This is a genomic window from Nocardioides sp. (assembly GCF_035576065.1).
In the GTDB taxonomy this organism is placed as follows: Bacteria; Actinomycetota; Actinomycetes; order Propionibacteriales; family Nocardioidaceae; genus Nocardioides.
The window spans coordinates 1-47280 of the sequence record NZ_DATLWX010000016.1; the positions used below are offsets into that span (position 1 = coordinate 1).

At 67.6% G+C, this 47280-nt stretch carries 36 protein-coding genes; 29 read left to right on the forward strand and 7 right to left on the reverse strand.

Annotated features, from left to right (window positions below; translation table 11 throughout):
* From VNJ48_RS09295 to VNJ48_RS09330, 8 genes are all read left to right on the forward strand, one after another.
* On the forward strand, positions 1-1198 hold a 1198-nt coding region (locus VNJ48_RS09295; protein ID WP_414689931.1), incomplete at its 5' end, for an RCC1 domain-containing protein.
* Between the two features lie 105 nt (positions 1199-1303).
* Positions 1304-2644: a hypothetical protein gene (locus VNJ48_RS09300; RefSeq protein WP_325601366.1), complete on the forward strand. Its 1341-nt coding sequence runs from the start codon at positions 1304-1306 to the stop codon at positions 2642-2644.
* Positions 2645-2747: 103 nt separating this feature from the next.
* Positions 2748-3161 carry a hypothetical protein gene (locus VNJ48_RS09305; RefSeq protein WP_325601368.1) on the forward strand — a complete coding sequence of 138 codons (414 nt, stop codon included), beginning with the start codon at positions 2748-2750 and terminating at the stop codon, positions 3159-3161.
* A gap of 57 nt (positions 3162-3218) precedes the next feature.
* The gene (locus tag VNJ48_RS09310) at positions 3219-4466 is read left to right on the forward strand and encodes an MFS transporter (protein ID WP_325601370.1); all 1248 of its coding nucleotides are present in this window, start codon (positions 3219-3221) and stop codon (positions 4464-4466) included.
* A gap of 748 nt (positions 4467-5214) precedes the next feature.
* Positions 5215-5535, forward strand: coding sequence for a helix-turn-helix transcriptional regulator (locus VNJ48_RS09315; RefSeq protein WP_325601372.1), 321 nt, complete (start codon positions 5215-5217; stop codon positions 5533-5535).
* Positions 5536-5708: 173 nt separating this feature from the next.
* A complete protein-coding gene (locus tag VNJ48_RS09320) occupies positions 5709-6953 on the forward strand; it encodes a Shedu anti-phage system protein SduA domain-containing protein (protein WP_325601374.1) in 1245 nt (414 codons plus the stop codon).
* A gap of 641 nt (positions 6954-7594) precedes the next feature.
* A complete protein-coding gene (locus VNJ48_RS09325; RefSeq protein ID WP_325601376.1) occupies positions 7595-9277 on the forward strand; it encodes a hypothetical protein in 1683 nt (560 codons plus the stop codon).
* Positions 9270-10073 (forward strand): hypothetical protein, encoded by an 804-nt coding sequence (locus VNJ48_RS09330; RefSeq protein ID WP_325601378.1) that lies wholly within the window; start codon positions 9270-9272, stop codon positions 10071-10073. Before VNJ48_RS09325 ends, VNJ48_RS09330 begins: the two co-directional genes overlap by 8 nt.
* 183 nt (positions 10074-10256) lie before the next feature.
* On the opposite strand, the gene VNJ48_RS09335 is transcribed toward VNJ48_RS09330, so the two are convergent.
* Complete coding sequence (locus tag VNJ48_RS09335; RefSeq protein ID WP_325601380.1) at positions 10257-11546, reverse strand: calcium-binding protein; 1290 nt, start codon at positions 11544-11546, stop codon at positions 10257-10259.
* 95 nt (positions 11547-11641) lie between these two features.
* Positions 11642-13012, reverse strand: coding sequence for a pyridoxal phosphate-dependent decarboxylase family protein (locus tag VNJ48_RS09340; RefSeq protein ID WP_325601382.1), 1371 nt, complete (start codon positions 13010-13012; stop codon positions 11642-11644).
* Between the two features lie 97 nt (positions 13013-13109).
* Between VNJ48_RS09340 and VNJ48_RS09345 the strand changes: the two genes are divergently transcribed.
* The 3 genes from VNJ48_RS09345 to VNJ48_RS09355 all read left to right on the forward strand — a co-directional run bounded on the left by VNJ48_RS09345 (position 13110) and on the right by VNJ48_RS09355 (position 21415).
* Positions 13110-13883 (forward strand): SDR family oxidoreductase, encoded by a 774-nt coding sequence (locus VNJ48_RS09345; RefSeq protein WP_325601384.1) that lies wholly within the window; start codon positions 13110-13112, stop codon positions 13881-13883.
* 177 nt (positions 13884-14060) lie between these two features.
* The gene (locus VNJ48_RS09350; RefSeq protein ID WP_325601386.1) at positions 14061-18686 is read left to right on the forward strand and encodes an alpha-L-arabinofuranosidase C-terminal domain-containing protein; all 4626 of its coding nucleotides are present in this window, start codon (positions 14061-14063) and stop codon (positions 18684-18686) included.
* Positions 18683-21415 carry an OmpL47-type beta-barrel domain-containing protein gene (locus tag VNJ48_RS09355; protein WP_325601388.1) on the forward strand — a complete coding sequence of 911 codons (2733 nt, stop codon included), beginning with the start codon at positions 18683-18685 and terminating at the stop codon, positions 21413-21415. The genes VNJ48_RS09350 and VNJ48_RS09355 overlap by 4 nt, the downstream gene beginning before the upstream one ends.
* A 752-nt stretch (positions 21416-22167) precedes the next feature.
* On the opposite strand, the gene VNJ48_RS09360 is transcribed toward VNJ48_RS09355, so the two are convergent.
* Positions 22168-22365 carry a hypothetical protein gene (locus VNJ48_RS09360; protein ID WP_325601390.1) on the reverse strand — a complete coding sequence of 66 codons (198 nt, stop codon included), beginning with the start codon at positions 22363-22365 and terminating at the stop codon, positions 22168-22170.
* A 316-nt stretch (positions 22366-22681) separates the two neighbouring features.
* On the opposite strand from VNJ48_RS09360, the gene VNJ48_RS09365 reads away from it, so the two are divergent.
* The 15 genes from VNJ48_RS09365 to VNJ48_RS09435 all read left to right on the forward strand — a co-directional run bounded on the left by VNJ48_RS09365 (position 22682) and on the right by VNJ48_RS09435 (position 39649).
* A complete protein-coding gene (locus tag VNJ48_RS09365) occupies positions 22682-23041 on the forward strand; it encodes an NADH-quinone oxidoreductase subunit A (protein ID WP_325601392.1) in 360 nt (119 codons plus the stop codon).
* A gap of 138 nt (positions 23042-23179) precedes the next feature.
* Positions 23180-23734, forward strand: coding sequence for an NADH-quinone oxidoreductase subunit B family protein (locus VNJ48_RS09370; RefSeq protein WP_325601394.1), 555 nt, complete (start codon positions 23180-23182; stop codon positions 23732-23734).
* Positions 23731-24492, forward strand: coding sequence for an NADH-quinone oxidoreductase subunit C (locus VNJ48_RS09375; protein ID WP_325601396.1), 762 nt, complete (start codon positions 23731-23733; stop codon positions 24490-24492). The genes VNJ48_RS09370 and VNJ48_RS09375 overlap by 4 nt, the downstream gene beginning before the upstream one ends.
* A gap of 26 nt (positions 24493-24518) precedes the next feature.
* On the forward strand, positions 24519-25856 hold the full coding sequence (locus tag VNJ48_RS09380) for an NADH-quinone oxidoreductase subunit D (RefSeq protein ID WP_414689933.1): 1338 nt from the start codon (positions 24519-24521) through the stop codon (positions 25854-25856).
* The gene (gene nuoE / locus VNJ48_RS09385) at positions 25853-26644 is read left to right on the forward strand and encodes an NADH-quinone oxidoreductase subunit NuoE (RefSeq protein ID WP_325601397.1); all 792 of its coding nucleotides are present in this window, start codon (positions 25853-25855) and stop codon (positions 26642-26644) included. The genes VNJ48_RS09380 and nuoE overlap by 4 nt, the downstream gene beginning before the upstream one ends.
* Before the next feature lie 5 nt (positions 26645-26649).
* Positions 26650-27951, forward strand: coding sequence for an NADH-quinone oxidoreductase subunit NuoF (gene nuoF, locus VNJ48_RS09390; protein ID WP_325601431.1), 1302 nt, complete (start codon positions 26650-26652; stop codon positions 27949-27951).
* Complete coding sequence (locus tag VNJ48_RS09395) at positions 27948-30374, forward strand: NADH-quinone oxidoreductase subunit G (RefSeq protein ID WP_325601399.1); 2427 nt, start codon at positions 27948-27950, stop codon at positions 30372-30374. Before nuoF ends, VNJ48_RS09395 begins: the two co-directional genes overlap by 4 nt.
* Entirely contained in the window at positions 30371-31765 is a 1395-nt protein-coding gene (nuoH, locus tag VNJ48_RS09400) for an NADH-quinone oxidoreductase subunit NuoH (RefSeq protein ID WP_325601401.1), read from the forward strand. Before VNJ48_RS09395 ends, nuoH begins: the two co-directional genes overlap by 4 nt.
* Positions 31765-32349, forward strand: a complete 585-nt coding sequence (nuoI, locus tag VNJ48_RS09405) for an NADH-quinone oxidoreductase subunit NuoI (RefSeq protein WP_325601403.1) — start codon at positions 31765-31767, stop codon at positions 32347-32349. The genes nuoH and nuoI overlap by 1 nt, the downstream gene beginning before the upstream one ends.
* Complete coding sequence (locus tag VNJ48_RS09410; RefSeq protein WP_325601405.1) at positions 32349-33164, forward strand: NADH-quinone oxidoreductase subunit J; 816 nt, start codon at positions 32349-32351, stop codon at positions 33162-33164. The genes nuoI and VNJ48_RS09410 overlap by 1 nt, the downstream gene beginning before the upstream one ends.
* Positions 33161-33454 (forward strand): NADH-quinone oxidoreductase subunit NuoK, encoded by a 294-nt coding sequence (gene nuoK / locus VNJ48_RS09415; RefSeq protein ID WP_297732925.1) that lies wholly within the window; start codon positions 33161-33163, stop codon positions 33452-33454. Before VNJ48_RS09410 ends, nuoK begins: the two co-directional genes overlap by 4 nt.
* A gap of 28 nt (positions 33455-33482) precedes the next feature.
* Positions 33483-35429: an NADH-quinone oxidoreductase subunit L gene (gene nuoL, locus VNJ48_RS09420; protein WP_325601433.1), complete on the forward strand. Its 1947-nt coding sequence runs from the start codon at positions 33483-33485 to the stop codon at positions 35427-35429.
* The gene (locus VNJ48_RS09425; protein WP_325601409.1) at positions 35426-37060 is read left to right on the forward strand and encodes an NADH-quinone oxidoreductase subunit M; all 1635 of its coding nucleotides are present in this window, start codon (positions 35426-35428) and stop codon (positions 37058-37060) included. Before nuoL ends, VNJ48_RS09425 begins: the two co-directional genes overlap by 4 nt.
* Positions 37053-38645: an NADH-quinone oxidoreductase subunit NuoN gene (gene nuoN / locus VNJ48_RS09430; protein ID WP_325601411.1), complete on the forward strand. Its 1593-nt coding sequence runs from the start codon at positions 37053-37055 to the stop codon at positions 38643-38645. The genes VNJ48_RS09425 and nuoN overlap by 8 nt, the downstream gene beginning before the upstream one ends.
* Positions 38642-39649, forward strand: a complete 1008-nt coding sequence (locus VNJ48_RS09435) for a polyprenyl synthetase family protein (RefSeq protein WP_325601413.1) — start codon at positions 38642-38644, stop codon at positions 39647-39649. Before nuoN ends, VNJ48_RS09435 begins: the two co-directional genes overlap by 4 nt.
* Before the next feature lie 12 nt (positions 39650-39661).
* On the opposite strand, the gene rarD is transcribed toward VNJ48_RS09435, so the two are convergent.
* A complete protein-coding gene (gene rarD / locus VNJ48_RS09440; RefSeq protein ID WP_325601415.1) occupies positions 39662-40570 on the reverse strand; it encodes an EamA family transporter RarD in 909 nt (302 codons plus the stop codon).
* Positions 40571-40637: 67 nt separating this feature from the next.
* On the opposite strand from rarD, the gene VNJ48_RS09445 reads away from it, so the two are divergent.
* On the forward strand, positions 40638-41060 hold the full coding sequence (locus tag VNJ48_RS09445; RefSeq protein ID WP_325601417.1) for a hypothetical protein: 423 nt from the start codon (positions 40638-40640) through the stop codon (positions 41058-41060).
* A 12-nt stretch (positions 41061-41072) separates the two neighbouring features.
* On the opposite strand, the gene VNJ48_RS09450 is transcribed toward VNJ48_RS09445, so the two are convergent.
* Together VNJ48_RS09450 and VNJ48_RS09455 are read right to left on the reverse strand one after the other, a co-directional pair.
* Complete coding sequence (locus VNJ48_RS09450; RefSeq protein ID WP_325601419.1) at positions 41073-42179, reverse strand: 2-oxoacid:ferredoxin oxidoreductase subunit beta; 1107 nt, start codon at positions 42177-42179, stop codon at positions 41073-41075.
* Positions 42176-44143, reverse strand: coding sequence for a 2-oxoacid:acceptor oxidoreductase subunit alpha (locus VNJ48_RS09455; protein ID WP_414689932.1), 1968 nt, complete (start codon positions 44141-44143; stop codon positions 42176-42178). Before VNJ48_RS09455 ends, VNJ48_RS09450 begins: the two co-directional genes overlap by 4 nt.
* A 348-nt stretch (positions 44144-44491) precedes the next feature.
* Here VNJ48_RS09455 and VNJ48_RS09460 point away from each other — a divergent pair, with 348 nt between their 5' ends.
* Positions 44492-44761 carry a hypothetical protein gene (locus tag VNJ48_RS09460; RefSeq protein ID WP_325601423.1) on the forward strand — a complete coding sequence of 90 codons (270 nt, stop codon included), beginning with the start codon at positions 44492-44494 and terminating at the stop codon, positions 44759-44761.
* Positions 44762-44787: 26 nt separating this feature from the next.
* Here VNJ48_RS09460 and VNJ48_RS09465 read toward each other — a convergent pair whose 3' ends face one another.
* Positions 44788-46848, reverse strand: coding sequence for an ATP-binding protein (locus tag VNJ48_RS09465; protein ID WP_325601425.1), 2061 nt, complete (start codon positions 46846-46848; stop codon positions 44788-44790).
* Positions 46849-46910: 62 nt separating this feature from the next.
* Between VNJ48_RS09465 and VNJ48_RS09470 the strand changes: the two genes are divergently transcribed.
* Complete coding sequence (locus tag VNJ48_RS09470) at positions 46911-47132, forward strand: hypothetical protein (protein ID WP_325601427.1); 222 nt, start codon at positions 46911-46913, stop codon at positions 47130-47132.
* Positions 47133-47280 lie beyond the last annotated feature (148 nt).

Here is a 47280-nt window from a genome sequence, read left to right on the forward strand (position 1 = left end):
CGTGATCCCCATAGCCCAGGGCGAGTTCCAGCTGGTCCCACCCAAGACCTGGCCGGCAGACTGCTCGGTCGAGGAGCCGCCGCCTCCAACGACGCCCTCCCCGACGCCCACGCCGACGACCACCCCCACCCCGACGCCCACACCGACGCCGACTCCCACCCCGACCCCCACACCCACCCCGGGCGTCTGGAGCAGTGTCAGTGCCGGGTCGTACCACTCGTGCGGGGTCACGACCAGCGGCACTGGCTGGTGCTGGGGCGGCAACGGCCAAGGCACCCTGGGCGACGGCACCACCACCGACCGGCTGACCCCCACGCAGGTGCCAGGCAGCTGGAGCAGCATCAACGCCGCGTTGTTCCACTCGTGCGGGGTCAAGACCGATGGCACCGGCTGGTGCTGGGGCGCCAACGACTACGGCGAGCTCGGGGACGGCACCACCACCACCCGACCGAGTCCTACTCAGCTTCTTGGGAGCTGGCGCACCCTCACGGTTGCCTACAACCACGTGTGTGGCGTCAAGACAGATGGCACCGGCTGGTGCTGGGGCGCCAACCAATTCGGCCAGCTCGGGGACGGCACCACCACCAACCGGTCGACCCCCACCCAGCTGCCAGGAAGCTGGAGCAGTGTCACCGCCGCTCGCGAGTATTCCTGCGGGATCAGGACTGACGGCACGGGCTGGTGCTGGGGCCTCAACGGCGACGGGATGCTCGGGGACGGCACCACGACCGGCCGGTTGACCCCCACGCAACTGCCAGGAAGCTGGAGCAGCCTCACCGCCGGGCCCTTGCATGCGTGTGGGATCCAGACGGACAGCACCGCGTGGTGCTGGGGCTACAACCGCCAAGGGGCACTTGGAAACGGCACCAGCACCAGCACGTCGACCCCCACTCAGCTGTCCGGGAGCTGGTCGAGCATCACGGCCGGGCACGACCACTCCTGCGGCATACAGAGCGATGGCACGTCCTGGTGCTGGGGCGCGAACGGCGACGGGACCCTGGGGGACGGCAGCACGACCGACCGGTCCACCCCAACGTCGAGGGCTGGCAGCTGGAGCAGCTTTGATGCCGGGATCACCCACTCCTGCGGGGTCAAGGTCGACGGCACCGCCTGGTGCTGGGGCAACAACTACAAGGGGAAGCTCGGGGACGGCACCACCACCGACCAGATCGTCCCCACGCAGGTCGGCGGCGCGTAGACACGGGGTCTCTTTGGACCTGAGTCTGGAGAAGACTCAGGTCCAGGCTGGCGCCCTACGATTTCTGGTCGAGCGTTGCGTCGTCGCGGGCACTGGGAAGGCACGATGGCGCGCGTTCAGGTCATGACGACGGAGGTCCAGGTGCGCCGTACAAGTCGCGAGGCCATGTCGGCCGCGCAGACTTCGCCCGCTTCTGAAGGGTGGGGGTCCGTAGGTTCGATCAAGGCCTTCGACGTCCTTGTTGCGCTCGCGGGGACTGTCGTGACCTTCGTGTGGGCGGCCGGAGTGCTGCCAGCCGCCTCCGAATCGGGGCGAGCCAGTGGCGTGGAGGCATTCTGGGTGTCGGCCTCGTTGATCGGGCTCGTCGCTGGGTCCGCCCTACACACGCCGATTCATGAGCTCGGTCATGTCCTGGCGGCCGCCGCAGTGCGTCTTCCGGTCGTGAGCGTGCGAGTCTGGAACCTTCGGTTTGGTCGTCCTGACCTGGCTCTGGTGGGCACCAGCGGGCACGTGACGGTCGAGCTTGCCGATGCTCTTCGAGGGTTGCCTGTTCGCATGATTCTGTTCTCGTTGGGCGGATCGGCCGCCGTCGTCACTGTTGCGCTCGCTACGGCCAGCACCGTCATCGCCAACCCATCCGCACCGACTGGACTTCGGGCACTGGCGGTTGGGTTCACCGTCGCCGGGTTCTGCGACGCGGTCACGAACCTCACCCCGAGGCGGCTCTCACGAGATCAGGAGAGCGATGGCCGGACCGTTCTTCGCTGGATCGTCCGGCCCACCGCGGCGCGCGCAGACGTTTATGTTCGGTCCCGCCCCGTCCCCCAACACCCATTGCCAACTCTGCTCAGCGGGACGAAGACGGAGCAGCATCGACGCGCGCACCTGCTGTCCGAAATCGGAAACAAGCATCCCGACGTCGCCATTGCTGCCATCACCGAGTTGTTCAGACGCCGGCCCCGCTGGGACGACGGCTGGCAGGACTACGACGCCGTCGCAACCTTCGCGGCGCGGGATGACCTCCCTTCCGACGTCCGCGCGAAGGTCAGCAGCCAATACTGCCTGTCGTTGGCGCTGGCTTATCTGGTCATGCTCAGGACCGACGAGGCGACCGATCCCGAATCGACGAAAGTACGCCTGATGGATGAGCTTGCCGAGCTCGCACTCGCGGCGAAGCGAGGCTCGCTCCAGGCTCGCACGGCCATGGCCCTGGTCCGCATCATCCAGATGCGACCCGCGGAGGCTCGCGCGCTACTCGGCGACGTCGAATCGAGCGCATCGCCGACCGTGCAGGCACGCGCCAGAGCCGTCCTCGGCATCGCCGAGATCCGGCTGGGGAACCTCGACCAAGCGCGCGCCCTGGCAGCTCAATCGCGCCGGATCGCGCCCACGGACTCAGTAGTGAAACTGCTCCACACTCTTCTGGCCCCGACCGCCCCCGGCTAGGACCGTGAAGGTCGGGAAGCGCACGAGGAACCCGTGACGATTGGCACGGGTCGGGCGGCCCCGTGCCGTCCAAAGTACGACTATCCCAATCTTTGGAGTCCTCATGGAACCGTTTGTATCCGATGCCTCGCGCCAGCTGGCGGGCATCCTCTTCCTCGCTCTGGTGACGGTCGAGACCGGCGGCCTCTACCTGCTCAAGATCGTCCGCGGCCAAGCCGATGTGACCCCATTTCAGGAGAAGTTCGCGCGTGCCGGTCACGCCCACGCCGGGGTGCTGCTCGTCCTGGCGCTGGTGTGCCAGCTCTTCGTGGACGCGACCGACCTTGCCGGTGGCTGGGAGTGGCTGGCACGCAGCGGTGTAGCAGCATCGGCGCTCCTGATGCCCGCGGGGTTCTTCTTCTCGTCCATGGGACGCGGGCGCACCGAGCCCAACCGACTGATCGTGCTCGTGCTTGCAGGCGCCGCACTGCTGGCCGTCAGTCTGACGACGCTGGGCGTCGGACTCTTGACGACCTGAGGTTGGCTCGCAGCAAACCAACTTGTCTACCGGCGGGTTTGCCGCTTCACTCTCCCGGTGAGTAGCAGCCGACTGTCGCCGCTCGCGACACCGACCTTTCGCTACTTCTTCATCGGCGAGGTCGTGAACCGCGTCGGCTCGTCGATGTCAGGTGTGGCGCTGGCATTCGCCGTCCTCGACATCGAGGATTCCGCGTCGGCTCTCGGCTGGGTGCTGGCGGCGTCGAGCGTGCCGATGGTGGTCTTCATGCTCCTGGGTGGAGCGATCGCCGACCGGCTGCCACGGGCCGTGGTGCTGCGTGGGTGCAACCTCATCCAAGGCATTGTTCAGGCGCTCACGGCGGGTCTCGTCCTCAGTGGGACGGCGGAGATCTGGCACCTGATCGTCTTGCAGGCGGTGGCCGGCACCGTGTTCGCGGTGAGCTATCCCGCGTTCCTCGGGATGGTTCCGATCCTGCTCCCGGTCGAGGAGCGTCAGTCGGCGTACCTGCTCATCGGTCAAGCCACCAGTGCCGTCGGCATCCTCGGCCCAGCGATCTCCGGGATCCTGGTCGCGACGGTCGGGGCGGGGTGGGCGCTGGCGATCGACGCTTCGACCTACCTGCTCGCTGCAGCGCTGCTCCTGTTGGTGCGTCTGCCGGCGGGTGACCGCAGCCAAGCCAAGGCAAGCGTCATCGGAGACTTCGTCGCAGGCTGGGCGTTCGCGCGTCAGCTGGGCTGGGTGATCCCGGCTTCGTTGGCAGCACTGGTCTTCAACGCCCTGGTCAGCGGCGCGATCAACGTCCTCGGTCCGGTGATCGCCGATGACACGATCGGCAGCGAGGGCTGGGGGATAGCCACGTCCGGGCAAGCCCTGGGAGTGTTCATCGCCGCGTTCTTCCTCGCCAAGGTGAAGGTGACCGCGCCGATGAAGGTGATCATGGTCGCCTTCGTCGTCTACTGCGTGCCCATGCTCGTGCTCGGCACCGAGGTGAACGTCTGGGCTCTCTCCGCGGCCTTCGTCATCGCCGGCGCCGCGCTCAGTGTGCTGGACCTCTCCTGGAACCTGTTGGTGCAGGAGAAGGTGCCCGAAGCGATGCTGTCGCGGATCATGGCGATCGACGGGTTCTTCTCCTTCGTCGCCACCCCGATCGGACTGGTCGCCGTGGGTCCACTCGTTGTCGCCTTCGGCGCAGGACGCGTCGAGCTGGGCTGCTTCGCCCTCGCCGTACTCGTGGCTGCGTTTGCACTCACCAGGCGCACCATCACCGGTGTCAGGCTCACCGGCGCGCCGCCGCCCGTGCTCGCGAGTTCAGACGTCGGATGAAGCGCTTCCACATGGCCGGGCATCTGCGCCATGCTGAATTGCGATGTCCCCTGGGCTGGGGCGGGGGTACGCTCTGGGAGCTCATCCACCTCACCGACCGCGCCTCGTCACGGCGCCGCCCATGACCTCACAGTTCGAGAACCACGGCCCTCGCCTTGATGGAGTGGCCCCACTTCGGTGAACGCCCAGCGGCCCCGCCGGCCGCGAACCGCCAGCGGTGTTGAGTTCAACCTTCAGGCTTGGTCGGATCTGGTCCGACGAGCAGAGCGCCGTGCCCCGGCGATCTACATCGATTGTCCGTGCTGCAACGGGGAGGACGGACTCGAATCGAGGGATCGGCTTGAGTCCGTGATCCGACGTGGTGGCAGGCAGGGTCGCCGGCTGGCCCGGGCAGTCAGGCCACTGGATGACCGCTTCGAACAAGCGACCGTTCCGTCACTCAACGGCCCCACCCATGCGGAGTGGTGGCATCGGCGCGTATGGATCTAGACACTGATGAGGATCGACCCGACCTCGCGGGCGCCGTCGACTCGCTCGAGGTCGTGCTGCCTGCGAGTGTGATCGCGCGTCTTGCGACAGCTTCTGCTCAGCCCCGCCCCCGAACGGCTCCTTTGGAGCCGGCCACAGGAGCATCCTGTCTTCCGCCGGGGCCAAGGACGCCAGGCGCAGCACGAAGGGCGTAGTTCATCAAGCCAGCCCGACCTCTCAACCAGTTGACAGCGACGGAACGAAAGCGCATTATGCGTCTATGACGAATAGACGCTTAGGTGCTTGGCTTCTCACCAGGAGACGGGAGCGCGCTTTGACGCAACAGCAACTGGCTGCCGAGGTAGGCGTCCACCAGACGCGGGTCTCCCACTGGGAGCGGGGCAGTCGCCTGCCCAACGCTGAACAACTCCAAGCCCTCGCCGAGTTGTTCGGTGCCAACGTCGAAACGCTGATGGCAGAATTCTTCGTCGACAACGATGTCGAGCGAGCGCTCATCAGCGACGCCATGCTCCACGAGGACGACAAGACCGCCTTGCTGACTCTCTACCGGACTGCTGCCAGAAGGTCGTCAGAGGGGTGAAGATGGCGCACGCGGCGCAGCTGGCACGTAGTCCAACAGGCGTTCGCGTCTTGCCTGCGAAGAGATCCCGCCTATCCATCGATGAGCTGGGCTTTGCCCCACAACCCTCACTCGTCAGAATCAAGTCGTCGAGTAGAACACTGCTTCGCCGACTACCCCCTACCGTGTTCTCCATGTCGGAACAGGTTGAAACCCCGCGCTGGGAGCAAGTTGCTCTTAGTCTCGAACTAGCTGCCGCTAGGCCGTCGGAAGCACAGCAGGCGACGGCGAAAGCTATCGGTTTGGTGCTTCCGGACGATGTGCCGGAGTCAGTGGCGGCTGTATTGCTGAAGAAGCACCTCGCTGGAGTGCTCCTCGAACGTCTTGGTCGGGAGAGTGAGATCCCCGACACGTTGGTCGAGCTTGAGGAAGGCCTAGGGATCTCCAAACCAGCGGTGCTGATGACCGACTCCGCCGTTGAAGTATCGGCGTGGTTCGCCGCCCGCTACATGCTAATGACCGCTCGTGGCCTGCGGGACGTCCAGCCGGGAATCGGGGATGTTGTGACCAGCCAGGCATGGCCAGGTGAACGGCGCGTCATCTCGAGTATCGGGGATGGCGGTCGGGTGTACATGCGGGGCCATCCGTCGAGGAAGGCGTGGCCGAACCATCTGAAGATCATCGCGCGTTTGGGGCAGGGCGAATGGGCCGAGGAGGCCGCCACAATCGAAGCGGCCCTCCGTAACGGTGCGTCGTACAAGCTCATGAACCTGGATCGCTTGGACGCGTTGCAGGAGTACAAACTCCTGAGCCATATGCCGTCCCCGGAAGCCGTGCGAGCTTTGGAGGAGTTGCTTGAGTCGGGCGAGCGGCTTGAGGAACTGTTCCAGTCCCTGTTGACGCAACATCCCTCGTTGCTCGCAGCGACAGTGGTCGGAGCGTCGGGCACATACGTGATTCCCAAGCAGCGCCTCGGAGCCGAGCATGTCCCTGACTTTCTCGTGCTCGGGATCAACAGTCTCGGTCCACAGTGGCTTCTGGTCGAAATCGAAGCCGCGCGCCATTCAATCGTCAATGGTGACGGCACTTTGTCGGGACAGACTCGTCACGCAATCAAACAGATTCGGGACTGGGGCGAGTGGATCACGACAAACGTCGCATACGCCCACAGCGAACTAGGTCTCCACGGCCTCACCAATCGGGCACCAAGCTTAGTCATCATCGGGCGGGACGAGCCAACGATGGAGCGGCAGCCCTCACGATCGCGGTCGGGCGAAGGCGAACGGATAGCGATCCATTCCTGGGACTGGGTCCTCAGGTCTGCGCGCAACCTGTCAGCGACGGCGATCGGCTTCTCGGAATTGGCCCGCCACAATGCGAAAGCCGGAACGACCAGCAACCGAGACGCCGCTGGCATCACGGATGAAGACACTTGGTGATCGGAGAAGGTGCGCCCGCATCCAGAAGGGTGGTTTAGCCATCTCCTCTCGATGCAAACCGACCCTAGGGAGATCGTTCGACCGTGCGGCAGCGACGGACCCGATACAAAAGTCGGGAGGGCCGAGTCGCGTCGGCCTGGGAGTTCGCACGGCGCGCGACGGGCCCACGCGCTGGCCCTCCTGCCTGAGACTTGCCCCGACTAGCGGTGCGAATCCTGCTTACGGTCGAGGCACGACGACATGCCGGTCGCAAGCAAGGTCGCTATGCGCTAGGTGCTAAAGGGAGGTGTCGATGGCGGTTGTCGCTGAGGCGTGGAGGTTTTTACAGAGTTGGCCTCGGGCCGTGATCATCGCTGATGCTTCGTGTCGGGCCGCACGTTGTCCTTGTCCTCCCTTGTCGGCTGCTGGAAGTCCAAAGTGAAGCCGCACGAATCACGGCGGCCGTCACCCGTTGCAGGAGACCCGACTCCTCAACGTCCCCCTGCTCCAGTCAAGCGCGGCCGGGAAGCTCATGTCACTACGGGCGCGGCAGGAGGTCCACTATCGCGAGGACCGTGGTAGCGGCAGCCAAGGACACGTGCGTAGCAGTGCGTGAGCCAATCAGCGATGAAAGTCTGGCACAAGGTGGAAGGATGGTGTCCGTGGACGCATCGACCGACGACCTGATCGACCTCGGCTATCGCGCGGAGGACATGAGCCGCCAAGAGCTTGAGCGATGCACGATCCTCACCGCACGCGAGCAGACGCTGCTTCGCAAGTTGAAGAGCCCTGGGCAACGACTCCTGATCGGCCCCCGGGGCAGCGGAAAAAGCACGTATCTACGCTTGGCGCGCTATGCGCTTATCGATGAAGGCTCAGCGCTACCTATATACGTGAACTACGCGAAGTCACTCTCGTTAGAGCCAGAACTCCGCAGGGACCCCAGCGCACTTGCCTTCTTCCGACAGTGGGTTCTGGCTCTGATTCTCCGGGGGTTGGATGAAACCCGCAGCGTGCTGAAGACAAGCATCTCGGAACACCAGACAGAACGACTGGAGTTAGCGACCGCTGTGGCGAGCGCGGTGGAGCGACGGCGAGCCGATCAAGCGCCCGCAAGCGACTTCACCCTTACTGAGGTGCTCGACCTTCTCGAAGAGGTCTGCGAGCTTTCCGGCCGACGGCGCGTTGTGCTGCTGTTGGACGACGCAGCGCACGCCTTCTCGCCTGAGCAGCAGCGCGAGTTTTTCGAGATCTTTGGCAGTTTGCGCTCGCGGGTGGTCAGCGCCAAGGCTGCGGTTTATCCCGGTGTTACGACGTACACCCCCCGGTTCCAGGTCGGTCATGACGTCCAGGTTTCAGACGTGTGGCTGGACCCGTCGGATCCCGACTTCCTGGAGATGATGCGGGACGCCTGCGAGAAGCGGCTTGATCCGGAAGCGATGAGTCGGCTTCGAGCACGACGGGGGGCGCTGGAGTATCTCGCACTTGCGAGTTTTGGACTACCCAGGAACTTCTTAGGAATGGTTTCACAGTTTCTTGAGGAAGATGACGGGAGCAGTCTCAAGAACACTACGCAACTTTGTGACTCGGCAGTCGAGGATTCAGCGGCCGCTACCATCAAGGTCTTCCTCTCACTGGAGGAGAAGCTGCCACGCTATAAGAACTTTGTGGCTGTGGGCAGCGACCTAGTTGGCGCCTCTGTCGAAGCAATCAACACTTACAACGCGAAGCGGACCGGTCAAACCAAAGTGGTCTCAGTTCTGCTTCAGGAGCCATTGCCTTCGGAAATTGACCGCATTCTGGGGTTGTTAGAATATGCCGGGGTCGTCCGCCGTTCCAATACGCTAAGCATGGGACCCAAGTCCTTTAGGCAAGTGGTCATTCATTATTCACTTCTGCTGAGCGCAGGTGCGTTGGCGTTGGGACGGAACCCCTCCGTCGAACTCGCCATCCAAGGACTGACTCGCCGAGACTCGTCTACGGCACGTGTCCGCCGCACTCTGTCCAGCCTGCTCGGCAAGGACTTCCTGAGCCGCTGCAAACTGAATATGGCGGCGTGCCAGCGGTGCGGGACGCCCCGCGAGATCCCAGAGGCGCGTTTCTGTTCCCACTGCGGCGCGCCTTTGAGTGAAGCATCCATCTACGAAGAACTGCTCTCGGCCAGTATTGAGAAGCTTCCAATTAGTCAAAAGCAACTGGATCGAGTCATTGCTGCTGGGCAGATCAACACAGTTCAGGACATTTTGACGGATGAAGAAAATATGAAACTTCTCGCCGCAGATTACATCGGGCCAAAGCGAGCACTTCAGATCAAGGCCATTGCTGAAGAGTTTATCTATGAATAGTGTCATGGTGAATGATGTGGGCGTCGCATCCCAGATAGAACTGCGGGATTGTATTGCCGAAGTGCATGCTTCAAATGATTCGGCAATGACTCAATGGGTGTATGACGTGATGCTTATCAGCAAACTATCGACGTCCTTAATGCGCGGCGAACACGATGTGACTGTTGGCCAAATGCTCGTGGCGAGCATGGTGAGTTCTACTGAGAACTACTATCGCACGTTGTTTGCCGACTTGGTACACACTTGCCCTTGGACGGCACGCAACGTAGGAAACGAACCGATTTCGTTTGCAGCCGTCCAGACCTTCGGTACGGGCAAGGCTGGATTCGGACTCGTGGAGGGCAAACTATTTAGTTCGCGTGGCGTGATCGCTAAGGAGATCAAGCGCTTCACAAGATATCAAGTACAAACCACGTCTACGCTAGGTAAAGCCATAGCTGCGTTCGACTCGGTGTGCGCAATTCGGCACGCGGCGGTGCATTGGTCGGGACGTTTCGATACCCGCGCGCATGAATCGCTTTCTGTGGACATCCATCGGCGCGGGCAACACGGCCTGAATCTCGACATCAAGTCCATCCAAGACGGCTTGGCCGCTTGCGATTTCTTGGTTCGAACCTCCAACCAAGTCCTCTTCGATCACACACTAAACAGATGGCTCAACGAGGGTTACCTAGGTAGTGATGCCCTAGAAAGAGAAAACAGGGACCGGGCGCGGTCCTTATCGACGATATTCGCGGAGCGTCGTCTCAAATCATCAGTGACCAAGAAGATCATCGACACGGCAGCGGTCGAATAGGGGCCTCGCCGCGCCTCGTCCGCGCGTCGCAGCCTTCCCATCCATCGCGGGGACGCAGAACATGGGCTGTGCCGAATCGGCGAGACGCGGGACGGCATGCCCACACGCCTGGCCGGCAGTAGAGCTCAGGCCTCGAACCACGTGATCATGGTGGCTCGCACTGCGGGCATATCGGCGAACGAGTCAGGACTCGCAGGACACCCGAGTCTCAGCGACGCAGGAGTCGTTGCCTCCGCGACCATTGGCCGTGTCCGTGCCTTCGCCGCCATCGAGGATGTCATCGGCCTCGGCGAACCCCGTGAGCGTGTCGTTGCCGGCTTCGCCGTACAAAGTCGACATGCCGACCCACCCGCAGATCGTGTCGTCATCGGAGTCGAAGCGCCCGCCGTTGAAGAGGACGTCGTCGCCTGCGCCGCCGTAGATAGTGCCGTCGCAGGACGTCACCGACATCCGGTTCGGGCCCTCGTCGCCGTACAACGTGGTGTGTGCGAGGGCGTAGACCTGGAGGCCTTCCATGCCGGTGAACGCGAGGGCTCCCGGGCTGGAGGTCTGCCACTCGATGCGGTCGGTGACCAGGCTTCCGGTGACGGTGTCCTCGGGAGCGGACGACAGTCGGACGCTGATCGCGTCGGTGCCGGGCCCGCCGTCAAGCGGGCCGGCGTTCACCGAGGAGGTGAACAGGTAGTCGTCACCCTCGCCCATGGAGGCGCTGAAGGTCCCTCCGCCGAGGCTGACGGACTCGTCGGCCGGCCCGCCAAGGAACTCGGCGCGCACGTCGGCGTACGCATCGAAGCCCTCGAAGCTCGTCCAGACAGCCGCGACGACCCCGTCCACGGTGAGCTGGCGGGCGACGTTGTCGATCTCCACCACGTCGGCGCTCCTGGGGATGGGGCCGACGAACACGTCCTTCCCGCCCCCGCCGTCGAAGCTTGCGCCGGTGCTCTCGCCCACCACGTCGAGGCGGTCAGGGCCACCGCCCAGCCGGATCACGTCACGGTTGCGAGTGCCGGCCCACCCCGACTCGACCGAGTCGTAGCCGCCGCCGGTGCGGATGGTGTCCTTGCCGGCAGCGTCCGAGGCCTTGAACGAGAAGACGTAGTCGGTGTTCGGTCCGCCGATGAACGTGTCGCGACCCGGTCCGAGCTCGACGGCGGCGTCGCTGTGCTTGCCCACCACGCGGATCACGTCGTTGCCGGGGCCGCCGTCCGCGCTGCTGCCACTGCCGACCAGGCAGATGAGGTCATCGCCGCCCTCGCCGGAGACGTCGACCACGTTGCCGCGCCGGGTTGCGACGATCACGTCGGCACGAGGCGTGCCGGTGATGAACGACTTGCTCGACACGATGGTCGCCTTCTTGCCCTGGCAACGCGGACCCGCGCTGTCGGACGGCGCCGCGATCACGCCGGTGGAGGTGAACGCCAGTGCGGGGCCCAGGAGCACCGTGGTCACGAGGGCGCGAGTGGTCCTGCGCATGAGAGATCTCCAAGGTCGGTGGATGTCACTGGTACGACGCACTCAACCATCTCCAGGTTGTGCCATCGTCCCCCTCGGCGTCTGCAGCCGGGCCTCTAACCGGCGGCGGCGCGAAGTGCGTCGAGCGTGCGATCAACGTCGGCGTCGGTCGTGGACCAGTTGCTCACCGAGATGCGCAGCACGGCCCGGTCATGCCAGACCGAGCCACTGGTCCACGCGGTGCCGTCCTCCAACATCCGACGAACCACCTCGCGTGTGCGGGCGTCGTCGCCGAAGGCAGCGCACACCTGGGTGAAGACCACGTCGTTGAGGACCTCGGCACCCTCGATCTCGGCGATCCCGTCGGCGAACGCCCGAGCATGAGCGGCCAGACCTTCCACCAGCTCGGCCACCCCGCTGCGACCCAGCGACCGCAGCACTGCCCACACGGTGAACGCGCGGGCGCGGCGAGACAGCTCAGGAACCTTCTCGAACGGGTCGCCGGCAGCGTCGTGGATCAGGTAGTCACCGTGCATCGACATCGCCGCCCGCAGGACGGCCGGATCGCGCACGATCGCCAGTCCGCAGTCGTACGGCACATTCAGCGTCTTGTGGGCATCGGTCGACCAGGAGTCAGCGGCCTCGTAGCCGTCGAGAAGGTGGCGGTACGCCGGGCTGGCACCGGCGAAGAGCCCGAACGCGCCGTCCACGTGCACCCATGCGCCGTACTCGTGCGCAGCCGTGATCGCCTCCTCGAACGGGTCGAACGCCCCCGAGTGGACGTTGCCCGCTTGGAGGACCACCACTGCTGGCCGGTCGTCACCGTCCCCCAGCATCCTGCGAAGCGCCGCCGGGTCGATCCGGCCCTGCTCATCGGCCGCAACGAGCTCTGGCGCACCCAGACCGAGGTAGCGCAGCACGAGATCGACCGAGTCGTGACGCTCCGCCCCCACCAGGACCCGCACCCCCGGCGAGCCGACCAGTCCGTCAGTCCCGACGTCCCACCCCGCCCGAGCCAGGACCGCACCACGGGCGGCGGCCAGGCAGGTGAAGTTGGCCATCGTCCCACCGGTCACGAAGCCGACGGCGCTGTTCGCGTCCAGACCGAGCAGATCCAGCACCCACGCCTCGGCAAGGTCCTCGACCGCGGTCGCCGCAGGCGTGACGGTGCGTAGCCCGGCGTTCTGGTCCCACGCCGAGGTCAACCAGTCCGCCGCCATCCCGGCCGGATGCGTACCGCCGATCACGAAGCCGAAGAATCGACCCGACGGCATCGCCGTCAGCCCGCCCTCCACCCCCTTCACCAGCAGGTCGACGACCGCCTCCGGATCGGTCGGCCCCGAGGGCAGCTCAGCGCCAAGCGCCGAAACCACGTCGGCGACCGACGCAGACGGGGGTACGGCACGCTCATCCAAGCTCGACAACCACGTCAAGGCGTGTTCATGCGCACGGGCGAGGGCCCCCGTGGCGTCAGGTGTGCCACCCACCTCCACACCTGCCCTTCACGTAGGTCCCGCCGGGCTGCAACTCTCCTCGCCGTCGGCCCGCACCGCAATGCCTCGATCTCGGGGGCAGGATGGCGCCATGACCTCTGCAACCGCCCCGAGCCTTCCCCGAGCTGTCCTCGTCACGGGTGCGTCCCGCGGCATCGGCGCCGCCATCGCCTGCGCGTTCGCGGAGCGGGGTGACCGGATCGCCGTCCACTACGGCACGTCCGCAGAGAAGGCGGAGCTGGTTCGCGCTTCACTGCCCGGTGAGGGCCACATCACCGTCCAGGCGGACCTGACGGACGCCATGGACATCAAGGCAGCCGTCGACTCTGCGGCCGAGCGGCTGGGTCGACTCGACGTGCTCGTCAACAACGCGGGGGTGTTCCTGGCTCACCCGCCGCTCAACACGTCGTACGACGAGTGGCAGACCGCCTGGTCGCAGACGATCGCCATCAACCTGACTGGCGCTGCCAACGCCACCTTCTGCGCGATCCCGCACCTGCGCGCCGCGGGCGGTGGGGCCGTGGTCAACGTGTCCAGCCGGGGCGCCTTCCGCGGAGAGCCGACCTGCCCCGCCTACGGTGCATCCAAGGCGGGGATGAACGCCTTCGGACAGTCGATGGCGTTGGCCCTGGCACCGCACGGCATCTCGGTCAGCACCGTCGCACCCGGCTTCGTGGAGACCGAGATGGCGCGCGAGGTCCTCGACGGTCCGGGTGGGGACGCCGTGCGGGCGCAGTCGCCGTTCGGCCGAGTCGCACATCCCGAGGAGGTGGCGGCGGCGGTGGTCTGGCTCGCGTCGCCGGAGGCACGGTTCTCAACCGGCACGATCATCGACGTGAACGGAGCGTCCTACTTGCGCTCGTAGTGGATCCCTCGACGAGAGCGTCCCGTGACTGTGTGAGCGCTCACACCTGGAACGGTGGTTGCGCGTCCCATTTCGCGAATTACGGTTCCAGACCCCTTGACGTACGTGATGTTAGCGCTAACACTCGCATGTGTTGCGCGTCACATCTCGGTGGCGTACCCGACCCAGAGGACCGTCATGAACATCCTTCGCCGAACGTCCGCAGCCATCGTCGCGGTCGCCGTTCTCACGAGTGGACTGGCCGCCGTCACCCACGCCGTGAGCCCTGCGGCCGCAGTCGCCGATGGCGACGTCACGTGGACCGACACCTTTGAGGGCACGTCGCTCGACGCCCGCTGGGACGTCGTCAATCCCGATCCGGCGCACCTCGCGGTCTCGGACGGTGCGCTGCGCATCGCGGGTCAGCCCGGCGACACCTACCAGACTGTCAACACCGCGAAGAACGTCGTGATGCTCGACGTGCCGGCCGGTGACTTCACCGCCACCGCGGACGTCGCGGCGGGTGTCGCGAAGGTCTACCAGGGGGCCGGCGTCATCGCCTGGCAGGACATGGACAACTACGTCAGGTCCGGCCTGACCTTCGTGGGCGGGCTCGCGCCGTCAGGCACCGCCATCGAGACCGACGTGGAGACCGGTGGGGCCTTCCGTGCCGTGTCCTTCGCCGGTCGTCCATCCTCGGTCGCCGAGCGCATCCGCGTGCAGCGCGTAGGTGACACGATCACGTCGAGCTACTGGACTGGCTCCGAGTGGGTGACCGCCGCCACCACGCCGGTCGCCTTCGAGACGCGGCAGGTCGGGCTCTACGCCCTGGCCGCCCAGGACGGCACCGTCCTGCAGGCCGCCTTCGACTCCTTCACCATTGAGCACGCCCCCGGCGGTGATGTCACCCCTGAGGGGACGTTCGTGCTGCAGGCCGACGGGGAGGCGCCGTACGTCGTCACCCAGGACGGTGCCGTACGGCTCAGTGCCCAGCAGCCCGCCGCGAGCCTGCGCCTGCGAGCCGCAGCCCTGGGCGACGGCGCCGTAGGCGTCTCGACGGACGAGGGTCCGCTCCTGCTCCGCGACGGTGCTCTCGTCGTGGGCTCAGCGGGCGACGAGCCCACCGCGCTGCGGCTGACGGACGCCGGTGGCGGCAAGGTCGTCCTGCGCGACGCGGCCACACCGACGTCGTACGTCACGCTCGGCACCGACGGCGCGCTGGTGACCGGCTCCGAGGCGAACGCCGTCCGGTTCCTGCTGTCGGAGGTCGAGGACGGGTTGTCGACACTGAGCATCGATGGCGACGCCACCGGCGCCTCGATCAGCGACACGATGTTCGGCATCTTCTACGAGGACATCAACTACGCCGCGGACGGCGGGCTCTACGCCGAGCAGGTGCGCAACCGGTCCTTCGAGTTCAACCGCTCGGACAACCAGTCCTTCACTGGCCTGACCGCGTGGGAGGTCCTCAACCGCAGCGGCGCCGGCACGACCGGCGTCGTGGTCGACGACGCCACGCGCCTCAACGAGATGAACCGCAACCACCTGCGGCTGGTCGCGGCGGCGGCCGGCGACGGGGTCCGCAACATCGGCTACAACAACGGTTTCGCCGTGCAGGCAGGCGACACCCACGAGGGCTACCTGTGGGCCCGCAGCGGTATGGCGCAACAGCTCACCGTCCGCCTGGAGAACGCCGCCGGCGACGCGACGGTGGCGTCCGCGACCGTCGCGCTCGACGGCTCCGACACGTGGAAGAAGTACCCCTTCACGCTGTCCCCGGACGTCACCACCGATGCCGGGCGCCTCGTGGTCCTCGCCGGCGCCCCGTCGGTCATCGGCCTCGACATGGTCTCGTTGATGCCGACCGACCGCTGGGTCGGCCCGGTCAACGGCAAGTCCGTGCTGCGCAAGGACCTCGCGGAGAAGATCGCCGCGATGGACCCCACGTTCCTGCGGTTCCCCGGCGGTTGCGTCACCAACGTCGGCACGTTCAAGACCTACGAGGAGAGCGGGCACGCCGACCGCCGCCGGACCTACCAGTGGAAGGAGACCATCGGCCCGGTCGAGGAGCGTCCGACCAACTGGAACTTCTGGGGCTACAACCAGACCTACGGCATCGGCTACCTGGAGTACTTCGAGCTCGCCGAGGACCTCGACGCCGAGCCTCTGCCCGTCGTCTCCGTCGGCGCCAACGGCTGTGGCGGCGCGGGAATCCCGGAGATGCACGACCCTGAGCTGATCGACCGCTGGGTCGACGACACGGTCGACCTCATCGAGTTCGCCAACGGCGGGACCGACACCGAGTGGGGTGCCAAGCGCGCCGCGCTCGGCCACCCCGAGCCGTTCGGGCTCGAGATGATCGGGCTCGGCAACGAGGAGAACACCACGACCTTCGAGCAGAACTTCCCGGCGTTCCGCGACGGGGTGTTGGCGAAGTATCCCGAGATCCAGATCATCTCCAACTCCGGTCCCGACTCCTCCGGCGCTCGCTTCGACACCCTCTGGGACTTCAACCGCGCACAGGACGTCGACCTGGTCGACGAGCACTACTACCGCGACCCCCAGTGGTTCCTCGAGAACCACTACCGCTACGACTCCTACGACCGCGACGACCCCAAGGTCTTCCTCGGCGAGTACGCCTCGCGCGGCAACACCATGTACAACGCGCTCGCCGAGGCGTCCTACATGACCGGTCTCCAGCGCAACGCCGACGTCGTGCGGCTCGCGTCGTACGCGCCGCTCCTGGCCAACGAGTCGCACATCCAGTGGAACCCCGACGCCATCTGGTTCGACAACGACGAGTCGTGGGAGACCCCCAACTGGGAGGTGCAGAAGCTCTTCGGCAACAACGTCGGTGACGAGGTGGTGCCGAGCACGTACGACGGCCCGGCCGACACGAGCGCCAACGACATCACCGGCGGCGTCTTCCTCTCGACGTGGGCCACGTCGGCGGCGTACGACAACGTCACGGTCACTTCGAACGAGACCGGCCAGACGCTCTTCTCCGACGAGTTCGGCGACGCCTCCCAGTGGACCCCGCAGGCCGGCTCCTGGGCGCCGAACGGCGGTCGATACGTGCAGTCCAGCACGTCGGTGACCGACGCGCGCAGCATCGTGACCGGCGCCTACGCCAAGGACTGGAGCAACTACACCCTCGAGCTCGACGCCACGAAGCTGGCCGGCAACGAGGGCTTCCTGGTGGGCTTCGGCGCCACGGGTGCCAACAACTTCTACTGGTGGAACCTCGGGGGCTGGAACAACAGCCGGTCGGTGCTCCAGCGGGCGTCCGGCGGCAACGCCGGCGAGGTCAAGGCCCTCGAGGGCCAGAGCCTCGAGACCGGGAGGAACTACAAGATCAAGGTCGTCGTGGAAGGTCGGCACATCGAGCTCTACCTCGACGGTGTGCTCCAGATGGAGTACGACCAGCCCGCACCGCCGGCCAAGGTCTTCCAGGTCGTGACCCGCGACGAGCGCAGCGGCGACATCGTGGCCAAGGTCGTCAACACCTCGACCAGCCCAGCGCGCACGCGCATCGACGTCTCCGACGCCGGGGTCGAGCCGACCGCCACCGTCACCACGCTGAGCGCCCCGTCGCCGTCGAGCACCAACACCAAGGCGGCGCCGAACACGATCAAGCCCAGGACCCGCGAGGTCGGGGGGATCTCGGAGTCCTTCGTCTACGAGTTCCCTGCCTCGTCCGTCACCTTCATCCGGATGCGGACCGCCGACGCCGTGGCGCCGGTCGTCGACGACCTCTCGCTGGTCGGTCAGGGCGTCAACGGCTGGTACGCCGACCCCGCGACCGTGCGGGTGACGGCTTCGGACGACCGGCGGGTCGAGCGCCTCGAGGTCTCCGTCGACGACGGTGCCTGGACGCAGCTGCCGGGCGATTCCGGTCAGGTGACGGTGACCGGCAACGGCATGCACACGGTGCGGGTGCGGGCGGTCGACGCCGCCGGTAACGTCGGGGAGATCCGCCCACTCGTGGTGGGCATCGACGCGACATCCCCGGTCAGCCGCAGCGGCTTCGACCCGGCGTCCCGGACGGTCACGCTGACCGCGGCCGACGCCGGCTCCGGCGTCGAGCGGGTGGAGTATCGCCTGGGTGGTGGCGGCTGGACGACGTACGACCAACCGATCCAGGTCGGTACGGCGGCGACGGCCGTCGACCACCGTGCGGTCGACCGCCTCGGGACTGTCGAGGAGCCCGGCCGACTGGAAGTCCCGGCTGCCGGGGCGTCGTTGGCGCAGACCCTGACCGCGGCAGTGGTGGTGACGTCGCCCGTGCGTCTGGGCCGAACCGTCCAGGTGGACGCCACGGTCACCAGCCAGGGGGCCACCCCCACCGGAGCAGTCACGTTGGTCGGCGCGTCCGGGACCTTGGCCACCGCGACCCTCGTCGACGGGCGGGCTCGCCTGACGGTGCCCTCGTCGCGGCTCGGCCTCGGCACGCACGACCTGAGCGTGAGGTACGGCGGAGACAGCGCCCGAGGCGCGTCCCAGGACACCGTGAACGTGGTCGTCACCAAGGCGAGGTCGAAGACCCGCACCACGGTGAAGCCACGCAGCGTGGGCAGGAAGGTCGTGGCCCGTATCGCGGTCGCCTCCGCGGTGGAGGTCGTCGGCACCGTGACGGTCGAGGTCATCAGGTTCGGCAAGAAGGTCGCGCGGCGGATCGTGGAGCTCGACGAGGGGCAGGGCAAGGCCGTCCTGCGTGGTCTGGCCCCTGGCCGCTACCGCTTCAGAGCCACGTACTCAGGGTCACCGAGCGTCGAAGTCTCGTCGGGCACCACCTCCGTGCGAGTGACCGGACCCGGCCGATGAGCCGCCGCACGCAGCGGGTCGTCCGCTCCTGGGCCATCGGCGCACTCGCCCTGGCCGCGTCGGTGACCGGGATGTCCTCGGGCGCCGGTCCGGCCGCCGCGGTCGGGGTGCACGCCGCCGCGGCTGCTGGCGAGGCACAAGAAGCCGTCGACGCCGTCACGCTGGTCCATGCCGACGACGTCCGGGGCAACCTGTCCCTGCCCGAGGTCGGCCTGCACGGCACCACGTTCGAGTGGTCGTCGGCCGACCCGGCTGTCGTCACGGACACTGGCGAGGTCACCCGACCGGCCCACGGCGGCGCGTCCGTCGACGTACCCCTGACGGTCACAGGCACGTCCGAAGGAGCGACCGCGACCCGGACCTTGATGGTCCGGGTGCGGCCGACGCCGGGGCCTGCCGACTACGAGGCCTACGCATTCGCCTACTTCGCCGGCGAGAGCACCGACGCCGCCGAGAAGATCTACTTCGGCGCGAGCAACGGCAACGACCCGCTCGACTACGACGTGCTCAACGACGGCAGGCCGGTCCTGTCCTCGGCGTACGGCACGAGAGGGCTGCGCGACCCCTTCATCATCCGCTCGGCGGAGGGTGACCGCTTCTATCTCATCGCCACCGATCTCAAGGCCTACCCGGCCGTCGACTTCGGCGAGGCGCAGGAGACCGGCAGCAAGTACATCGAGGTCTGGGAGTCCACCGACCTGGTGAACTGGTCGGACCAGCGGCACATCAAGGTCTCCTCCGACTTCGCCGGCAACACCTGGGCGCCCGAGGCCTTCTACGACGAGGCCGCGGGGGAGTACGTCGTCTACTGGGCGTCGGCGCTCTACCCGACAACCGACCAGGCCGGTCGCGACATCGCGACGTCCTACCAACGGATGCTGTATGCCACCACCCGCGACTTCGTCACGTTCAGCGAGCCGAAGCCGTGGATCGACGTCAAGCGCGGCACCGGACGCGGCATGATCGACGCCACCGTGGTCCAGGACGGCGACACCTACTACCGCGTGGTCAAGGACGAGGCCTCCTACACGGTGCGTCAGGAGCGCTCGACCGACCTGCGCGCGACGGTCACGGGCTCGCTGCCTACAACCACGTCCACGCCCGGATGGCAGCTCGTCAAGGAGAAGGTCGGCGCCGGCCAGCCCAACCCTTGGGGCGGGACCTTCACCCAGGGCGAGGGCCCGACCGTCTTCCGCGACAACGAGGTGGCAGACCGCTGGTACATGTTCATCGACCAGCCGAGCTATCACGGCGGCCGGGGCTACCTCGCGTTCCGTACCGACGACATCGCCAGTGGCGACTGGCAGTCGGTGCCGACCGCCACGCTGCCCAGCAGCCCACGCCACGGCACGGTCATCCCGGTCACGCAGGCCGAGCTCGACACCATGCGGGCGGCCTTCCAGCCGGACCTCCTCGTCTCCTCGGTGGACGACGTGGCCGTGACGACACGCGAGGGCGTTGCGCCTCAGCTGCCGCAGACGGTGACAGCACGGCCCGGTGACGGCACGTCCGAGCAGGTCGACGTGCGCTGGGACGACATTGATCCTGCGTCGTACGCCGCACCCGGGACGTTCACCGTGGGCGGCACCATCGTCCGTGGTTCAGCGGACCGCCCGGTCGCGACCGTCACGGTCACCGACTCCGACGATCCCGTCCTCACGCTGACGGGTGTGGCGGACGGCGAGGCCGGCTGGTGGGTCACCGACCCGGTCAGGATCGGCGCGGTGGCCACCGACTCCTCCGGCATCGACGTGGTCGAGACGTCGGTCGACGGCTCGCCGTGGGCGACGACCTCGGGGGCCAGTGCCTCCGTGCTGGTGTCCGGCGACGGGGTGCACTCCGTCACGGCCCGGGCGCTCGACACGACAGGCAACCGCGTGAGCGCGTCGGCCGAGGTGCGCATCGACGCCACGGACCCGGTCAGCCGGGCGACGTACGACCCGACGAACCGGGTGGTGAGCGTGCGAGCCGCCGATGCCACCTCGGGGCTGGGCCGGATCGAGACGCGGGTGGGCGCGGGCCACTGGGCGCCGTACGTCGGCCCGCTGCGGGTCGGCGACGCGGCGAGCACGGTCGACTACCGCGCGGTGGACCGTGCCGGCAATGTCGAGGCAGTCAATTCACTGGTGGTCCCGGCGGCCGGCGCCGCGCTCAGGACGAGCTCGGTCGCGGCGTCCCTCGAGAGGCCGACCGCTCGCTACGGGGCGAAGATGCCCGTCTCCGTGCGGGTGGTCGGGGTCGGGAGCCAGCCGACCGGACCCGTGCGCGTCGTCGTCGGCGACACGCTGATGGCGTCGGGTCAGCTGGTCGACGGACGAGTGCGGCTCAGCGTCGACACCGCTGTCCTGGGCGTCGGGCCTCACGTCCTGCAGGTGTTGTACGGCGGCAACGCCACCCACGGGTCGTCGGCCACGACCGTCGCGCTCCGTGTCGTCCCGGCAGGCTCACGGACGAGGGTCCGTCTCGCGCTCAGTGGCGACGGCGAGCGAGCGGTGGCCCGGGTTCGGGTGACGACGGATCCGGCCGGGCAGTCCCCCGACCGCGTGCGTGCGACGCTCCTGTGGGGAGGCAAGGCCCTCCGGACGAGATGGCTGGAGCTCTCAGCCCACGGGCGTGCCCGATGGGCCGTCGCGCCAGGGCGCCGAGGCGTCTACACGGTCCGCGTGGTCACACCCTCGTTGACGACGCTGCGGCGGTCGAGCCACACGGCCCGCCTCCGGCTCCGTTGAGCCGAGGAGCTCGTCGGTCCCGCGGTCTCCGCCTCCGCAACCAGTCATGCCATATCGTGGCTGTTGCAAGCGACAGGCAATAGTGGGGGGCAGTATGGCGATGCCATCGACCGGCGCTTCAATGACGCCCGGGGCGGCCGATCATCCGCGCGAGCAGGGCTTGCCGCGTCCCTCGGCAGGCTCCCATCAGGCCGGTGCAGGGACGCACGCCCACATCTGGCACCTCCAGGACGGAACGGGTCTGCACGCACCGCCGGGCGAGCTGACGCGGGAGGAGGAGACCGGCAGGCTGTGTTGCCACCTGTGTGGTCATTGGTTCCGATCTCTTGGTGCGCACGTTCGCGCTCATGGCCACACGGCGGATTCCTACCGCACCGAGCTCGGGCTGTGCCGGAGCGAACCGCTGATCTATCGCCATCTGTCCTCCGCGATTTCCGCCCGGCAGAAGGCGGCCTACGAGGCAAGCGAAACCGTTCGCGAGCGGTTCGCCGCGAGTCACCAGTCGGCGCGCACGGGAGATCTCAGTCGGGCCGCGACTCAGCGCGAGACGGTGGCTTCGCGGCGACAGGCAGCACTCGAGCAGCAGCTGGAGGACGCGGGCGGCGTCGACAGGGACATCAGACCTCCAGCAGTGGCTTCGTGCCCGCCGCGACGAGGGGTGGACCCTCGCAGCGCTCGGTGATGCGGTCGGGCACAGCGCTCACTGGGTGAAGTGGCGGCTGTAGATCCACCGGATGTGCCGGGAACGGCGTTCAATCGTGGTCGTGTGAATGCTCCTCTTCCACGTCGGCCTGGTGCACGTGCGGGTGCGCGTGGACCTCGTCACCGTGTTCGTGTTCGTGCTCGTGTTCGACGTGGCTGTGCTCGTGGGTCGTGTGCGGATGTTCGTGCACCTCGTCCCCGTGTTGGTGCTCATGTCCGTGGGGCGCGTCATGGGTGTGCTCGGTCATTGCGGTTCCCTTCGTGTGAGGTGGCCCATCCACCCTCGCACAGGACACACGGCGGCCTTGTGGCTTTCGGAGCGCCTGATGGGTACAGCGGGGCGCCCACATCAGGCGCTCTGTGCTGCGCCGCACGCGGATGAATACGCAAGGCGATTCGACCCTAAATCCGCGGCTTCAGGGTCGACCCGATCCCGTCCACCCCCGACGTGACGGCCGGCCCATCGCCGCCTAGACTGTGGGCTGCGCCACTCGTGAAGCAGTTCACAAGGTCACGCACGACGTCGTCAAGGACGTCGGCGAGGCGAGAAGGAAGGAACGCAGGATGGAGCTCTACACGCCAGTACTGGCGTTGGCCCTCCTGGCAGCAGGGTTCGCGGTCTTCTCCGTGATCATGAGTGCCGCCATCGGGCCCAAGCGCTACAACCGGGCCAAGCTCGACTCCTACGAGTGCGGCATCGAACCGACCCCGCAGCCGGTGGGCGGCGGCCGCGTCCCGGTGAAGTACTACATCACCGCGATGATGTTCATCATCTTCGACATCGAGATCATCTTCCTCTACCCGTGGGCGGTGCACTTCGACGCCATGGGCTACTTCGGCCTCATCGAGATGGTCATCTTCATCGCCACCGTGTTCGTCGCCTACGCATACGTGTGGCGACGCGGCGGCCTGGAATGGGACTGAGGCCCGCGATGCACTGCACCTGCCTGCGTTCTCCTCGGTCGTCGACCGCTCCGCTTCGCTCCGCACGAAGGTCGTCTTCCCTCCTCGGCCTTGGCATGCACAGCGCCTCGCGAGCCTCAACGGAAGTGAAGTAGAGACATGGGACTTGAAGAGAAGCTTCCGAGCGGCGTGCTGCTCACCACGGTGGAGGGCGTCGCCGGCTACATGCGCAAGGCGTCCTTCTGGCCGGCGACGTTCGGCCTGGCCTGCTGCGCCATCGAGATGATGACGAGCGGCGGCCCCAAGTACGACCTGGCGCGCTTCGGCATGGAGGTCTTCCGGGCCAGCCCCCGACAGGCCGACCTGATGATCGTGGCCGGTCGCGTGAGCAACAAGATGGCTCCCGTCCTGCGCCAGATCTACGACCAGATGGCTGAGCCGAAGTACGTCCTCGCCATGGGCGTGTGCGCCAGCTCCGGTGGCATGTTCAACAACTACGCCATCGTCCAGGGCGTCGACCACATCGTCCCCGTCGACATCTACCTCCCCGGCTGCCCGCCCCGCCCGGAGATGCTGATCGACGCGATCCTCAAGCTCCACGACCAGGTCCAGGCGACCAAGCTCGGGTCCAACCGGATCGCCGAGATCGAGGAGCAGGAGACCGCTGCTCTCAAGGCGCTGCCGACGTCCCAGATGAAGGGGCTGCTGCGATGACGGACAAGCCCAACGCGACCACCGACCTCGAGAAGACGAAGTCCGAGCCTGAGCTCAAGACGCAGGACCCCTCGACCGACCTGGTCACCGGCGACCCGTCGATCCGACGCAGCGCTGGCACCCGCCAGGGCATGTTCGGCGTCAGCGGCACCGGCGACACGTCCGGCTACGGCGGCGTCGTCTCGCAGATCGTCTATCCCGGCGACGCCCAGCGGCCCTACGGCGGCTGGTTCGACGAGGTGGCCGACGCCCTCGAGGCGCGCCTGAAGGCGACCGACCTCGACGCTGCCATCGAGCGGGTCGTCGTCCACCGCAGCGAGATCACCTTCCACGTCCGCAGGGAGGACCTGCCGTTCGTGGCCCAGATGCTGCGCGACGACGAAGACCTCCGCTTCGAGTTCTGCGCCAGTGTCAGCGGGGTCAACTACCCCGACGACGAGGGCCGCGAGATGCACGTCGTCTATCACCTGCTCTCGATGACCTTCAACCGCCGCATCCGCCTCGAGGTCACCTGCCCCGACGCCGACCCGCACGTCCCGAGTCTGGTGAGCGTCTATCCCACGGCCGACTGGCACGAGCGCGAGACGTGGGACATGTTCGGCATCCAGTTCGACGGACACCCCTCGATGACCCGGATCCTGATGCCCGACGACTGGCCGGGTCACCCGCAGCGCAAGGACTACCCCTTGGGTGGCATCCCCGTCGAATACAAGGGCGGGTCCATCCCGCCGCCCGACCAGCGGAGGTCGTACTCGTGACCACCACGGACAACACCAAGCACGACGTGCCTGGCCCCGACCCTTATGGCGCCCCCAGCGACACCAGCCAGGGCAAGGTCTTCACCGTCACCGGCCAGGACTGGGACTCCATCACCCAGGGCCTCGACGACTCCGTCGAGGAACGCGTCGTGGTCAACATGGGTCCCCAGCACCCCTCGACCCACGGTGTGCTGCGGCTGATCCTCGAGCTCGACGGTGAGACGGTCACCGAGGCCCGCTGTGGCATCGGCTACCTCCACACCGGCATCGAGAAGAACATGGAGTTCCGCAACTGGGTGCAGGGCGTCACGTTCTGCACGCGGATGGACTACCTCTCGCCGTTCTTCAACGAGGCGACGTACTGCCTCGGCGTCGAACGCCTCCTCGACATCGAGGACGCCATCCCGGAGAAGGCGCAGGTCATGCGCGTCCTCCTGATGGAGCTCAACCGCATCTCCTCGCACCTCGTCGCGATCGCCACCGGAGGCATGGAGATCGGGGCGCTCACCGTGATGACGATCGGGTTCCGCGAGCGCGAGCTCGTGCTCGACCTGTTCGAGCTGATCACCGGGCTCCGGATGAACCACGCGTTCATCCGTCCCGGCGGCGTCGCCCAGGACCTCCCGCCGGGGGCGCTGGACGAGATCCGTGACTTCACCGCGCTGATGAAGAAGCGTCTGCCCGAATACGCAGCGCTCTGCAACGCCAACCCGATCTTCAAGGGCCGGCTCGAGGGCATCGGTCACCTCGACCTCGCCGGGTGCCTGGCGCTCGGGTTGTCCGGACCGCCGCTGCGCGCCACCGGCTACGCCTGGGACCTCCGCAAGTCCGAGCCCTACTCCGGCTACGAGGACTACGACTTCGACGTCATGACCTGGGACACCGCCGACGCCTACGGCCGATTCCGGGTGCGCCTGGCCGAGATGCACGAGTCCCTCAAGATCATCGAGCAGGCCGCCGACCGGCTCGCGGGCCTCGAGGGCGCACCGGTCATGGTCGACGACAAGAAGGTCGCCTGGCCCAGCCAGCTGTCCATCGGATCCGACGGCATGGGCCAGTCCCTCGACCACATCCGCCACATCATGGGTGAGTCGATGGAGGCCCTGATCCACCACTTCAAGCTGGTCACCGAGGGCTTCCGCGTCCCCGCCGGCCAGGCCTACGTCCCGGTCGAGTCGCCCCGCGGCGAGCTGGGCGCGCACCTCGTCTCCGACGGCGGCACCCGCCCGTTCCGTGCGCACTTCCGCGACCCGTCCTTCACCAACCTCCAGGCCACCAGCGTGATGAGTGAGGGCGGCATGATCGCCGACGTCATCGTCGCCATCGCCTCGATCGACCCCGTGATGGGAGGCGTGGACCGATGACGCAGATCCGCCGCTTCAGCGAGAACGACACCCAGCTCACCCCCGAGACGTACGCCGAACTGCAGGCCATCGCCGCGCGCTATCCCGAGCCCCGCTCGGGTCTGCTCCCGATGCTCCACCTCGTGCAGTCGGTCGAGGGCCGGGTGACCTCGGAAGGCATCGAGGCCTGCGCCCAGGTGCTCGGCATCTCCGCGGCCGACGTCAGCGGCGTCGCGACGTTCTACACGATGTACAAGCGCAAGCCGGTGGGCGACTACCTCGTCGGCGTCTGCACCAACACCCTGTGCGCGGTCATGGGTGGCGACGTGATCTTCGACCGGCTCAAGGAGCACCTCGACGTCGGCAACGACGAGACAACAGAGGCAACGGCCGAACACCCCCATGCAGTCACCCTCGAGCACATCGAGTGCAACGCAGCGTGCGACTACGCCCCGGTGATGATGGTCAACTGGGAGTTCATGGACAACCAGACGCCGGAGTCCGCCGTGCAGGTCGTCGACGACCTCCGTGCCGGCAAGGACGTCCACTCGACCCGCGGCCCCAAGCTGTGCACCTGGAAGCAGGCCGAGCGCGTGCTCGCCGGTTTCAACGACGGCCTCGCCGGCGAGGGCCCGGCGGCCGGCCCGGCCTCGCTGGCCGGGCTCGAGATTGCGCGCGAGCGTGGCTGGAAGGCGCCGTCGGGCGACGTGTCCGGACCGATCGAGGAGCCCGAGACCAAGACCGAGGCCGTCGAAGAGGCCGACACGTCGCGTGCCGAGTCCGAGACCATGGCCAAGGAAGTCAAGTAATGGACATGCTGACCCCCGTCCTCACGGACAACTGGGACCAGGACCGCGCCTGGACGCTCGCCGCCTACGAGCAGCAGGGCGGCTACGCGGCGATGAAGAAGGCGCTCATAATGGCGCCCGACGACATCATCACTGCGGTCAAGGACTCCGGTCTGCGCGGCCGTGGCGGCGCCGGCTTCCCCACCGGCATGAAGTGGGGCTTCATCCCCCAGGACAACCCGAAGCCGAAATACCTCGTGGTCAACGCCGACGAGTCCGAGCCGGGCACCTGCAAGGACATCCCGCTCATGATGGCCAGCCCGCACACGCTGGTCGAGGGCGTCATCATCAGCTCGTTCGCGATCCGCGCCAACCACGCCTTCATCTACGTGCGCGGCGAGGTGCTCCACGTCATCCGCCGGCTGCAGCACGCCGTCCAAGAGGCCTATCTCGCCGGACACCTCGGCAAGGACATCAACGGCTCGGGCTACGACCTCGACATCGTCGTGCACGCCGGCGCCGGTGCCTACATCTGTGGCGAGGAGACCGCACTCCTGGAGGGCCTCGAGGGTCGTCGCGGTCAACCGCGCCTGCGCCCGCCGTTCCCGGCCGTGGCCGGTCTCTACGCCAGCCCGACGGTCATCAACAACACCGAGTCGATCGCCTCGGTGCCCAGCATCATCGCCAACGGCGCCGACTGGTTTGCCTCGATGGGCACCGAGAAGTCCAAGGGCTACGGCATCTTCAGCCTCTCGGGACACATCACCAAGCCGGGTCAGTACGAAGCGCCGCTCGGCATCACGCTGCGCCAGCTGATCGACCTCGCGGGCGGCATGCGCGACGGGCACCAGCTGAAGTTCTGGACGCCCGGTGGTTCCAGCACCCCACTGCTGACCGACGAGCACCTCGACGTACCCCTCGACTTCGAAGGCGTCGGAGCTGCGGGCTCCATGCTCGGCACCCGCGCCCTGCAGCTCTTCGACGAGACCACCTGTGTCGTCCGGGCCGTGCTGCGCTGGACCGAGTTCTACAAGCACGAGTCCTGCGGCAAGTGCACCCCGTGCCGTGAGGGCACGTGGTGGCTGGTCCAGACCCTCGCCAAGCTGGAGAAGGGCGAGGGCAGCGAGGCGGACCTCGACCTGCTCCTCGACCAGTGCGACAACATCATGGGCCGGTCCTTCTGCGCCCTCGCCGACGGAGCCGTCAGCCCGATCTCGAGCTCCATCAAGTACTTCCGCGACGAATACCTCGCCCACCTGCGTCACGGCGGCTGCCCGTTCGACCCGGCCGCCTCGACCGTCTTCGCCAGCCATGGAGCCCCCGCATGACCACCACTCCCGAGAAGACGGGCCAGGCAGTCGCCCCCGCCGTCGACCCTGCCGTCGATCTGGTCAACGTCACGATCGACGGCATCCAGATCAGCGTCCCCAAGGACACCCTGGTCATCCGGGCCGCCGAGCAGATCGGCGTCCAGGTCCCGCGCTTCTGCGACCACCCGCTGCTGGCGCCCGTGGGCGCCTGTCGCCAGTGCCTCGTCGACATCCCCGACGCCGGCAACGGCAAGCCCATGCCCAAGCCGCAGGCGTCCTGCACCCTGCCGGTCACCGAGGGCATGGTCGTCCAGACCCAGGTGACGAGCCCGGTCGCGGACAAGGCGCAGCAGGGCATCATGGAGTTCCTGCTCATCAACCACCCGCTCGACTGCCCGGTGTGCGACAAGGGCGGCGAGTGTCCCCTGCAGAACCAGGCGATGTCCAACGGCCGTGGCGAGACCCGCTTCGACGGCGTCAAGCGCACCTTCCCCAAGCCGATCGCCCTCTCGCCCCAGGTGCTGCTCGACCGCGAGCGCTGCATCGTCTGCCAGCGCTGCACCCGCTTCACCGACGAGATCGCCGGTGACCCGTTCATCGCCCTGATCGAGCGCGGTGCGCAGCAGCAGATCGGCGTCGCCGACGACGCACCCTTCCTCTCCTACTTCTCCGGCAACACGATCCAGATCTGCCCCGTCGGCGCCCTGACGAGCGCTGAATACCGCTTCCGCTCGCGCCCCTTCGACCTGGTGTCCACGCCGAGCGTCGCCGAGCACGACTCCTGCGGTGCCGCGATCCGCGTCGACCACCGCCGCGGGAAGGTCATGCGCCGCCTCGCCGGCAACGACCCCGAGGTCAACGAGGAGTGGATCAGCGACAAGGACCGCTTCGCCTTCCACTACGCGCGCCAGCCCGACCGCCTGAGCCACCCGCTGATCCGCGAGGACGGTGAGCTCCGGCCCGCCTCCTGGCCGGAGGCGTTCGCCGTCGCCGCCCAGGGTCTGCGCGCCGCCGGCTCCAGCGCCGTGCTCACCGGCGGGCGGGTGACTGCCGAGGACGCCTACGCCTACTCGAAGTTCGCTCGCGTCGCCCTCGGCACCAACGACATCGACTTCCGCGCCCGGCCGCACAGCGCCGAGGAGGCCGACTTCCTCACCTCCTTCGTGCCGATGAGCAACGAGGTCGAATACGCCGACCTCGAGACGGCCTCCGTCGTCGTCCTCGCCGGCCTCGAGCCCGAGGACGAAGCTGCCAGCATCTTCCTGCGGCTCCGCAAGGCGTCGATGGGCAGGACGCGCATCGTCGCCGTGGCGCCCTTCACCACCCGTGGGCTCCAGAAGATGGACGGCCGCCTCATCGCGACCGTGCCCGGCGACGAGGCAGCGGCCCTGCGCGCACTGGCCAACGACGGCGAGACCGCCCTCGACGCCGGCGGCGTGATCCTCGTCGGTGAGCGACTGGCGCAGAGCCACGGCGCCCTCACGGCCGCACTCGAGCTGGCCAGGACGACCGGAGCCCGGCTCGCCTGGGTGCCCCGCCGCGCCGGCGACCGTGGTGCGGTCGAGAGCGGCTGCCTGCCGACCCTGCTTCCCGGTGGCCGTCCGGTCGCCGACGCCGGCGCCCGCGTCGACGCCGCGACCGCCTGGGGCACCGGCTCGCTGCCGGACGCCGCCGGTCGCGACGGCAACGCGATCATCGCCGCGCTCGGCAAGGGCCAGATCGGTGGTCTCGTCATCGGCGGCGTCGACCCCCGCGACACCAGCGACCCTGCCGCGACGATGGCGGCGATCGAGTCCGCCCAGTTCGTGGTCAGCCTCGAGCTGCGGCTCACCGAGGTCGCGGCCCGGGCAGACGTCGTCTTCCCGGTCGCCCCGGTGACCGACAAGGCCGGCACGTTCATCACCTGGGAGGGCCGCCCGCGTCCCTTCGAGGCGGTGCTGGTCAACCCCGCGTCGCTGCCTGACCTGCGCATCCTCGCCGGCATCGCCGACGAGCTCGGCTCGCCGCTGGGCTTCCGTACGCCGCACGACGTCCGCGCCGAGATGGAGTCGATGGGCCCCTGGGATGCTGCACGCCCGCCGCTCAACCCCGTCAAGGAGAAGAAGGCACCGCGCACCAAGGCCGGCGCGCTCGTCCTGGCGACCTGGAAGCACCTGCTCGACCTCGGCTCGATGCAAGACGGCGACGCCAACCTCGCAGCCACGGCACGCGCGGCCGTCGCCCGGGTCAACCCGGCGACGTACGACGCCCTCTTCGGGATGCTGGGGGAGCCCGCGACCGCGACGCTGACCGGTGACCGCGGCTCGGTGACGTTGCCGGTGGAGGTGGGCGACCTGCCCGACGGCGTGGTCTGGGTGCCCGCCAACTCGGCCGGCCGCGGTGTGCTCGCGGACCTCGCCTCGCCCGGCAGCTCCGTCACGATCAAGGGAGCCCGTCGATGACGCACCTGATGACCGCGCTCGTCGCCGACGACCTGTCGGTCTTCGGCCGCGACCCGTGGTGGCTGATCCTGGTCAAGGCCGTGCTGATCTTCCTCGTCCTGGTCCTGCTGACGCTGTTCAACATCTGGCTCGAGCGACGCGTCGTGGCTCGGATGCAGCACCGCATCGGGCCCAACGTGCACGGCCCCTTCGGCCTGCTGCAGTCGCTGGCCGACGGGGTGAAGCTCGCGCTGAAGGAGGACATCATCCCCAAGGCCGCCGACAAGGTGGTCTTCCTCCTCGCCCCGGTGATCGCCGTGATCCCGGCCTTCATCACGTTCGCGGTCATCCCGTTCGGACCCGTGGTCGACGTGCCCTTCAGCGACCGCACCTCCCCCCTGCAGCTCACCGACATGCCGGTCGCCGTGCTGTTCGTGATGGCGATCGCCTCGATCGGCATCTACGGCATCGTGCTCGGCGGCTGGTCCAGCGGGTCGACGTACAGCCTGCTCGGCGGTCTGCGGTCGAGCGCGCAGATGATCTCCTACGAGGTCGCCATGGGCCTCGCGCTCGTGGCGGTGTTCCTCTACGCCGGGTCGATGTCGACCTCGGAGATCGTCGCCGCCCAGAACCCCGCCGACCCGTCCTACTGGTTGGGGATCATCCCGGTCCCCACGTGGTACGCCGTGATCCTCTTCCCCTCCTTCGTGATCTACGTGATCGCGATGATCGGGGAGACCAACCGCGCGCCCTTCGACCTGCCCGAGGCCGAGGGTGAGCTGGTCGGGGGATTCCACACCGAATACTCCAGCCTGAAGTTCGCCCTGTTCTTCCTCGCCGAATACATCAACATGGCGACCGTCTCGGCGCTCGCGACCACGCTGTTCCTCGGCGGCTGGCACGCCCCGTGGCCACTCATCCAGCTGTGGGAAGGTGCCGACTCCGGCTACTGGCCCGTGCTGTGGTTCCTCGGCAAGATGATGATCTTCATCTTCTTCTTCATCTGGCTGCGCGGGTCGCTGCCGCGGATGCGCTACGACCAGTTCATGGCGTTCGGCTGGAAGTGGCTGATCCCGAGCTCGCTGGTCTGGATCGTGCTGGTCGCGACCATCCGCGTGATCACGCTCGAGGGCGGCGTCGAGCGGAGGCACATCCTGATCGGGGCAGGGGTCTTCCTGGTCCTGTTCATCGTGCTGTTCTTCCTTCCGGACAAGGACGACGACGCCGGGAGCGACGCGGCCGAGCAGGAGCCCGACAACGTCGACGCCTTTGCCGGCGGCTTCCCCACCCCGCCGATGCCGGCTGGGGGAGCGGTCCGCGGCGCCGCCCAGCCGCTGACGTTTGCCGATCGAAGCAGGACCGTGGCGGGAAGCGCCTCCGAGAGCGCGACCGACACGCATGAGGAGAAGTGATGGCTGAGCCGAAGACCCTCAAGGAGCAGTTCTGGGACCCGGTCGCCGGGTTCGGGGTCACGTTCCGCACGATGTTCAGGAAGGTCGTGACGGAGCAGTATCCCTTCGAGAAGCTGCCCACCGCGCCGCGCTTCCACGGCCGGCACCAGCTCAACCGGTGGCCCGACGGCCTGGAGAAGTGCATCGGCTGCGAGCTGTGCGCCTGGGCCTGCCCGGCGGACGCGATCTACGTCGAGGGCGCCTCCAACTCTGACGACACAGGGGACGGGTCCGGTCGTTTTTCACCCGGTGAGCGTTACGGCCGCGTCTACCAGATCAACTACCTACGGTGCATCCTGTGCGGGCTCTGCATCGAGGCCTGCCCGACGCGCGCGCTGACGATGACGAATGAGTACGAGCTCGCAGACACCACCCGGGCCGACCTCATCTACGAGAAGTCCGACCTGCTGGCTCCGCTGCTGCCCGGCATGGAGCAGCCGCCGCACGCGATGCTGCTCGGCAAGGACGACACCGACTACTACCGCGGCGACTTCGCTGCCCCGCCGGTCGGCACGGAGCCGATGCCGCCGCAAGGTAGGTCCTGATGGCTTTCTGGATCCTGGCCCCGATCATGGTGGTCGCCGCCCTCGGCATCTTGTTCGTGCGCAAGGCCGTGCACGCAGCCCTGCTGCTGGCGGTCGTGATGATCAGCCTCGCGGTGCTCTACGCAGTGCTCGAGGCGCCGTTCCTCTTCGCCGTACAGATCATCGTCTACACCGGCGCCATCTTGATGCTGTTCCTCTTCGTGCTCATGCTCGTCGGTGTCGATGCCTCCGACTCGGTCGTCGAGACGATCAAGGGCCAACGGCTCATGGCGATCGTCCTGGGCCTGGTCTTCGGCGCCGTGCTCGTCATCGCCTTCGCCCAGGTCTCGCTGGGCACCGCGGTCGGTCTCGAAGAGGCCAACGAGGGCGGCAACATCGAGCAGCTCGCCAACATCCTGTTCTCCCGCTACGTCTTCGCCTTCGAGGCCACCAGCGCGCTGCTGATCACGGCCGCTGTGGGCGCGATGGTGCTCGCCCACCGCGAGCGCCTCACTCCCAAGGAGGGCCAGGCCGCGATGGCCGCGAGGCGGATGCGCGACTACGCCGAGTCCGGCAAGCACCCCGGTCCGCTGGCCGCGCCCGGTGTCTACGCCCGCCACAACGCGGTCGACACCCCGGCGCTGCTGCCCGACGGCAGTGCCTCCGAGGGCTCCGTCTCCCGGGTGCTGGCTGCTCGGGGCGTGATGCGCTCGGCGCCTGCCATGGCCGATGACATCGAGGAGCTCCAGCGCCAGTCCGGCATCGACGGAGATGTCCGGCCCGGGACCTCCGGCAAGTCCGGTGGCGCGGCCAACACCGAGGAGGACGTCAAGTGACGCAGTACGTCGTCCTGTCAGCCATCCTGTTCACGATCGGCTGCATCGGTGTCCTGACGCGACGCAACGCGATCGTCGTCTTCATGTGCATCGAGCTCATGCTCAACGCCGGCAACCTCGCCCTCGTCGCCTTCGCCAAGCAGCACGGCAACCTCGACGGCCAGATCGCCGCGTTCTTCGTGATGGTGGTGGCCGCCGCCGAGGTCGTCATCGGCCTCGCGATCATCATGACCATCTTCCGCACCCGACGTTCGGCCTCGGTCGACGACGCCAGTCTGCTGAAGTACTGAGGGATCTGACGTGACTGTTGACGTAATCATGCGTGCCTCTGCGGAGGGTGCCGGCCAGGTCCCGGTGGTGCACCCCATCGCGGCCGAAGGTGCCTTCACCTGGTTGTGGCTGATCATCGCCCTGCCCCTCGTCGGTGCCGTTGTGCTCCTGGTCGGCGGGGCGCTGGCCAAGGGTGCCCTCGACCGAGTGGGCCACTGGATCGGCACCGGCACGGTGGTCGGCTCGTTCCTGGTGAGCCTGTTGCTCTTCGTCTCCCTGCTCGGACGAGCAGACGACGAGCGCCAGATCGGCCAGCACCTCTTCACCTGGTTCGAGGTCGGCGAGCTCAACGTCGGCATGGACCTGCTCTACGACCCGCTCTCGGCGCTGTTCCTGCTGCTGATCACGGGTGTGGGCTCGTTGATCCACGTCTACTCCATCGGCTACATGGAGCACGACCCCCGTCGTCGCCGTTTCTTCGGCTACCTCAACCTGTTCATCGCCGCGATGCTGGTGCTCGTCCTGGGCGCCAACTACCTCGTCGTCTTCCTCGGCTGGGAGGGCGTCGGCCTGGCGTCGTACCTCCTCATCGGCTTCTGGCAGCACAAGCACTCGGCCGCCGCCGCCGCGAAGAAGGCCTTCGTCATCAACCGTGTCGGAGACATCGGTCTCTCGCTCGCGATCGCGTTGATGTTCACGACGTTCGGCACGGTCGACTTCGCCGAGATCAGCGAGCAGGCCTCCGGTGCCTCGCAGACCACGCTCAACGCCCTCGGTCTGCTGCTCCTGCTGGGTGCCTGCGGCAAATCCGCGCAGGTGCCGCTCCAGGCCTGGCTGCTCGACGCGATGGAGGGCCCGACCCCCGTCTCGGCCCTGATCCACGCGGCCACCATGGTCACCGCGGGTGTCTACCTCGTGGTCCGCTCCAACTTCATCTACGAGCTCACCCCCGTCGCGCAGACCGTCGTGGTCGTCGTCGCCACGGTCACGCTGCTGTGGGGAGCGATCCTCGGCTGCGCCAAGGACGACATCAAGAAGGCGCTTGCTGGCTCGACCATGAGCCAGATCGGCTACATGATGCTCGCCGCCGGGCTGGGTGTCGCCGGCTACCCGTTCGCGATCTTCCACCTCCTGACCCACGGATTCTTCAAGGCCAACATGTTCCTGGGGGCCGGCTCGGTCATGCACGGCATGAACGACGACGTGGACATGCGCCACTACGGCGGTCTGCGCAGCTACATGCCCATCACGTTCCTGACCTTCGCGATGGGCTACCTCGCGATCATCGGGTTCCCGGGCTTCTCGGGCTTCTTCTCCAAGGACAAGATCATCGAGACGGCGCTGGCGGACAACCTCGTCGTCGGGCTCTGCGCCCTGCTCGGCGCCGGGATCACCGGCTTCTACATGACGCGACTCATGCTGATGACGTTCTTCGGCGAGAAGCGCTGGGCGAAGGAAGCGCACCCGCACGAGTCGCCCCGCGTGATGACCGTGCCCCTGATCGTGCTGGCCGCCCTGTCCGTCCTCGGCGGGGTGATGCTGCTGGGTGACTTCATCGTCGACTTCCTCGCCCCGGTCACCGGGGTCGCGGAGCACCACGAGCCGCCGCTGCCCGCGATCGTCATCACCATGATCGTCGTGGCAGTCGTCGCCCTGGGCGTCGCAGCCGCGTGGTTCCTCGTCGGGCGCAAGGAGATCGCGCGCGACGCCCCGCAGGACGTGTCGTTCGCGACCCGCGCTGCGCGCGCCGACCTGTATGGCGACGCCATCAACGACTCCCTGGTGGTCGCGCCCGGCCGGTCGCTGACCACGGGCCTGGCCTCCTTCGACCGCTACGGCGTCGATGGGGTGGTCGAGGGCGGGTCCGCCGGCGTCGGAGCCATGTCGAGCGTGCTGCGCCGCGTCCAGAACGGGTTCGTCCGCTCCTATGCCCTGTCCCTGCTCGGCGGCGCCCTGCTCGTCGTCCTTGCCCTGCTGGCGGTGAACCTCGTATGAACGACTTGCCCGTTCTCTCGATCCTGATCGCGATCCCCCTGGTGGGGGCGGTCGTGACGGCCTTCCTGCCCGCGCACCTGGCGCGGCTGGCCGGGCTCGTCTTCGCCGGGCTCACGCTGGCCTGGGGTGCGCTTGCCGCGCTCACGTCCTACTCCCTCGACGGCGGGATGCAGCTCACCGAGACCCACGCCTGGATCGAGGCTCTCGGCGTCCACTACGCGCTCGGTGTCGACGGTCTCGGCCTGCTGATGGTGCTGCTCACCGCTGTGCTGGTCCCGGTCGTGCTGGTCGCCTCGTGGCACGAGGCCGACGAGGCCGGCAACAGCGGGAGCCGGACCTTCGTGGCCTGGGTGCTCGCGCTCGAGGCGATGTCGTTGGCCGTCTTCACGGCCACGGACGTCTTCTTGTTCTACGTCGTCTTCGAGGCCACCCTCATCCCGGCCTACTTCCTCATCGGTGGCTTCGGCCGCAGCGGTCGCGGCCGGGCAGCGACGAAGTTCCTCATCTACCAGCTCGCGGGCGGGCTGATCATGCTCGGCTCGGTGATCGGGCTCTACGTCGTGTCCGCCAACAGCGGCAACCCGTCGTTCCTGCTGTCCGACCTCGCCGCCCTCGACATCGACCCGATCACCCAGCGCTGGCTGTTCGTCGGCTTCTTCATCGCCTTCGCGATCAAGGCCCCGATGTTCCCGGTGCACACCTGGCTGGCCGACACCACGGAGAAGGCCACCACCGGGACCTCGGTCCTGCTGGTCTGCGTGCTCGACAAGATTGGCACCTTCGGCATGCTCCGCTTCTGCCTCGGGCTGCTGCCGGACGCCTCGCAGTGGGCCACGCCGCTCGTCGTCGTCCTGGCCCTCATCTCGATCGTGTACGGCGCCCTGGTGGCCATCGGCCAGGACGACGTCCTGCGCCTGATCGGCCTGACCTCGCTGTCCCACTTCGGGTTCATCGTGCTGGGGATCTTCGTCTTCTCCAGCCAGGGCATCTCCGGCTCGATCCTCTACATGGTCAACCACGGCATCGGCACCGCGGCGCTCTTCCTGGCGGCGGGCTATCTCGTCCGTCGACGCGGCACCGCCTCGATCCGACTGATGGGCGGTGGCATGGAGAAGGTCGCTCCCGTGCTGGCCGGAACACTCCTGATCTCCGCCCTCGCCGCGGCCGGCCTGCCCGGGCTCTCGCCGTTCGTCTCGGAGATGCTCGTCATCATCGCGGCCTTCGACTACGCGTGGTGGGCCGGCGCGATCGCGGTGACGGCCATCGTGCTGGCGGCGATCTACGCGCTGTGGATGTATCAGCGAGCGATGACCGGGCCCGGTGCCGTCGACCTCGTCGACGTCCACGCGGACGCTCAGCCCGTCGTGCAGCCCGTGGCCGTCGGCGCGGGTGCCGGCGGTTCGGGCTCCCACCCCGCCGTCCCCACGACGACCATGCGCGACCTCGACGCTCGGGAGGTCGGGACCCTCGCGCCGCTGTTGCTCGCGCTGGTGCTCTTCGGCTTCTTCCCGATGCCGCTGCTCGACGTCATCAATCCACACGTCGCCGACCTCATGAGCGACATCGGCGTCACGGACGCGGAGCCTGCCGTCAGCGGCTCGCACAGCTCGCAGGGAGACACCCATGAATGAGTTCGTGAAGCCAGTCCTCGACTACTTCGAGCTCCTGCCCCTGTTCATCGTCTCCGGGGTCGCCTGCCTCGGAGTTGTGATCGAGGCGTTCGCCCCGCGCCGCATGCGCTACCTCGCGCAGGTCGTCCTGGCACTGGTCGGCCTCTCCGCGGCCCTGGTCGCGGTCGTGCTGATCGCCCGCGACGCCGAGGTCTACGCCGACGGAGCCGCTCGCGGGATCCTGTCGGTGGGCGGCACGATTGCAGTCGATGGGCCGACGCTGTTCCTGTGGGGCCTCATCCTCGTGCTGTCCCTGGCCGGCGTCCTGCTCTTCGCGGAGCGGCACCTGGGTGGGGGAGTCTCCGCCTTCGCCGGCCAAGCCGCGGCACTGCCCGGGACCGAGGCCGAGCGGGAGGCGTCGACCAGCGGGCTCGACCACACCGAGGTCTACCCGCTGCTGATGTTCGCCGTCTTCGGCATGCTGATCTTCCCCTCCGCCAACGACCTGCTGACGATGTTCGTCGGCCTCGAGGTGCTGTCTCTGCCGCTCTACCTGCTCTGCGGGCTGGCACGCCGTCGGCGACTGCTGAGCCAGGAGGCTGCGCTCAAGTACTTCCTGCTCGGCGCCTTCTCGTCCGGCTTCTTCCTGTACGGCGTCGCGCTGGTCTACGGCTACGCCGGCTCGATGAACTTCGCCGACATCAACGAAGCCGTCCGCAACGACGCCGGCAACTCGGCCCTGCTGCTCGTCGGCATCGGGCTGATGTCGGTCGGACTCTTCTTCAAGGTCGGCGCCGCGCCGTTCCACGCCTGGACCCCGGACGTCTACCAGGGCGCCCCCACACCGGTCACCGCGTTCATGGCCGCCGCCACCAAGGTCGCCGCCTTCGGTGCGATCCTGCGGCTGTTCTACGTCGCCTTCGGTTCCGACCGCTGGTCGTGGCAGCCGATGATGTGGGTGATCGCGATCCTCACGATGCTCGTCGGGGCGATCCTGGCGATCACCCAGACCGACGTGAAGCGCCTCCTGGCCTACTCCTCGGTCGCCCACACCGGCTTCATCCTGACCGGCGTGCTGGGCATCCAGGCCACCACCGACCTGGCACCCGGCGAGGTCACCGCCCTCCAGGCGGTGCTGTTCTACCTCGCGACGTACGGCTTCGCCACCCTCGGCGCCTTCGCGATCGTGGGTCTCGTCCGCGACTCCGGCGGCGAGGTGACCGCCCTCGACCGGTGGGCCGGCCTCGGCAAGGAGTCGCCGGTGGTCGCCGGTGTCTTCGCGTTCTTCCTGCTGGCGATGGCCGGGATCCCGCTCACCTCCGGCTTCGTCGGCAAGCTCGCCGTCTTCTCCGTCGCGCTCGCCGCCGGCGCCTGGCCGGTCGTCGTGGTGGCGATCATCGCCAGCATCATCGCCGCCTTCCTCTACATCCGGGTGATCAAGGCGATGTACTTCGACGAGCCGATCGGCGACGGCCCCACTGTCGTCTACCCGTCAGTGCTGACGGCGACGACCATCGCGCTGGGCGCAGCCGTCACGCTGATGTTGGGCATCCTGCCGGGGCCGCTTCTCGACCTTGCTGGTCTTGCGGGACAATTCCTCAGGTGACCACCTCGTCCGCCCCGTCGCTGGCGCTCCCCGTCGATGACGAGGAGCTGGCACAGCGTCTCGCCGAACGCCTGCGCACCGTCGAGGTGATGCTGGCGGGCCACTGCCAGGGCCGCACCGAGTTCGTGTCGCGTGCTGCCTCGCACCTGATGGCGTCGGGTGGCAAGCGCTTCCGTCCGTTGCTGGTCCTGCTCGCCGCCGAGACCGGTCCGACTCCCGCAGCCGACGAGGTGCTGGTCGCTGCCTGCGTCGTCGAGCTGACCCACGTCGCGTCGCTCTACCACGACGACGTGATGGACGAGGCCGCCCTGCGCCGCGGTGCCGACACCGCCAACGCTCGCTGGGACAACCACGTCGCGATCCTGACCGGCGACTTCCTCTTCGGCCGTTCCTCCGAGCTGACCGCCGACCTCGGACCGGAGGCGGTCCGCATCCAGGCGCAGACCTTCTGCCGCCTGGTCGAGGGCCAGATCCTGGAGACGGTCAAGCCGGCCCCCGACGAGGACCCGCTGGCGCACTACCTCGAGGTCGTGGCCGGCAAGACCGGGTCGTTGATCTCCACCTCGGCCCGCTACGGCGCGATGTTCGGCGGCGCATCGACGGAGGTGCAGGAGGCGCTGACGGCGTACGGCGACATCGTCGGCTCGGCCTTCCAGCTCTCCGACGACATCCTCGACATCGCCTCGGAGTCCGACGAGTCCGGCAAGACCCCGGGCACCGATCTCCGCGAGGGTGTCCCGACCCTCCCGGTCCTGATGGCGCTCGGGTCGACCGACCCCGCCGACGCGCGGCTGCTCGAGCTCCTCGCCGCTGACCTCACCGACGACGACCTCCACGCCGAGGCGCTCGACCTCCTGCGCAAGCACCCCGCGATGGATCAGGCCCGCAGCTATGTCCTGGCCCAGACCGAGACGGCGAAGGCGTTGCTCAGCGTCCTGGAGCCCGGTTCGGTCCGCACCGCCCTCGAGGCGTTCGCCGACCTCGTCGCCACCCGGTCGACCTGAGGATCCTTCGATTCAGCAGGCGCTGGCCTCAGCCACGAGCCGGAGCTGCTGGTGCCGGTGGTTGATCGTCTCCACGGTGAAGATGACCAGCGCGATCCACACCAGGCCGAAGCCGATCCAACGTCCCATCGGCATGTCCTCCCGGAACAGCAGGACTCCCAGCGCGAACTGGATCACAGGCGCGAGATATTGCAACAGCCCCAGGGCGACGAGCGGGACCCGGTTGGCAGCTGCTCCGAAGCAGATCAGCGGGATGGCCGTCACGATGCCGGCCGTCGTGATGAGCAGGGCGTGGCCCACTCCGTTGGTGCCGAAGCTCGCAGCACCCGTGGCCGTCAGCCAGATGACGTAGGCCGCGGCCAGGGGCGCCAGCACCAGGGTCTCGACGGTCAGGCTCTCCACCGCTCCGACGCCCGCCTGCTTCTTGGTCAGCCCGTAGGTGCCGAAGCTGACGGCGAGCACGAGCGCCAACCACGGTGGGCGTCCGTAGTCGATGGTGAGCACGACCACGGCGCCGGCGGCGATCGCCAGCGCGACCCACTGGAGCCGCCGGAGCTGCTCACCGAGGACGAAGACGCCCATCAGGACGGTCACCAGCGGGTTGATGAAGTAGCCGAGCGACGTCTCCACCACCCGCTCGTTGTTGACGCCCCAGATGTAGGCGCCCCAGTTGAGCGAGATCACCACGGCCGCGACGGTCAGCAGCGTCATCGACCGGCGGTCGCGCAGCACGGCCAGCAGCTGGTGCGTACGCCGCACGACAACGACCAGGATCGCCATGGTCAGCGCCGACCAGACGATCCGGTGAGCGAGGATCTCCACGGCGTCGGCCGGCTCGAGCAGTGGCCAGTAGAGCGGGAACAGGCCCCACATCGCGTAGGCCGCCGTGCCGAAGAGCAGTCCACGGCGGAGATCTGGCACAAAGGGGATTCTAGTCAGGCGATGACCTAGGCTTCGGGCGTATCGATCTACGTCTCGAGGGGGACCCATGTTCATCATCCGCAACGTCGTCGCCGGCCTGCTGGCCGCACTCCTGGCCAGCGGCGTCATCGCTGCCGCCCCGGCACAGGCCGACCAGGCCTTGCCGAAGCGCACGCTCACCGAGCAGCCGCCCAGCGAGCACCAGATCAACTTCAACACCTTCAGGCTCAAGGGCACCGTCACCGAGCTGCAGGTCGACGGCGTGACCTACCTGCCGTACGCCGAGAAGACGGTGCAGCTTCAGAAGAAGGCCTGTGCCAAGGGCTGCTCGTGGAAGACGGTCAAGAAGATCAAGACCGACGAGGTCGGCAAGTACAAGACCAAGATCTTCGCCCCGCGCGAGGGTCGCTGGAAGTGGCGCGTCAAGATCAAGGCTTCGAACGGCTTCGGCACCACCAAGGGCGAGGTCTGGAACCTCTTCTTCGAGTGACGAACGACGACCTCAGACGACCGTCCAGGTGTCGCCGCCACCGATGAGCGCACCGAGACGGTCGCTGGGGGAGTCGTCGGACCCGCCCTGGGCGGTGACGATCTGGGCGCGAGCCTGGTCGTCGTAGGTGTCGCGTTCGACCTGCCGGAAGATGCCGATCGGTGACTGGTTGAGATAGCCCGAGTCGGTGAGCCTGCTGATGGCGAAGGCGGTCGACGGGTCGGGGTGGTGTGCGTCGTGGACCAGGATGTCGTCCTCCTCCACCTCGCGCGCCTCGACGGTCCTGATGGTGCCCGTGACGCGGTCGCGGACCAGGGCCCTGGTGCCGCGGCCTTGGGAGTCGAGACTGCCGAAGCGGACCTGCTGGCCGTGGACCAGGGGGATGATCGCGTCGGCCTTGGTGTCGGGGTTCTTGATCGCGTCGAAGGCGCCGTCGTTGAAGATCGGGCAGTTCTGGTAGATCTCCACCAGCGACGTGCCGCGGTGGGCCGCGGCAGCGGCGAGCACCTGGGTGAGGTGCTTGCGATCGGAGTCGATGGTGCGCGCCACAAAGGTCGCCTCGGCGCCGAGCGCCAGGGACACGGGGTTGAAGGGGTGGTCCAGCGACCCCATCGGCGTCGACTTGGTGACCTTGCCCGTCTCGGAGGTGGGGGAGTACTGCCCCTTGGTGAGCCCGTAGATGCGGTTGTTGAAGAGCAGGATCGTCATGTTGACGTTGCGTCGCAGCGCGTGGATCAGGTGGTTGCCGCCGATGGACAGCGCGTCGCCGTCGCCGGTGACGACCCAGACCGAGAGGTCCTCGCGGGCCGTGGCGATCCCGGTGGCGATGGTCGGGGCTCGGCCGTGGATCGAGTGCATGCCGTAGGTGTCGAGGTAGTAGGGGAAGCGGGAGGAGCAGCCGATGCCGGAGACGAAGACGATGTTCTCGCGCCGAAGTCCCAGGTCGGGCAGGAAGGACTGGACGGCCTTCAGCACGGCGTAGTCGCCGCAGCCGGGGCACCAGCGCACCTCCTGGTCGGAGGTGAAGTCCTTGCCGGTCTGCGGCTGGTCGCCGTCGGCGACCGGGGGGACGCCTTCGGTCCCCGAGCGAAGAGCGGGCAGGCCGAGCTCGGTGGTCACGAGATCTCCTCCTTGACGGGAGTGGCGGGGGTCAGGTCGACCTCGATGCCTTCGGCGTCGGCGACCAGGCCACCGATGACGTCGGCCAGGACGGCGGCCTTCAGGGGAAGTCCGCGGACCTCGTTGTAGCCGATGACGTCGACGAGGTACTTGCCGCGGAGGAGCAGCGAGAGCTGGCCGAGGTTCATCTCGGGGACGAGGACCTTGTCGTAGCGCGCCAGGATCTCGCCGAGGTCGTGGGGGAACGGGTTGAGGTGACGCAGGTGGACCTGCGCGACCTGGTAGCCGGCCTTGCGCACGCGGCGTACGCCCGCACCGATCGGGCCGTAGGTGGAGCCCCAACCCAGGACGAGGACCTTGGCTCCGCGCCCGTCGGGGCCAGCGGGGTCGTCGACCTGCAGCGGCGGCAGGGAGTCGGCGATGCGGTCGACCTTCGCCTGGCGGGTGCGGACCATGAAGTCGTGGTTGTCGGGGTCGTAGGAGATGTTGCCGTGTCCGTCGCCCTTCTCGAGCCCGCCGATGCGGTGCTCGAGGCCGGGGGTGCCGGGGACGGCCCAGGGGCGGGCCAGCGTCTCGGCGTCGCGGTCGTAGGGCCAGAACTCAGAAGTCTCAGTCTCATCTTCGTTGTGGACCGTGTGGTTCTTGCGGGTGGCGAAGTCCGGGTCGATCGTGGGCAGCTCGGAGACCTCCGGGACGCGCCACGGCTCGGAGCCGTTGGCGAGGTAGCCGTCGGAGAGCAGCATCACCGGGGTGCGGTAGGTGATCGCGATGCGTGCCGCCTCGAGGGCTGCGTCGAAGCAGTCGCCCGGTGACTGGGGGGCGATGATCGGCAGCGGTGCCTCGCCGTTGCGGCCGAACATCGCCTGCAGGAGGTCGGCCTGCTCGGTCTTGGTCGGCAGGCCGGTCGAGGGCCCACCGCGCTGGACGTCGATCACGATCAGGGGCAGCTCGGTCATGACCGCCAGGCCGATGGCCTCCGACTTGAGCGCGACACCGGGACCTGAGGTGGTGGTGACACCGAGGCTGCCGGCGAAGGAGGCGCCGATCGCGGCGCCCACCCCGGAGATCTCGTCCTCGGCCTGGAAGGTGGTGACACCGAAGGACTTGTGCTTCGACAGCTCGTGGAGGATGTCGGAGGCCGGGGTGATCGGGTAGGAACCGAGGAACAGCGGCAGGCCGGACTGCACGCCGCCGGCGATCAGGCCGTAGGACAGGGCGAGGTTGCCGGTGATGTTGCGGTAGGTGCCGGCCGCCATGGGCGCGGGCTTGACCTCGTAGCGGACGATGAACGTCTCGGTGGTCTCGCCGAAGTTCCAGCCCGCCTTGAAGGCGGTGATGTTGGCGTCGCGGATGTCGGGGACCTTGGCGAACCGCTTGGTCAAGAACGTGATCGTCGACTCGATGGGGCGGCCGTACATCCACGACAGCAGCCCGAGGGCGAACATGTTCTTGGCCCGTGCAGCGTCCTTGCGCGAGAGCCCGAACTCCTTGACCGCCGCCACCGTCATCCCGGTCAGATCGACGGGGTGTACGGCGAAGGCGGCGAGGTCGTCGCCGTCGAGCGGGTTGCTGGTGTAGCCGGCCTTGCTGAGGTTGCGGGCGGTGAAGTCGTGGGTGTCCACGATGATGCTGGCGCCCTTGGGCAGGTCGCCGAGGTTGGCACGCAGAGCTGCGGGGTTCATCGCGACGAGGACGTCGGGGGCGTCGCCCGCGGTGAGGATGTCGTGGTCGGCGAAGTGGACCTGGAAGGACGAGACGCCCGGCAGCGTGCCCTGGGGCGCCCGGATCTCTGCCGGGAAGTTGGGCAGCGTCACCAGGTCGTTGCCGAAGACAGCGGATTCCTGGGTGAACCGGTCACCGGTCAGCTGCATGCCGTCGCCGGAGTCACCGGCGAACCGGATGATCACGCGGTCAAGCTGCTTGACCTGCTTGGGCTGGGTCACCTCACGCCTGCTTTCCTGCACAAGAGCCGTATTCCGGGCCGTTCAGCCCAGCGTCCACTGTAGTCCGCGGCTGTGGGTGCCGAGCGTGATGCCCGACACGGCGGACACAGACGTAGCGCTGAGCAGGTCGCCGTCACCAGCACGTAGAGAACCGCCCACGGTCTCGGGTCCGTAGGCGGTTCTGAGTCTGATCGTACGCCGCAAGGTCGTCGGTGTCTGGCAGTTCCAAGAATTCACGTCACAATTGCCAGAACCGCCCACGGCCATGGGCCGTGGGCGGTTTCTGAGAGCAGACCCCCGTGCCGCTCCACCACTACTGACGCGCGAGCGGCGGCGGAGGTTGACCTGAAGTCCGAAATTCTCCGGCGGGTGACTTTCGGGCTCATCGTCCTGATCGAGGACACCGTGGAGGGCGACTGGGTTGACCGGGTGGTCGGCCTTGACTCCGTCCGAACCCGGATCGCGATTCTCCAGACCGCCGACGGCCACGGTCGCTTGGAGCCGATGAAGCTCGACCGGACAGATGCCCACCCCGGCAGCGGCGACGCTCCTGCAAACACGCTTGGGATGCGACGTATCGCGTTTGCGGTGCGCGTCCGGAAGGGAATGATCGTCATGCTGGCCGAGGAACTCAGCTGAAGGAAGCGCTGGTCCCGGCTGAGGGTCTATGAGGATGCGGGCGCGTGGGCCCTGGGCAGTTCGACCGTCACAGTCGTCCCCCGCCCGACCTCGCTGTCGATCCGAATGTCTCCCCCTTGCAGGTCGACCAGGCGCCGAGCGCTGGCCAACCCAAGCCCCGAACCGCCGTCGTCCTGAGCCAGCCGGCCGCGAGCGAACTCGTCGAAGATGATGTCGACGTCCTCTGGGTCGATGCCTCGGCCCTCGTCGCTCACGCTGATCCGGACCAGAGTGCTGGTCTGCTCGAAGCTGATGGTGAGCGCTGAGCCAACAGGGGAGTACCTGGCTGCGTTGCCAACGAGGTTGGTCAGGACGCGATCCATGGCTCCCCGATCGACCATTGCCACGGTGTCCGCATCGGTGTCCGCGATGTGGACCCGATGTCCCTCCAGCAGCGGTCCCAGGCCAAGGATGCAAGCTCGGGCCAGTGCAGACAGGGACAGCGGTTCCAAGGTGATGGCGACCGACCCGGCGCGCAGGTTGACGTGGTCGGCCAGTTCATCGACCAGCTTGCTGACGTGGTCGGCCCGCGCCTGGATCCGGTGGGCGAACTGGATCCGGGTGTCAGTGTCAGTCTCTGGGTCCGACACCATCTCAGCGAATCCCTTGATCGCGGCGATGGGTGTCTTCAAGTCATGGGAGACCGTGGCGAACAGGACTCGGGTGTATTCGGCCTGCTCAGCCAGCGCACGCTCCGCGGCACGGGACTGAGTGATGTCGCTCATCGCCACCACCGCCCCCTGCACCTTCCCTGTGGGGTCGCGCAGAGCACGTCCTTCACAGCGCACGGTCCGCGCCGGGAGGCCGTCCGGAGCAATGACCATCACGGCGCCGCTGACGACGCCCTCGGAGAGAGCGCGGAACAAGGGCACCTCGTCGAGGCTGAGTGGGGTGTGGCCGTCCTCCGCGAACAGCGCGTAGCGATCGGCCCAATCAGCCGGATCCAGGCCGGGATCGTGCGGCATCCCGTGGAACTCCCGCGTCGCGCGGTTGAACGTCGTCAGGTGCCCGTCGCCATCGCATGCCACGATCCCGACGTCGACAGTGTTGAGCACGGCGTCGGTCAGCGCGCCTCGCTGCACCGCCTCGTGGTGGGCAGTGCTCACCTCGGCCGCCAACTCGGCCAACCGTTCGGACGCCAAGTGGCGCTCGGTGACGTCGCGTGCGACCGAGTGAATCTGCACGATGGCGCCCTTGTCGTCGAACATCGGCGACAGTCGGATCTCCAGGTGGCGCCACGAGCCGTCGGCGTGCCGGGAACGAACGCTCGCAGTCGCAGCTGCGCCCCCGAGCACCACGCCGAGCGCTTCGGTCATCGCAATGCTGTCCTTGGGGTGGACCCGCTCTGGTGCGGCATCACGAACTTCCAGGTCGGGGTCGTAGCCAAGAACGTCCCGGACAGAAGGCGATACGTACAACGTGGTGCCATCGAGAGCGTGCCGGCTGACGACGTCCGTGGCGTCGTCAGCCAACGCCCGGAAGGAAGACAGGGCTGTCCCCAGCTCGGCCACCGTGTCAGCCTGCTCGGCCAGCGCCCGCCGCAGATTCAACTGAGCCATCACCTGCTCGGCGAGGACCTCCAAAAGGTGGCTCTGCACGCCGGTCAGGCCCTCCGGTCGCGGCTCGTAGCCGATGACGCACAGCGTCCCCAGGACCGCGCCTGTAGGAGTCCGCAGCGGGAAGCCGGCATAGAAGCGGATCCCCGGCGCGCCAGTCACGAGTGGGTTGTCCCGGAAACGACGATCCGCGGTCGCGTCGGCGACGATCAAGGGGGCGTCTGCACCCAGGGCGTGCTCGCAGAACGCCTGGTCGCGCGGCGTCTCGCCCACGTCGAGACCGCACCGGGCCTTGAACCATTGACGGTCCTCGTCGAGGAGACTGATGAGCGCCGTGGGGCAACCCGTCCCCTCTGCAGCAGCGCGCACGATCTTGTCGAAGACGATCTCGGACGACGTGTCGAGGACGTTGTACCCCGCCAGTTCGGCCAGACGCTCACGCTCGGAGATCACAGACACACGGTCCCACAGCGCATCGGTCGTGTACGGCACTTGGCGAGGGTGACGTTGACTCACGTCACTACGTGGCGGCATCGACGGTGCACTTCTTGGGTATGGGCGCAGCGATCTGGGCTGCCTTCGAGGCGCGCTGGTGGCTCGTGGGCCTGTGCGCGATCGCTGGTGGGATCGGATACGCACTCTCTGGGGTCCGCTGGATGCGGTCCTACCGCGGCGACCCTGCCGCGCACAGCAGGGGTGAGTCTGTCCTTCTGCTGTTCGTCCTGGCCGTTCTCGTGATCGCTGGAGCTGCGCTCCTTCTGGTGGGCGCACGCTGATGGCGGAGGACAGAGCCCCGCAGGGTGGTGGGCTTTGAGGTGGTCCTCGGTGCCCTACTCGCCGCTCTCGATGGCGGCGTGATCACCAGTATCCACGGTCTCGTTGAGCATCGCCATGGACTCTTCTGAGAGGTAGCGGCGGTCGCCG

Bases quoted from the DNA above. Each gene is read 5' to 3' on its own strand.
- nuoI (WP_325601403.1), top strand. From the start codon at position 31,765: ATGGCTGAGCCGAAGACCCTCAAGGAGCAGTTCTGGGACCCGGTCGCC.
- VNJ48_RS09320 (WP_325601374.1), top strand. From the start codon at position 5,709: ATGTCGGAACAGGTTGAAACCCCGCGCTGGGAGCAAGTTGCTCTTAGT.
- VNJ48_RS09300 (WP_325601366.1), top strand. From the start codon at position 1,304: ATGGCGCGCGTTCAGGTCATGACGACGGAGGTCCAGGTGCGCCGTACA.
- nuoH (WP_325601401.1), top strand. From the start codon at position 30,371: ATGACGCACCTGATGACCGCGCTCGTCGCCGACGACCTGTCGGTCTTC.
- VNJ48_RS09345 (WP_325601384.1), top strand. From the start codon at position 13,110: ATGACCTCTGCAACCGCCCCGAGCCTTCCCCGAGCTGTCCTCGTCACG.
- VNJ48_RS09335 (WP_325601380.1), bottom strand. From the start codon at position 11,546: ATGCGCAGGACCACTCGCGCCCTCGTGACCACGGTGCTCCTGGGCCCC.
- nuoN (WP_325601411.1), top strand. From the start codon at position 37,053: ATGAATGAGTTCGTGAAGCCAGTCCTCGACTACTTCGAGCTCCTGCCC.
- VNJ48_RS09355 (WP_325601388.1), top strand. From the start codon at position 18,683: ATGAGCCGCCGCACGCAGCGGGTCGTCCGCTCCTGGGCCATCGGCGCA.
- VNJ48_RS09365 (WP_325601392.1), top strand. From the start codon at position 22,682: ATGGAGCTCTACACGCCAGTACTGGCGTTGGCCCTCCTGGCAGCAGGG.
- VNJ48_RS09330 (WP_325601378.1), top strand. From the start codon at position 9,270: ATGAATAGTGTCATGGTGAATGATGTGGGCGTCGCATCCCAGATAGAA.
- VNJ48_RS09445 (WP_325601417.1), top strand. From the start codon at position 40,638: ATGTTCATCATCCGCAACGTCGTCGCCGGCCTGCTGGCCGCACTCCTG.
- VNJ48_RS09360 (WP_325601390.1), bottom strand. From the start codon at position 22,365: ATGACCGAGCACACCCATGACGCGCCCCACGGACATGAGCACCAACAC.
- VNJ48_RS09470 (WP_325601427.1), top strand. From the start codon at position 46,911: ATGGGCGCAGCGATCTGGGCTGCCTTCGAGGCGCGCTGGTGGCTCGTG.
- VNJ48_RS09395 (WP_325601399.1), top strand. From the start codon at position 27,948: ATGACCACCACTCCCGAGAAGACGGGCCAGGCAGTCGCCCCCGCCGTC.
- VNJ48_RS09350 (WP_325601386.1), top strand. From the start codon at position 14,061: ATGAACATCCTTCGCCGAACGTCCGCAGCCATCGTCGCGGTCGCCGTT.
- nuoL (WP_325601433.1), top strand. From the start codon at position 33,483: ATGCGTGCCTCTGCGGAGGGTGCCGGCCAGGTCCCGGTGGTGCACCCC.
- nuoF (WP_325601431.1), top strand. From the start codon at position 26,650: ATGCTGACCCCCGTCCTCACGGACAACTGGGACCAGGACCGCGCCTGG.
- VNJ48_RS09410 (WP_325601405.1), top strand. From the start codon at position 32,349: ATGGCTTTCTGGATCCTGGCCCCGATCATGGTGGTCGCCGCCCTCGGC.
- nuoE (WP_325601397.1), top strand. From the start codon at position 25,853: ATGACGCAGATCCGCCGCTTCAGCGAGAACGACACCCAGCTCACCCCC.
- VNJ48_RS09315 (WP_325601372.1), top strand. From the start codon at position 5,215: ATGACGAATAGACGCTTAGGTGCTTGGCTTCTCACCAGGAGACGGGAG.
- VNJ48_RS09425 (WP_325601409.1), top strand. From the start codon at position 35,426: ATGAACGACTTGCCCGTTCTCTCGATCCTGATCGCGATCCCCCTGGTG.
- VNJ48_RS09305 (WP_325601368.1), top strand. From the start codon at position 2,748: ATGGAACCGTTTGTATCCGATGCCTCGCGCCAGCTGGCGGGCATCCTC.
- VNJ48_RS09375 (WP_325601396.1), top strand. From the start codon at position 23,731: ATGACGGACAAGCCCAACGCGACCACCGACCTCGAGAAGACGAAGTCC.
- VNJ48_RS09370 (WP_325601394.1), top strand. From the start codon at position 23,180: ATGGGACTTGAAGAGAAGCTTCCGAGCGGCGTGCTGCTCACCACGGTG.